45 protein-coding genes (1 of these 45 only partly in view) are annotated in these 57,671 nt (G+C 29.7%); 29 read left to right on the plus strand and 16 right to left on the minus strand.

Features of this window, described 5'->3' with window-relative positions; genetic code table 11:
• Positions 1 to 434: 434 nt before the first annotated feature.
• From FP421_RS12170 to FP421_RS12230, 13 genes are all read left to right on the plus strand, one after another.
• On the plus strand, positions 435 to 3,602 hold the full coding sequence (locus FP421_RS12170) for a glycoside hydrolase 5 family protein (protein ID WP_159950983.1): 3,168 nt from the start codon (positions 435 to 437) through the stop codon (positions 3,600 to 3,602).
• 11 nt (positions 3,603 to 3,613) lie between these two features.
• Entirely contained in the window at positions 3,614 to 5,500 is a 1,887-nt protein-coding gene (locus FP421_RS12175; protein WP_201288842.1) for an Ig-like domain-containing protein, read from the plus strand.
• A gap of 31 nt (positions 5,501 to 5,531) precedes the next feature.
• Positions 5,532 to 6,377, plus strand: coding sequence for a glycoside hydrolase family 16 protein (locus FP421_RS12180; protein WP_159950985.1), 846 nt, complete (start codon positions 5,532 to 5,534; stop codon positions 6,375 to 6,377).
• An 80-nt stretch (positions 6,378 to 6,457) separates the two neighbouring features.
• On the plus strand, positions 6,458 to 9,916 hold the full coding sequence (locus FP421_RS12185; RefSeq protein WP_159950987.1) for a hypothetical protein: 3,459 nt from the start codon (positions 6,458 to 6,460) through the stop codon (positions 9,914 to 9,916).
• A gap of 9 nt (positions 9,917 to 9,925) precedes the next feature.
• Complete coding sequence (locus FP421_RS12190; RefSeq protein WP_159950989.1) at positions 9,926 to 11,743, plus strand: glycoside hydrolase family 3 protein; 1,818 nt, start codon at positions 9,926 to 9,928, stop codon at positions 11,741 to 11,743.
• A 33-nt stretch (positions 11,744 to 11,776) separates the two neighbouring features.
• Entirely contained in the window at positions 11,777 to 13,051 is a 1,275-nt protein-coding gene (locus tag FP421_RS12195; protein WP_159950991.1) for a glycosyl hydrolase family 17 protein, read from the plus strand.
• A 10-nt stretch (positions 13,052 to 13,061) separates the two neighbouring features.
• Positions 13,062 to 14,552: a glycoside hydrolase family 30 protein gene (locus FP421_RS12200; protein WP_159950993.1), complete on the plus strand. Its 1,491-nt coding sequence runs from the start codon at positions 13,062 to 13,064 to the stop codon at positions 14,550 to 14,552.
• Positions 14,553 to 14,573: 21 nt separating this feature from the next.
• Positions 14,574 to 16,133: an MFS transporter gene (locus tag FP421_RS12205; protein WP_159950995.1), complete on the plus strand. Its 1,560-nt coding sequence runs from the start codon at positions 14,574 to 14,576 to the stop codon at positions 16,131 to 16,133.
• Between the two features lie 18 nt (positions 16,134 to 16,151).
• The gene (locus FP421_RS12210; protein WP_159950997.1) at positions 16,152 to 17,060 is read left to right on the plus strand and encodes a glycoside hydrolase family 17 protein; all 909 of its coding nucleotides are present in this window, start codon (positions 16,152 to 16,154) and stop codon (positions 17,058 to 17,060) included.
• 343 nt (positions 17,061 to 17,403) lie between these two features.
• Positions 17,404 to 18,702 (plus strand): T9SS type A sorting domain-containing protein, encoded by a 1,299-nt coding sequence (locus FP421_RS12215; RefSeq protein ID WP_159950999.1) that lies wholly within the window; start codon positions 17,404 to 17,406, stop codon positions 18,700 to 18,702.
• A gap of 727 nt (positions 18,703 to 19,429) precedes the next feature.
• Complete coding sequence (locus FP421_RS12220; protein ID WP_159951001.1) at positions 19,430 to 20,821, plus strand: RtcB family protein; 1,392 nt, start codon at positions 19,430 to 19,432, stop codon at positions 20,819 to 20,821.
• A gap of 2 nt (positions 20,822 to 20,823) precedes the next feature.
• The gene (prfH, locus tag FP421_RS12225; RefSeq protein WP_159951003.1) at positions 20,824 to 21,516 is read left to right on the plus strand and encodes a peptide chain release factor H; all 693 of its coding nucleotides are present in this window, start codon (positions 20,824 to 20,826) and stop codon (positions 21,514 to 21,516) included.
• A gap of 88 nt (positions 21,517 to 21,604) precedes the next feature.
• A complete protein-coding gene (locus tag FP421_RS12230; protein ID WP_159951005.1) occupies positions 21,605 to 22,162 on the plus strand; it encodes a tetratricopeptide repeat protein in 558 nt (185 codons plus the stop codon).
• Positions 22,163 to 22,195: 33 nt separating this feature from the next.
• Here FP421_RS12230 and FP421_RS12235 read toward each other — a convergent pair whose 3' ends face one another.
• Both FP421_RS12235 and FP421_RS12240 read right to left on the minus strand, forming a co-directional pair.
• Positions 22,196 to 22,846 carry a peptidoglycan-binding domain-containing protein gene (locus FP421_RS12235; RefSeq protein WP_159951007.1) on the minus strand — a complete coding sequence of 217 codons (651 nt, stop codon included), beginning with the start codon at positions 22,844 to 22,846 and terminating at the stop codon, positions 22,196 to 22,198.
• A gap of 64 nt (positions 22,847 to 22,910) precedes the next feature.
• Positions 22,911 to 23,933 (minus strand): LacI family DNA-binding transcriptional regulator, encoded by a 1,023-nt coding sequence (locus tag FP421_RS12240; RefSeq protein ID WP_159951117.1) that lies wholly within the window; start codon positions 23,931 to 23,933, stop codon positions 22,911 to 22,913.
• A gap of 152 nt (positions 23,934 to 24,085) precedes the next feature.
• Here FP421_RS12240 and FP421_RS12245 point away from each other — a divergent pair, with 152 nt between their 5' ends.
• The 10 genes from FP421_RS12245 (at position 24,086) to FP421_RS12290 (ending at position 34,777) form a co-directional block, all read left to right on the plus strand.
• Positions 24,086 to 25,132: a sugar kinase gene (locus tag FP421_RS12245; RefSeq protein ID WP_159951009.1), complete on the plus strand. Its 1,047-nt coding sequence runs from the start codon at positions 24,086 to 24,088 to the stop codon at positions 25,130 to 25,132.
• An 89-nt stretch (positions 25,133 to 25,221) separates the two neighbouring features.
• Positions 25,222 to 25,890, plus strand: a complete 669-nt coding sequence (locus FP421_RS12250; RefSeq protein ID WP_159951011.1) for a bifunctional 4-hydroxy-2-oxoglutarate aldolase/2-dehydro-3-deoxy-phosphogluconate aldolase — start codon at positions 25,222 to 25,224, stop codon at positions 25,888 to 25,890.
• A 169-nt stretch (positions 25,891 to 26,059) separates the two neighbouring features.
• Positions 26,060 to 26,473, plus strand: a complete 414-nt coding sequence (locus FP421_RS12255) for a response regulator (protein ID WP_159951013.1) — start codon at positions 26,060 to 26,062, stop codon at positions 26,471 to 26,473.
• The gene (locus tag FP421_RS12260; RefSeq protein ID WP_159951015.1) at positions 26,474 to 27,013 is read left to right on the plus strand and encodes a heme NO-binding domain-containing protein; all 540 of its coding nucleotides are present in this window, start codon (positions 26,474 to 26,476) and stop codon (positions 27,011 to 27,013) included.
• The gene (locus tag FP421_RS12265) at positions 27,013 to 29,016 is read left to right on the plus strand and encodes a PAS domain-containing sensor histidine kinase (protein WP_159951017.1); all 2,004 of its coding nucleotides are present in this window, start codon (positions 27,013 to 27,015) and stop codon (positions 29,014 to 29,016) included. The genes FP421_RS12260 and FP421_RS12265 overlap by 1 nt, the downstream gene beginning before the upstream one ends.
• Positions 28,997 to 30,139 (plus strand): FIST signal transduction protein, encoded by a 1,143-nt coding sequence (locus FP421_RS12270; RefSeq protein ID WP_159951019.1) that lies wholly within the window; start codon positions 28,997 to 28,999, stop codon positions 30,137 to 30,139. Before FP421_RS12265 ends, FP421_RS12270 begins: the two co-directional genes overlap by 20 nt.
• Complete coding sequence (locus FP421_RS12275) at positions 30,139 to 31,182, plus strand: sensor histidine kinase (RefSeq protein WP_159951020.1); 1,044 nt, start codon at positions 30,139 to 30,141, stop codon at positions 31,180 to 31,182. The genes FP421_RS12270 and FP421_RS12275 overlap by 1 nt, the downstream gene beginning before the upstream one ends.
• 1 nt (position 31,183) lies before the next feature.
• The gene (locus FP421_RS12280; RefSeq protein ID WP_159951022.1) at positions 31,184 to 31,501 is read left to right on the plus strand and encodes an Hpt domain-containing protein; all 318 of its coding nucleotides are present in this window, start codon (positions 31,184 to 31,186) and stop codon (positions 31,499 to 31,501) included.
• A 5-nt stretch (positions 31,502 to 31,506) separates the two neighbouring features.
• Positions 31,507 to 32,220 (plus strand): LytR/AlgR family response regulator transcription factor, encoded by a 714-nt coding sequence (locus FP421_RS12285; protein WP_159951024.1) that lies wholly within the window; start codon positions 31,507 to 31,509, stop codon positions 32,218 to 32,220.
• Positions 32,221 to 32,332: 112 nt separating this feature from the next.
• Entirely contained in the window at positions 32,333 to 34,777 is a 2,445-nt protein-coding gene (locus FP421_RS12290; protein ID WP_159951026.1) for a DUF4114 domain-containing protein, read from the plus strand.
• A gap of 52 nt (positions 34,778 to 34,829) precedes the next feature.
• Here the strand turns inward: FP421_RS12290 and FP421_RS12295 are convergent, their stop codons facing one another.
• Complete coding sequence (locus FP421_RS12295; RefSeq protein ID WP_159951028.1) at positions 34,830 to 36,905, minus strand: tetratricopeptide repeat protein; 2,076 nt, start codon at positions 36,903 to 36,905, stop codon at positions 34,830 to 34,832.
• A 187-nt stretch (positions 36,906 to 37,092) separates the two neighbouring features.
• Here FP421_RS12295 and FP421_RS12300 point away from each other — a divergent pair, with 187 nt between their 5' ends.
• The 3 genes from FP421_RS12300 (at position 37,093) to FP421_RS12310 (ending at position 39,944) form a co-directional block, all read left to right on the plus strand.
• Positions 37,093 to 37,365: an STAS domain-containing protein gene (locus tag FP421_RS12300; protein ID WP_159951030.1), complete on the plus strand. Its 273-nt coding sequence runs from the start codon at positions 37,093 to 37,095 to the stop codon at positions 37,363 to 37,365.
• Between the two features lie 17 nt (positions 37,366 to 37,382).
• Positions 37,383 to 38,651: an oligosaccharide flippase family protein gene (locus FP421_RS12305; protein WP_159951032.1), complete on the plus strand. Its 1,269-nt coding sequence runs from the start codon at positions 37,383 to 37,385 to the stop codon at positions 38,649 to 38,651.
• A 111-nt stretch (positions 38,652 to 38,762) separates the two neighbouring features.
• A complete protein-coding gene (locus tag FP421_RS12310) occupies positions 38,763 to 39,944 on the plus strand; it encodes a glycosyltransferase (RefSeq protein ID WP_159951034.1) in 1,182 nt (393 codons plus the stop codon).
• A 3-nt stretch (positions 39,945 to 39,947) separates the two neighbouring features.
• On the opposite strand, the gene FP421_RS12315 is transcribed toward FP421_RS12310, so the two are convergent.
• The 3 genes from FP421_RS12315 to FP421_RS12325 are packed head-to-tail and all read right to left on the minus strand — an operon-like array spanning position 39,948 to position 45,762.
• Positions 39,948 to 41,462 carry a glycoside hydrolase family 2 TIM barrel-domain containing protein gene (locus FP421_RS12315; protein ID WP_159951036.1) on the minus strand — a complete coding sequence of 505 codons (1,515 nt, stop codon included), beginning with the start codon at positions 41,460 to 41,462 and terminating at the stop codon, positions 39,948 to 39,950.
• The gene (locus FP421_RS12320) at positions 41,456 to 42,673 is read right to left on the minus strand and encodes a hypothetical protein (RefSeq protein ID WP_159951038.1); all 1,218 of its coding nucleotides are present in this window, start codon (positions 42,671 to 42,673) and stop codon (positions 41,456 to 41,458) included. The genes FP421_RS12315 and FP421_RS12320 overlap by 7 nt, the downstream gene beginning before the upstream one ends.
• Positions 42,673 to 45,762, minus strand: a complete 3,090-nt coding sequence (locus FP421_RS12325; protein WP_159951040.1) for a hypothetical protein — start codon at positions 45,760 to 45,762, stop codon at positions 42,673 to 42,675. The genes FP421_RS12320 and FP421_RS12325 overlap by 1 nt, the downstream gene beginning before the upstream one ends.
• 182 nt (positions 45,763 to 45,944) lie before the next feature.
• On the opposite strand from FP421_RS12325, the gene FP421_RS12330 reads away from it, so the two are divergent.
• Positions 45,945 to 47,084, plus strand: coding sequence for a response regulator (locus FP421_RS12330; protein WP_159951042.1), 1,140 nt, complete (start codon positions 45,945 to 45,947; stop codon positions 47,082 to 47,084).
• 66 nt (positions 47,085 to 47,150) lie between these two features.
• Positions 47,151 to 47,555 carry a hypothetical protein gene (locus tag FP421_RS12335; protein ID WP_159951044.1) on the plus strand — a complete coding sequence of 135 codons (405 nt, stop codon included), beginning with the start codon at positions 47,151 to 47,153 and terminating at the stop codon, positions 47,553 to 47,555.
• Positions 47,556 to 47,568: 13 nt separating this feature from the next.
• On the opposite strand, the gene FP421_RS12340 is transcribed toward FP421_RS12335, so the two are convergent.
• The 6 genes from FP421_RS12340 to FP421_RS12365 form a co-directional block, all read right to left on the minus strand.
• Positions 47,569 to 47,922 carry a hypothetical protein gene (locus tag FP421_RS12340; RefSeq protein ID WP_159951046.1) on the minus strand — a complete coding sequence of 118 codons (354 nt, stop codon included), beginning with the start codon at positions 47,920 to 47,922 and terminating at the stop codon, positions 47,569 to 47,571.
• Positions 47,923 to 49,989, minus strand: coding sequence for a fibronectin type III domain-containing protein (locus FP421_RS12345; protein WP_159951048.1), 2,067 nt, complete (start codon positions 49,987 to 49,989; stop codon positions 47,923 to 47,925).
• A gap of 10 nt (positions 49,990 to 49,999) precedes the next feature.
• On the minus strand, positions 50,000 to 51,394 hold the full coding sequence (gene mnmE / locus FP421_RS12350) for a tRNA uridine-5-carboxymethylaminomethyl(34) synthesis GTPase MnmE (RefSeq protein WP_159951050.1): 1,395 nt from the start codon (positions 51,392 to 51,394) through the stop codon (positions 50,000 to 50,002).
• A gap of 85 nt (positions 51,395 to 51,479) precedes the next feature.
• The gene (locus FP421_RS12355) at positions 51,480 to 51,785 is read right to left on the minus strand and encodes a hypothetical protein (protein WP_159951052.1); all 306 of its coding nucleotides are present in this window, start codon (positions 51,783 to 51,785) and stop codon (positions 51,480 to 51,482) included.
• Positions 51,786 to 52,071: 286 nt separating this feature from the next.
• Positions 52,072 to 52,947 carry a mechanosensitive ion channel family protein gene (locus FP421_RS12360; RefSeq protein WP_159951054.1) on the minus strand — a complete coding sequence of 292 codons (876 nt, stop codon included), beginning with the start codon at positions 52,945 to 52,947 and terminating at the stop codon, positions 52,072 to 52,074.
• Between the two features lie 36 nt (positions 52,948 to 52,983).
• The gene (locus FP421_RS12365; protein ID WP_159951056.1) at positions 52,984 to 53,484 is read right to left on the minus strand and encodes a Dps family protein; all 501 of its coding nucleotides are present in this window, start codon (positions 53,482 to 53,484) and stop codon (positions 52,984 to 52,986) included.
• Positions 53,485 to 53,749: 265 nt separating this feature from the next.
• On the opposite strand from FP421_RS12365, the gene FP421_RS12370 reads away from it, so the two are divergent.
• The gene (locus tag FP421_RS12370) at positions 53,750 to 54,088 is read left to right on the plus strand and encodes a DUF4870 domain-containing protein (protein WP_159951058.1); all 339 of its coding nucleotides are present in this window, start codon (positions 53,750 to 53,752) and stop codon (positions 54,086 to 54,088) included.
• 173 nt (positions 54,089 to 54,261) lie between these two features.
• Here FP421_RS12370 and FP421_RS12375 read toward each other — a convergent pair whose 3' ends face one another.
• The 4 genes in view from FP421_RS12375 to FP421_RS12390 are tightly spaced (each overlapping or abutting the next) and all read right to left on the minus strand, a layout consistent with a single transcriptional unit that may run on beyond the window.
• Complete coding sequence (locus tag FP421_RS12375) at positions 54,262 to 54,693, minus strand: DUF4268 domain-containing protein (protein ID WP_159951060.1); 432 nt, start codon at positions 54,691 to 54,693, stop codon at positions 54,262 to 54,264.
• Positions 54,693 to 55,274 carry a tRNA-(ms[2]io[6]A)-hydroxylase gene (gene miaE / locus FP421_RS12380; protein WP_159951062.1) on the minus strand — a complete coding sequence of 194 codons (582 nt, stop codon included), beginning with the start codon at positions 55,272 to 55,274 and terminating at the stop codon, positions 54,693 to 54,695. Before miaE ends, FP421_RS12375 begins: the two co-directional genes overlap by 1 nt.
• Positions 55,268 to 57,469 (minus strand): SulP family inorganic anion transporter, encoded by a 2,202-nt coding sequence (locus FP421_RS12385; RefSeq protein WP_159951064.1) that lies wholly within the window; start codon positions 57,467 to 57,469, stop codon positions 55,268 to 55,270. The genes miaE and FP421_RS12385 overlap by 7 nt, the downstream gene beginning before the upstream one ends.
• On the minus strand, positions 57,470 to 57,671 hold the 3' portion of the coding sequence (locus FP421_RS12390; protein ID WP_236548107.1) for a universal stress protein. The gene runs 632 nt beyond the window's last position; 202 of the gene's 834 nt are visible here — the last part of the coding sequence; its start codon lies off the right edge, out of view — the gene reads right to left on this strand; it ends in the stop codon at positions 57,470 to 57,472.

Here is a 57,671-nt window from a genome sequence, read left to right on the forward strand (position 1 = left end):
TTAATTTTGTACGCAGAAGGTAATTATGTTTAGTTAAATGTAATCCATAAAATCAATATAAGTAGATACTTATAAACTATTTAATTAAATATGATAAGGTTATTTTTAAGGTTTTTTCCGCACATACAATTTTTAAATGTTATAAAATTTACTATTCATAAAGGTTTTTTAACTATACATTTCCTATACAGCAATAAAATTTGATGATTTAATATGTTAAAATTTAAAACAAAAATCCCTGTAATTGTTAAGAAAATGATTGTTTTTTATGATGTATGATTTTTGTAGAGGTGTTTTTTGTTTTATTAATAAAAAATAACCTGTAATTTTATATAATTCAAATAATCACTATAGTTTGATTTTGATTTTCTTAAAACTCAAAGACGTGAAAAGTTTTAAAATCAGCTACATTAAAAATTTAACATAATATAATTATGAGAAACAATTTACTAAGATTAATACTTGTCTTGTTTACCTTAAGTTTCTATGCTCAGAATGCTAAAGTTTCTGTTGTAAAAGATAATAAAGGGGCTAGATTAGAAGTGAATGGAAAACCATTTATGGTTAATGGTATAAATTGGGATTACGTTCCAATAGGTTATAATGTTTTAGATGCTAAGTTTTGGGAAAAACCAGATGATATTATCAAAGCAGGTCTTGATGGAGAAATGCCACTATGGCAAAATATGGGGGTAAATGCCATTAGAACATATATAGGTGTGCCACCCAAGTGGATTAAATATATGTATGAGAATTTTGGTATCTATACAATGATTAACCATCAGTTTGGTGCTTACGGACTTACATTAGATGGTGTTTGGTATCCGAAAACAAAATATGGTGATCCTAAGGTTCGTAAACATCTTATAGAAGAATCTGTTAAGATGGCAAATATGTATAAGGATACACCAGGTCTTTTACTGTTTATGTTGGGTAATGAAAACAATTATCACCTTACATGGGAAGGAGCTGAAACAGATGAAGGTATTGTGATAAACGATCAAGATGTGGCCAAAAGAGCAGAAGCTAGAGCCATGTATAAATTGTTCAATGATGCTGCAAAAGCGATGAAGGCGGTTGATAAAAATCATCCAATAGGAATATGTAATGGTGATTTATTGTATTTAGATATAGTTGCATCTGAATGTAAAGACTTAGATATCTATGGAACTAATATGTATCGTGGAGAATCTTTCTATGATGCCTTTGATAGGGTAGCAAAAGAGTTTGGTAAGCCAATTCTATTTACAGAATTTGGTTCTGATGCTTATAATGCTAGAGATAATAAAGAGGATCAGTTAATGCAAGCGCATTATATGGTTAGTAATTGGAAAGAAATATATGCAAATGCTTATGGTCTTGGTAAAGCTCAAAATTCTTTAGGTGGATTTACCTTTCAATCTAGTGATGGATGGTTTAAAGCAGGGTTTGATGAGAGAAAGAATGCAACAATTCATGACACAGAAGCTTCTTGGCCAAGTAATGGTTATAGTAGAGACCAAGCCAAAGAAGGAGATAAAAACATGAATGAGGAGTGGTTTGGTATCGCGGCTAAAGGTCCTACAGACATAAGAGGTTTGTATACGTTATATCCAAGAGCATCTTATTACGCACTTAAAGAAGCGCATCAGTTTAATCCTTTTACAAGTAATGTTACTGAATTTGAAAATCATTTCAAAAAAATCAACTTAATGGCTGCTGTTTTAAAGGCTAGAGGAGATAAGGCTGCAGTAGGAGGAACAGAAAAATTGTCTTTATCAAATTTAAGAGCAGAGTTTACTACATTCAATACAGGAGGTTCTTTACTAACAACCCCTGAAGTTTCAGATGGTACAGGTCAAACAATTCCAGATAGACAAGGTTTTGATCACATGCAATCTTATTTTATAGGAGTTCAAGGAAGACCTTCAAATAATATGAAGGCAGAAGTGAATTTTAACATCCTAGGAAATGTAGCTAGTAATCCAATTGACGATATTTTCTATGAAAATGTTGGTCGCCCAATTCAAGTAGATTCTCCAAACGGAATTGTAACACTTACAGATAATAATCGATTAAGAGTGTATAATGCTTCTTTTGAATGGAATGCAAAAGACTTTGATATGAGAGGTTTTTATAGAACTGGACATTATCACTGGGGATATGAAGGTGATTTCTTTGGATTGTACCCAGAAGCAAATTACGGACCTAACTTAGATATTTATAATGGTGAAATCTTAGGAATGGAAGTTGATGGTAAAGGAGCTTTAGCTGGTTTAAAAGCGGCATTCGGACCACAACTTTGGTGGGGAGCAAATCCAGCAGTATTATTAAAATATAATAGAAAAGTAGCAGGATTAGATTTTTCAGCAATTTATCATAAAGATATTGTAAATGGTAATGGTATTGATGAAAATGGGAACCGTATTTTAGATCCAGCTCAAGCTAGATCGGGTGTAATTCCTGCATTACCAACAGAAAGAGCAACAATTGCTTTTGAAAAAAAAGGAACGCATTTTGGATGGACATTAGGAGCAATATGGGCAGGTAGACCTTTAAATGGTAGAGTGTATCAAGATATTAATGCTAATGGTCAAGTTGTTAATGATAGAGTTCAAGCTAAAGATAATTGGGGAGGAAAAGCTAAAATTACTTACTCTAATGGTGGTTTTAACTGGTATGCTCAAGGTTCTGTAAAAGGTTTAGTAGCAAATGGTGGTGTAGATCCAACATTAACTTTCACGGGTTGGAGATTAAAAGATTCTGGTAGCGGAAATATGAGTAATTTCTTAACAGGTATAGCTTATAATTTTGGAGGTAAATTTCAAATAGCCCCTAACTTTTTATATCAACAGCCGCTAGTAGATCCTATGCCAAATGGTGTAGGGGCTCCAGGGCGTCTAAGAAACTGGGTAGATGACCCATTTTCTGTAAGAGGAGGTAATAGAGAAACTACGGCAGGTGAAATCTTATTTACTTTCGATCCAACACCTGCAACTTATATGTATCAGTGGGATAATGATAAAGCTGAAGACGCAAAATTTGCCTTCAATTTAGGTTTTGTATTTCGTCATTTACCAACTACACAAGATGCTGCAATTGGTTTCTTAGCAGATCGTTCGTTTTTTGCATTTTCTAAATCAGCACCAGCACAAGATTTGTGGGAAGTCCATTCAAGAATGGTATCTAAAGTACATACAGATTTAGGTTTGGTAGCAAATCTTTACTATGGTACTGCTCAAGCTAATGGTGATAGTGAAAGAACTATCTACAGAGGAGGAGCAGATTTAAGAATGATATTTAATAAAATGAAAGTAACTGCAATGGCTAAGTTTAACGATTGGGGGCCTTTCGATTATCATAGAGATTTTAACCTAACATTTCCAACACAATTAATGTTAGATATTTCAACATCTTTAGGTAAACCAGATTGGTTTATTTTACCAGACACAAAAGTAGGATTAAGAGGTACTTGGCGTTCTTTAAATGAGTTTTCACCAAGATATTCGCCAAATGCAACTTCGAGTGCTTTTGCAACGCAACCAACACTAAGTCCTGTAGGTTTTCCTAACGGATCAGAATGGGAGATTAGAACATATATTCATATCAATATTGGAAAATAAATAGAAAGAAGATGAAAACAAAAAAATATATATATACAAAAATCACATTCTTTTTAGGATTGATTTTACTCACAGCTTCAAGTTGTGATAGAGAAATTTCTGATGAAGCAGTCTTAGCAACTTTTTCTTCAACAGCAGATGTATTTATAGATTCACCTGTAGGTTTAGGTAGCAACTTTTACTTTCCTTATGGTGGTTCAAAACCAACTGCTTGGTCTGTAGATGAAAAGGAAGCTTATGAAGGTACAGCATCAATGCGTTTTGATGTACCAAATGGAGATGATCCAAATGGTAATTTTGCAGGGGCAATCTTTAGAATTGATGGTGCAGGAAGAGATTTAAGTAACTATGATGCACTAACATTTTGGGTCAAAGCATCTCAAGGAGTAACTATTGGTGAATTTGGTTTTGGAGAAGATTTTTTAGAAAACAAATATGTAGCTACAATTCAAAATACCTCTGTAGGTACCTCATGGCAAAAAGTTATCATTCCTATTCCTGATGCTTCTAGACTAACTCAAGAAAGAGGATTGTTTAGGTATTCAGCTGGGACACAGGGAACAAATGGTTCTGGTTATACTTTTTGGGTAGATGAATTAAAATTCGAAAAATTAGGAACAATAGCGCAACCAAGACCACAAATAATAGATGGTACTGAAAAATCAGAACAAACTTTTATTGGAGGGGTAATAACTCTTGATGGATTAAATCAAATATTTAACTTAGGTGATGGTACTGAACAAAAAGTTACTGTAGCTCCAAATTATTTTAATTTCACTTCTTCAAGTCCTTCTGTTGCAACAGTTGATGAGAAAGGTAAGATAACAGTTACAGGAGCAGGAACTACAGACATTACTGCACAATTAAATGGATTAGATGCTCAAGGTAAATATACTTTAGAATCTTTAGGAGACTTTACACCAGCACCAACTCCAACTCAAAATGCTGCCAATGTGATATCTGTATTTAGTGATGCTTACACAAATATAGCAGTAGATCATTATAACGGTTATTGGGGAGGATCAACCACACAAGGTCAAAATGATATTAACATCAATGGAAATGAAATTATCAACTATAAAGCTTTAAATTATGTAGGGGTAGAATTTCATATAAATGTACCAACAGTAAATGCATCTTCTATGACCAATTTTCATATAGATATTCAGGTTCAAGAAGATATAGGTCCAGGAGATTTTATTAGAATAGGATTACAAGATATTGGTGCAGATGATACTTTTGGTGGAGGAGATGATTCTAATGGAAGTATTAGTATTGGTGGATCAAATTTAACAAAGGGCAGTTGGGTAAGTTTCGATTTTAAATTATCAGACTTTAATGGATTGGCTAACAAAGCTAACCTAGGTCAAATTGTTTTAGTTACAGATGCTACAATACAAGATGTATTAGTAGATAACATGTATTTCTATGAAATTCCAACAGCACCATCTGTGGCAGCACCAACACCAACACTCCCTGCTTCAGATGTGATTTCTATTTTTAGTGATGCTTATACAAATGTTGCTGGTACAAATCTAAATCCAGGTTGGGGACAAGCAACAGTAGTAACTCAAGAAACGATTGCTGGAAATAACACACTTAAATATACAGGTTTAAATTATCAAGGTATAGAAATTGGTTCAGCTCAAGATGTTACTGGGATGACACACCTTCACATAGACTATTTTACCACAAATTCTACATCGTTAAATGCTTTTTTAATAAGTACAGGTCCTGTAGAAAAAGCAAAAGCTTTAGCAGTACCAACAAATTCAGGTTGGGTAAGCTTAGAAATTCCATTAGCAGATTTCTCTCCAGTAAATCTAGCAGATATAATTCAAATGAAATTTGATGGAAATGGAACTATATTTTTAGATAATATATATTTCCATAAATAGAAGATAGATCTTAAAACTTAAAACAAAAAAAATGAATTTTATTAATAAAAATAAATCAAAACTTCGTTTGTCAATATTCGCATTTGCAATAATACTTTTTTCAAACTGCGAAAACGGCGAAACTCAAACTGTTACCACAAAATCTGAATTAGTTTGGGCAGACGAATTTGAAACTGATGGAGCACCAGATAGCAATAAATGGACTTTTGATATTGGAGATGGTACTGCTCAAGGCATCCCTGGATGGGGTAATAATGAATTACAATATTATTCAGATCGTCCAGAAAACATAGTTGTTAAAAACGGTATGTTGCATATTACTGCTAACAGAGAAACTTTTATGGGATCTAATTATACTTCAGCTAAAATTTTAACCAAAGGTTTGTATGGAACTAAATATGGAAGATTTGAAGCTCGTATTAAATTGCCTTGGGGTAAAGGTTTATGGCCAGCATTTTGGATGTTAGGAGATGACTCTAATGGTACAGTTACTTGGCCAAATATTGGTGAAATAGACATTATGGAATACAGAGGTCAACAACCAACAATTACGCATGGTAGTGTTCACGGTCCTGGATATTCAGGAGCAACACCAATAACAAAAAGTTACGAATTAACAAATGATAGATTTGATACTGATTTCCATATTTTCGGAATAGAATGGGGAGAAAACTACATTAATTATTATGTAGATGATGTACTTTATAATCAAATTACACCAGCAGATTTGCCAGAAGGTGCAAATTGGGTATTTAACAGCAACCAATTTTATATAATCTTAAATATGGCTGTTGGTGGTAACTTCTTAGAAAACCCAGGTTCAAATACTGTTTTTCCACAAACAATGATTGTAGATTACGTAAGAGTATACAAATAGAACAAAAATTAAATATTACAAATTAAAAATAAAAACATTGTTTTTCATGTCTTTTGATGTGTTTTAAGTATGATTTTATAATGACCAAGAATACTATTTATTTAGGTAAAAATATAGCAGAAAACGCTGCTTTAAAGGTAAAAGGAGAATTAGTAAACTTTGATAACGAAGTTTATTACAAAATCTCGAATAGTAATAAAATGAGACCCTTTTTTATGAGTCTTGTTAGTAACGCCAATCACTGGATGTTTATTTCTAGTAATGGAGGTTTAACTGCAGGTAGAAAAGATGCAGAAAATTCATTATTTCCTTATTATACAGATGATAAAATAACAGAATCTGCAGATGTAACAGGTAGTAAAACAATACTACAAGTTCATAAGGATGATAAAACTTTTCTTTGGGAACCTTTTTCTGACAAATACGAAGGCGTTTATCAAATAAAAAGAAACCTTTACAAAAACAGTTATGGTAACAAAGTTGTTTTCGAAGAAGTTAATGAAGATTTAGGATTAACTTATAGATATCATTGGAATACTTCAAATGAATATGGTTTTATTAGAAAATCAAACTTAATTAACAATACAAATGATAAGGTTGATGTAACTATTTTAGATGGGGTCCAAAATATTTTGCCTTATGGAGTTACTTCAGCAATTCAGGGTATACGTAGTAATTTAGTTGATGCTTATAAAAAATGTGAGTTAGAAACAGATTCAGGAATTGGTATTTATGCCTTAAGTGCAATTATTGTAGATAAAGCAGAACCAAGCGAAGCTCTAAAATCAAATTTAGTTTGGTCTTTAGGTGTTAAAAACCCAAAATACTTAATTTCTTCAAGACAATTAGACGCTTTTAGACATGGTGAAGAAATTCATCAAGAAGTAGATGTAAAAGCAGAAAAAGGAGCTTATTTTACCATTCAAGATTTGTCTTTACAAGCAAATTCAGAAGAATCTTGGAGTTTAATTGCCAACGTTAATCAAGATTTAGGTGATTATCATCGTTTGGCAAAACTAATTAAAAATGAATCTAATTTATCAACCTTACTTCAAAAAAGTATAGACGAAGGTACAGAGCATTTAGTAGAATTAGTAGCTGCTTCTGATGGTTTAGAATTAGGTGAAGTTCAATTAAGAAATACACGTCATTTTGCAAATACACTTTTTAACATTATGAGAGGTGGTATTTTTGATGATGGATATAAAATTGAAAAACAAGATTTTAAAAAATACTTAAAAAGTGCAAATCAGCAAGTATTTAAAAATCAACAAGAAATTATCCATAAATTTCCAGAAGAATTTACGGTAGATTATTTAAAAAACACAGCAAAGACTAATGAAGATAAAGATTTTAAAAGACTGTGTTTTGAGTATTTGCCTTTAAAATTTAGTCGTAGACATGGAGATCCAAGTAGACCATGGAACCGTTTTTCAATAAACACACAAAGTGAGATTGATGGTTCTAAAATATTAGATTACGAAGGAAACTGGAGAGATATTTTTCAGAATTGGGAAGCATTAGCACATTCATATCCAGAGTTTATAGAAGGTATGATTCATAAGTTTTTAAACGCTTCTACTTTTGATGGTTACAATCCTTACAGAGTTACCAAAGGTGGTTTTGATTGGGAAACCATAGAACCAGATGACCCTTGGTCTTACATTGGTTATTGGGGAGATCATCAAACAATTTACTTATTAAAATTCTTAGAGTTTATAGAAAATTATTATCCAGGTAGACTATCAGAAAACTTTACAGAACCTGTTTTTGTGTATGCAAATGTGCCTTATAAAATTAAAAGTTATCAAGAAACATTACAAAACCCAAAAGATACAATAGATTTTGACCAAAAAGCGCATCATAAAATAGATAAATTAAGAGCACAGATTGGTGCAGATGGTGCTTTGTTAAGAGATGCAAATGATTCCATTTATAGAGTAAACATGATGGAGAAATTATTAGCAACACTATTAGCAAAAGTTTCTAACTTTATTCCAGAAGGTGGTATTTGGATGAATACACAAAGACCAGAATGGAATGATGCCAACAACGCTTTGGTTGGTAATGGAGTTTCTATGGTCACGCTTTATTATTTACATCGTTTTATTACATTTTTTGAAAAAGTGGTATCAAATTCTGATAGTAAAGAATACACTATTTCTAATGAATTGGTAACTTTTTTCAACAAAGTTGTGACATCATTAAAAGATAATGAAAGCATTTTATCTAAAAACATTTCTAATGCAGATCGTAAAAAAGTTTTAGATGGTGTTGGTGAAGCAGGAAGTGAATACAGATTAAAAATTTACGCAGAAGGCTTTCAAAATAAAAAATCGCCTATTTCTAAAAAAGAATTGGTAGACTTTTTTAACATCACCAAAAAATATACATCACAAACCATTGATGCCAATAAGCGCAAAGACAATTTATATCATTCTTATAATTTAATGACAGTAGAAAATGATAAAGAAGTATCAATTTCTTACTTATCTGAAATGTTAGAAGGGCAAGTTGCAGTCTTAAGTTCTGTTAGCTTATCTCCAAGAGAAGCTTTAGCTGTTTTAGATGGATTAAAAGCAAGTGCCTTGTTTAGATCAGACCAATACAGCTATATTTTATATCCTAATAAAGATTTAGGAAGATTTATTGATAAAAACAATATACCAGAAACAGCTGTAAAAAAATCGAAATTATTGCAACAATTACTAGTAGAAGGCAACAATCAAATTGTAGAAAAAGATGTTGCTGGAAACTATCATTTTAATGGAAACTTTAACAATGCTAATGCTTTAAAAATAGGATTGGAAAGTTTACCAGAAAAATACCATTCTTTAGCAAATAAAGAAGAGCAGTTGTTGTTGGCAGTTTATGAAGAAATGTTCGATCATAAATCGTTTACAGGAAGATCAGGAACATTCTTTGGTTACGAAGGTTTAGGTTCTATTTATTGGCACATGGTTTCTAAACTGTTATTGGCAGTTCAAGAAAACTGCTGGTTGGCAGTAAATAGTAACGAAAGTGAAGAAGTTATTGGTAGATTATTAGAACACTATTACGAAATTTTCGAAGGAATTGGCGTGCATAAATCGCCAGAATTATATGGTGCTTTTCCAACAGATCCATATTCTCACACACCAGCAACAAAAGGAGCTCAACAACCAGGCATGACAGGTCAAGTAAAAGAAGATGTACTTTCTAGAATGGGCGAATTAGGTGTTTTTGTAAAAAATGGAGAGGTAACTTTTAATCCAAGATTATTAAGGGAAGAAGAGTTTTTAAAAGCGACTAAAAACTTTGAATATGTAAATATAGAACATAATAAAAAAACGATAGTTCTCGAATCTGATACTTTGGCATTCACATATTGTCAGGTACCTATAATTTATAAATTATCAGATGAAAACAAGTTAAAAGTATTTTATGTAGGAGGAAAAAGTTTTGAAGTAAATAGTTTAAAGTTAGATAAAAATAACAGTGATAAATTATTTAAAAGAACAGGAGAAATAAAGAAAATTATAGTTTTTGTTAAAAAATAAAAAGTAATAATGTCTAGTAGTTTTCATAAATGTCAAATTTTTATTCCTTTAATTTTTACAGTAATAGGCTGTAAAAACACCTCAAATTCAAAGGTCGATAAAGGTATTGTTATTGAGAAAAAAGTCGATTCTCTCCTAAAGCTAATGACTTTAGAAGAGAAAATCGGTCAAATGACTCAGGTAAGACATTTTTGGGATATTTCTAAGGATGATGTAGCTACAAAGTTTATTGGTTCTGTAATTCATACGCAAGGTATAAATCCAGGAGAAACAGCAAAAGAGTGGCAACAAAAATTCATTAAATTACAAAAGCAGGCATTATCTACTAGATTAGGAATTCCATTGTTATTTGGTGTAGACGCAGTTCATGGTCAGAACACTTATAATGGAGCAACAATTTTCCCTCATAATATTGGTTTAGGAGCAGCAGCTAATGAAGAATTGGTTGAAAAGGCAGCTAGAATTACGGCTATAGAAGCACAAGCAACAGGATTTAACTGGGTTTTTTCACCTTGTATAGCTATTCCTTTTAATGAGAAATGGGGTAGAGTATATGAAGCTTTTTCAGAAAGTACTGAGCTAACAGAAAGGTTAACAAAAGCTTCTGTTAGAGGTCACCAAGGTAATCTATCTGCTGCAAATACTGTAATAGCAACTGCTAAACATTTTATAGGTGATGGTGCTACAGATTACGGAATAGAGGGAGGAGAAACTTCTTTAAATGCGCAACAAATAGAAGAAAAGCTTTTGGCACCTTATAAAGCAGCTGTCAAAGAAGATATTGGTGCAGTTATGGCATCATTCAATACAGTTACAGGTACTTCAATGCATGCTCATAAAGAGTTAATTACAGATGCTTTAAAAATTGGAATGAATTTTAAAGGAATTGTGGTTTCTGATTGGAAAGGCTATTCCAGGTTTGGAGGTAATAACATCATTAACGCAGGTGTAGATATGGTCATGGCTGTTGATGGTGATCTAGATGATTTTCAATCTGAAGTTTTAAAAGGTGTTGAAGATGGTTCTGTTCAGTTATCAAGAATTGATGATGCTGTTAGAAGAATTTTAAGGCAGAAATTTAAATTAGGATTGTTTGAAAATCCTTTTCCGGATGCAACTTTAATCACAAAAATTGGTAGTCCTGATCATAGAAAAGTAGCAAAACAAGCTGTAAGAGAATCTTTAGTTTTATTGAAAAATGAGAACAAAATTTTACCAATAAATAAAGCAACTCAAAAAATTGTTGTGGTAGGTGAACACGCAGATAACTCTGGATTACAATCTGGAGGTTGGACTGTAAATTGGCAGGGAACAAAAGAAAATTATAAAGGTGCTACAACAATTCTAAAGGGTATTAAAAAGCAATCAAAAGGAAAAGTTATTTATGACAAAAATGCTACTGGAAATCATTTTGATGCTGATTTAGCAATTATTGTAGTTGGTGAAAATCCTTATGCAGAATTCTTTGGGGATATTGGTCATGAGTCTAATCAATTAGAATTAACACTTACAAAAGAACATCAAGATTATATTAAAAATTATCAAGAAAAAGGAGTTAAAACGGTTGTGGTTTTAATATCAGGAAGACCTTTAGTCGTTGCAGATCAGATTAATAAATCAGATGCATTTATAGCAGCATGGTTGCCAGGTTCTGAAGGTGATGGAGTTGCAGAAGTTTTATTTGGAGACCATAATTTCTCCGGAAAATTACCTCATTCATGGCCAAAATCAGTAGAAGATTTTAACAATAAATATGGTCCTAATTTTTGGGATAATAGTATAGAGCCATTATATCCATTAGGTTTTGGCTTAACATATGAAAAATAAAACAGGTTAGAATTAATAATAAATTAGAAGCGTATGAAATCAATCTTAAAAATCACAACAACAATTTTAATTTTTGCTATTGGTTTCTCATGTAACTCTAAAAAAGAAGAGATTAAAGTAAAAAAAACAAAAATGACGGCTAAACAAATTTTAGGAAACCCAGACTATTTGGCAATTTCCTATGGAGGTTACAGAGAAAAATCAAGAGAGATGCAACCCACAATTCCTCAGCTCAAAGAAGATATGAAACTTCTTTCAGCAATGGGAATTAAAATATTAAGAACATATAATGTTCAACCAAAGTTACCTCATGCTGCAAACATTTTAAAAGCAATTAGAGAGTTAAAAGATGAAAATCCAGACTTTGAAATGTATGTAATGTTAGGGGCTTGGATAGATTGTTTAAATGCTTGGACAGATAAAGAACCAGATCATAATGTTGAAAGTCCACAAAATGCTGGGGAAATTGCAAGAGCAGTTGCTTTAGCTAATAAATATCCAGATATCGTAAAAGTAATTGCGGTTGGTAATGAAGCTATGGTAAAATGGGCAACTAGCTATTATGTTCAGCCTTCTGTAATTTTAAAATGGGTAAATCATCTACAAGATTTAAAACAAAAAGGAAAACTATCTAAAGATTTATGGATTACAAGTTCAGACGATTTTTCTTCTTGGGGTGGAGGTGATGAAAGCTATAGAGTTAAAGATTTAGAAGATCTAATTAAGGCAGTAGATTATGTCTCTATGCATACTTATCCATATCATTATTCGCATTATGCTAATGAGTTTTGGAAAGTACCAGACAGTGAACAGCATTTATCTGACAAAGAAAAAATAGACAATGCAATGTTACGTGCTTTAAAAAAATCACAACAGCTTTATAAAGATGTTTCTGATTATGTAAAGAGTATAGATTCAACCAAAACAATTCATATAGGAGAAACTGGTTGGGCATCAAAATCTAGTGGTCATTATGGAGTAAATGGCTCTAGAGCAACAGACGAATATAAACAAGGTTTGTATTATAAACATTTACGAGAATGGACAAATACATCAGGAATTTCTTGTTTCTATTTTGAAGCTTTTGATGAACAATGGAAAGATGCTCAAAATCCTTTAGGCTCAGAAAATCACTTTGGACTGATAAACTTAAAAGGAGAAGCTAAATATCCTATTTGGGATTTGGTAGATGAGGGCATTTTTAATGGATTAACTAGAAATGGAAAATCAATAACTAAAACATTTAATGGTGATAAAATTGAATTGATGAAAACGGTTTTGGTACCAAATACAGAGTATCCAAGATAAAATATATCAAATGAAAACAAATTATTTTACATATCTATTTCTTTTATTGATGATACTAAGTTGTGACCAAAAAGTAGAAACATTAGTTGTTGATGTATATGAAACTTCAGCAGCTGGTAATAAATTAACTAAGATTTCAAATTTTGTTGATGCTAAAAATGCTTCAATAATTACAATAAATCCAGATTCAACTTTTCAAACCATTACTGGTTTTGGAGGAGCTTTTACAGAATCATCAGCTTATTTGTTAAATAAATTAAGTAAAAAAAATCGTGACTCGATAATTCATGCTTATTTTTCAAAAGATGGAGCAAATTATTCTTTGACAAGATCTCATATGAACTCTTGCGATTTTTCCTTATCTCAATATTCTTATGCTCCTGTAGCAGATGACATGGAGCTAAAACACTTTACAATAGAAGAAGATAAAGACGATTTAATTCCGTTTATAAAAGACGCAATGAATGCATCAGAAGATGGGTTCAAAATCTTTGGTTCTCCTTGGACAGCAGCTCCTTGGATGAAAGACAATAATGAATGGGTTGGAGGAAAATTATTGCCAAAGTATTATGATACATGGGCACTTTTCTTTTCTAAATATGTAGAAGCTTACAAAAAAGAAGGCATAGATATTTGGGGTTTCACAGTAGAAAATGAACCTCTTGGAAATGGTAACAATTGGGAAAGTATGCATTATACTCCTGATGAAATGACCAACTTCGTTCAAAATCATTTAGGTCCAAAATTAAGAAATGATTATCCAGATATTAAAATCTTAGGATACGATCAGAATAGAGAACACTTAAAAGAATGGGTAAATTCTCAATTTAAAAATGAAGAAACTTCAAAATATTTTGATGGAACAGCAATTCACTGGTATGCAAGTACATTCGAAATATTCCCAGAAGAACTGCAATATGCGCATCATAAAGCACCCAACAAATACTTAATTCAATCAGAAGCCTGTATCGATGCCCAAGTTCCTGTTTGGAAAGACGATGCTTGGTATTGGAAAAAAGAAGCTACAGACTGGGGATTTACTTGGGCACCAGAAAAAGACAAACACTTACATCCCAAATACTCACCAGTAAATAGGTATGCTAGAGACATTATTGGTTGCTTAAACAATTATGTAGATGGTTGGGTAGACTGGAATATGATTTTAGATAAACAAGGAGGTCCAAATTGGTTTAAGAATTGGTGTATTGCTCCAGTTATTGTAGACCCAGACAATGATGAAATCTACTTTACACCATTGTTTTATACTATGACACATTTTAGTAAATATATTAGACCAGAAGCAAAAGTAATTGCTGTAGATAAATCTGATAAAGATTTACAAGTTACAGCTGCACAAAACCCAGATGGTTCAATAGCAGTTGTAGTTTTTAACCAAGGAAAAACAAAAAAGAGTTTCAAATTACAAATAGATAAAAAACAAAAAATAATAAATATAGATGCTCAAGCTTTACAGACCATAGTGCTTGAAGTTACTAAATAATAACTACTAATTAACTAAATTATGTCAAATACAACATCAAGAGGAAAAGTTCCAATGGGGCAAAAGGCAGCTTTCGGAGCAGGTCATTTTATATTGAATATTTTACCAGGAACATTAGGTGTATTTATTCAATTCTTTTTATTAACAGCTTGGGGAGTTGATCCATTATGGGCAGGTCTTTTAGGAGGTTTGCCAAGAATCTTTGATTCTATTACAGATCCTATTATGGGATTTATTTCAGACAATACAAAATCTAGATGGGGTAGAAGAAGACCCTATATTTTTATAGGAGCAATTATAAGTGGAATTCTCTTCTTTTTAATGTGGCAGATAGATGATAATGCATCACAGACGTATATTATATGGCATGTGATGATTCTTCAACTACTATTTTTAATAGGTAATACAATGTTTGCTACACCTTTAGTTGGTTTGGGGTACGAGATGACTTCTGATTATAATGAACGTACACGATTAATGGCTTTTTCAAATACTATGGGGCAAATTGCGTGGATGATTGTACCATGGTTGTACGTAATTATTCCAGATACAGAAACATTTAACACGCAAACAGAAGGTGTAAGAACTATGGCTCTTATTGTTGGAGCAATGTGTATCATTTTTGGAATATTACCTGCGATATTCAATAAAGGGATTGATTCGGCTAATATGGAGAATCGTAAAGAAATATCTTTTAAATCTTTAGCGAGTAATATGATAGATTTATGGGCAGGAATCAAACAAGTTTCTAAAAACAAGCCTTTTATGAAATTATGTGGAGCAACATTTTTGGTTTTCAACGGGTTTCAATTAGTTGCCGCTTTTGGGGTGTTTATTATTGTGTTTTACATGTACAATGGTAGCTATGAATTGGCAGGTACTTGGCCAGCGTGGTTTAATACCATTAATGCAATTATTACTGCATTTATTGTAATACCTATTATATCTAAAATGGCTAGTAAATGGGGTAAAAGAAAAGCATTTATTATTTCTACAGCTTTATCAATTTTAGGTTACATCTTAAAATGGTGGGGATTTGATAAAGAGTTAAATAGTCAATTTGGTCAAACAGAATTAGGAAAGAGTTTAAACTCAGGCGTTAGTTCTATTTTCGAATTTTTAAATCCTGCTCTTGATTCTGTAGGAATGTCATGGTTTAGTATAGACCCAGGAAGTGAAGTTCCTTGGTTAGTATTCTTGCCAATTCCATTTTTTGCTTTTGGTATGGGAGGACTTTTTACATTGATGATGTCAATGACTGCGGATGTATGTGATTTAGATGAATTAGAAAACGGAATGCCAAGAAAAGAAGGAACTTTTGGAGCTATCTATTGGTTAATGGTTAAAATTGGTCAATCTATTGCATTGGTTTTAGGTGGTGTAATTTTAAGTATTGTTGGTTTTGATCCTAACGTAACTGAGCAATCTGCTCAAACAATGACTAACCTTAGAATTGCAGATATTATTGTACCATCATTAACTGCAGCTTTAGCAATTTGGGTAATGTGGAAATACAGCTTAAATGAAAAAAGAGCAAAAGAAATTAAAGAACAGTTAGTAAAGCGAAGAGGAGAATTATAAATTTAATACAGATATAAAATGTCATATAGAGAAGGTCATCATTATTCTTTAAATTTTAAAGAAGGACAAGAAGATTCAGGAGTAGATTTTAGTGATTATACACTAGAAGAACTAAAAAAACTTTGGCGAACAACGTTAGATCAAGGTATGCATGGAATCTGTTTTAGCATGTATGAAGATGGTCAAGAACCTGGAGATACAATTACAGAAGAACAAGTAGAAAGAAGAATAAAAATATTAAAGCCATATACAAAATGGATTCGTTCGTTTTCTTGTATAGAAGGTAATGAACACATACCAAGAATCGCAAAAAAGCACGGTTTAAAAACAATGGTTGGTGCTTGGTTGGGTGACGATCCAGAAAAAAATGAACAAGAAATAGAAGCTCTAATAAAATTAGCTAAAGAGGGTTGTGTAGATATTGCAGCAGTTGGTAATGAAGTTCTGTATAGAAATGATTTAACATTAGATGAGTTGTTGGTTTTTATAAAAAGAGTTAAAGCAGCAATACCAAATGTAACTGTTGGTTATGTTGATGCTTATTATGAATTTTCATCACATCCAGAATTGGTAGAAGTTAGTGATGTAATCTTATCAAATTGTTATCCGTTTTGGGAAGGTTGCCCAATTGAACACTCTTTAGCTCATATGCAAAGAATGTATGGACAAGCAACAGATGCTGCTCAAGGTAAAAAAGTAATCATTACAGAAACAGGATGGCCAAGTCAAGGAGGTTCTGAAGGATCTGCTGATTCAACAGATGAAAATACCATGAAGTATTTTATAAACACTCAAGTATGGTCTACAAAAGATAATGTTGAGGTGTTTTATTTTTCTTCTTTTGATGAATCATGGAAAGTTGGAGCTGAAGGAGATGTTGGAGCATATTGGGGTTTATGGGACAAAAAAGAAAAACTAAAATTTTAAAATATCTTATTATAAATATATTTTATCAATCCTTTAAATATTAGTTATTTAAAGGATTTTTTTGGTTTGTAACTATACATCGAATTTTAAGAACTTAACAACACTTTAATTACCTATACATTACCTATACAAAGTTATTTTTATTAATATATTTTATTTTATTTTATTTTATTTTATTTTACTTTTTTTCAATGTAAAGTATTACTCTCACTACAATGGTCTAATATGTTAAATGTTAAATTAATCATTTTTAGGTTTTTGTATGTTTTTTGTTGAGGTAGTAAATGGTAAAATTAAACATATAAAAGTTAATATTGTATATAACAATTTAAATATATACATTATGAAAAAAATTACATTATTATTTGCCCTTTTGATAACATCAATTGGGTTTTCACAAACTTACGATTTACTAGAATCATTTAATGGTACTGGATTAGAAGGTACTTTTGGTGGTACAACTGCAGTTTATGATGCTGATCCAACAGATGCCAATACTCAAGCAATCAAAATAACAAGTGATGGTTCAGGTACGGTTTGGCAAGGTGTAAATGTTGTTTTAACAAGCAATTATACTTTAACAACTGCAACTCAGTTAACAATGCAATTAGATGTTTACTCAACTACAGCAATTACAATTGCACCTAAAGCACAAGGAGGTGTTGCTGGGGCTCCAGATTCAGTTACTTCTGTAAACCATACTGGATCAGGTTGGGAAACTTTAACATTCACATTTGACCAAAGCTTGGATGGTAAAGGACCAGCCAATGGTGATTATGGTGATTTTGCACTGCATATCAATTGGGATACTGGTGCTAACGCTTATGGTACTCCAGATGGTAGAGTTTTTTATATAAAAAACCTTAAAGGTTTAAGTACTACTCCTGCAGCAAACCCAGAGCCAACAGATGCTCCAACTACACCACCAACATTTGCAGCAAATGATGTTATTTCTATATATAGTGAAGCATATACAGCAGCAGCTACTATAACTAATGTTTCTTGGGACGATTCACTTTTTGAAGAAGTTACCATAGCTGGTAATAAAGTTTTAAAAGTTACTGGTTCTAATTTTTTAGGAATGAATCTTGATACTTATTTAGATGCAACTGATATGACACATTTACACATGGATTATTGGATTGCTATTGATTATCAACCTGGTCAAGTTTTAAATCCTAAATTATCTAACCATGCAGCTCAAAGTGGAGAAACTAGTGCTATAGATATTAGTAACCCTATCAATAGTCAAGACGAAATTAAAAATTGGCAATCAAAAGATTTTGCTTTAAATGGAGATAGAGGTTCAATTAAAGAATTTTTAATTACCCAAGCTGGTTTTGCAGGCGTTTATTATGTTGATAACATTTATTTCTATAAAGAAGGTACTGCTAGTACAGAAAATAATAAAGCTCTTGGTTTTGCAATGTATCCAAACCCAGCTAGTAATCAATTAACCATTTCTGCAAGAGAAAACATTTCTAATGCTGATGTTTTTAATGTATTGGGTAGAAAGGTAAAATCATTTGCAATTAATAGTGCAAAGAAAACATTAGATATTTCTGATTTAAGTGCTGGTATTTACTTAGTTAAATATGAATCTGCAGGTAAAACAGGAACCGCTAAATTTATAAAACAATAAAGTTATTGGGGATGACTTACATTGTAAAACGCTCAAATTTATTTGAGCGTTTTTTTATATCCAAAGAAATTTTGCATATTTGTAACTTAATAACAAAAGAAATAATTAAATTTTAATTGATGAATATATATAAACTACATAAAAATGGGCGCAATTTGCAACTTTTAAAGTCTATGTTCTAGATTAAAAATTATATATAAAACTGTAAAAACGTCCAAAAAATTATTTTTGGACGTTTTTTTTTAAACTTTTTTCAAATTTTAATTAATGATTACAAATCGTGTAAACCTTAAACACATATCACAAAATCAAAGGGTTAACTAAAAGCTCTTAATCTGCTAAATAGCGGACAGGAATCCTATTACTACAGATAAGTGTAAAAACATGATAATCAGTAAATTAAACTATTTTTTATTTGTGTATTTCAAAAATCTGTTTTAGGTTTGCATCGCAATAAAGCATTAAAATAATATTAAAAACGAAGTAAAATGTTCAATTATCAATTCAACAAAAACACGCAAAGAGAACTAGGTTCTTTTTATTGTTTACTTCGAGACTTTCATAAATAGCAGTTTAAAACTACATAAATGAAAAGTCCGAAGTTGTAAAATTTCGGACTTTTTTGTGTGGTTTATATTTCCTATAAAATTTTCCGAGAAAAAATTTAAGAAAAGGAATCAACCTAAAAGTTGAGTTCCATAGAAAAATACATCTCAAAATTAAAATCATGGGAAATAAATTAAAAGGTAAAGACCTAATAAAATTAGGTTTTCCAAAGAACAATAGTATCAACATTGCTTTAGGGCAAATTAGCAGATACAGAAAAAAAGAAAAGAAAGAGCGCATTTTAGAGGAAGCTAAAGAAGTGCTTTTATCACCAGAAAAATTTCAAGGAAATGCCATTTGGGGTAAAGTTGCAGAAGGTTTAGTAAAACCAGTGGAAGTAAAACTACATCAGTTAAGAAACACAAGAGCTCCTTTTTCTATTTATGGAGAAAACGAAATTGATGAACAAGCAAAGTTTCAATTGTATGATGCTTTAAAATTACCAATTGCTGTACAAGGCGCTTTAATGCCTGATGCACATTATGGTTATGGTTTGCCAATAGGTGGGGTTTTAGCCACAGATAATGCAGTAATTCCTTATGGAGTAGGTGTTGATATAGGTTGTAGAATGTGTTTAACAATTTATGAAATTCCAGTTTCTTTTTTAAAAGGAAAACAACATCAATATGAAAATATTTTGAAAAATCATACAAAGTTTGGAATGCGAGAAACGCATGATAAAAAACAAGATCACGAAATATTTTATAGAGATGAGTTTACAGAAATTCCGTTGATAAAACGCTTAAAAGATAAAGCGTACAAACAATTAGGGACTTCTGGAGGAGGAAATCATTTTGTAGAATTTGGTAGTGTTTCTATCTCTGATAGTAATAATGAATTCGGATTAAAAATGGACGAGTATATAGGTGTTTTATCACATAGTGGTTCACGTGGTTTAGGTGCAAATATTGCAAAAACTTACACCTATTTGGCCACAAAACAATGCCATTTACCTAAAAATGTTCAGCATTTAGCTTGGTTAGATATGAACACACATGATGGACAAGAATATTGGAAAGCGATGAATTTAGCAGGAGATTATGCAAAAGCATGTCATGACAATATTCACGATAGAATTGCCAAAGAATTAGGTGTTAAACCAATTGTAAAAATTGAGAACCATCACAATTTTGCATGGAAAGAAACCGTAAATGGAAAGGAGTGTATTGTACACAGAAAAGGTGCAACTCCAGCTCAAAAAAATACGTTAGGAATCATTCCAGGGTCTATGACAGCTCCAGGTTATATTGTTCGTGGTTTAGGAACTCTAGAGAGTTTACAATCTGCTTCACATGGAGCAGGTAGAAAACATTCTCGTAAAAAGTGCAAAGAAAAGTTCACAAAAAGTGATGTAAAACATCAGCTAAAAATGAATGATGTAACACTAATTGGAGGTGGAATTGATGAAGCACCTATGGCGTATAAAAACATCAAAAAAGTCATGGCTAATCAACAAGAATTGGTGGAGGTTTTAGGAACTTTTATGCCAAAAATTGTAAAAATGGACAAATAAAAATGGAAACAAAAACAATACAAATATCGGCAGGAAAAGGACCTATAGAATGTGAATATGTGGTCGCAAAAGTGCTAAGGATATTCCTCAAAGAATTTTGTTACAATAAGATTGAATATACAATTCTCAATAGAGAAAAAGGGTTAGAAAATGGCACTATACAATCTGTTCGCGTTCAAATCAAAGGTAATTATCTTGCTGATATTTTAAAACCGTGGTTGGGTACTATTCAGTGGATAGGAACATCAACCTTTAGAAAGTATCACAAACGTAAAAACTGGTTTATTGGTTGTTTTGAAATCGAGAATTCATCAGCTATATCTATAAATGAAAATGAAATTCACTTTCAAGCGATAAGAAGTTCTGGTGCAGGAGGACAACATGTTAATAAAGTAAGTTCAGCTATTAGGGCAAAACACACCAAAACAGGATTACAAGTGCTAGTGATGGATAGCAGGTCTCAACATCAGAATAAAAAAATAGCCATAAAACGTTTGCAAGAAAAAGTTGCTGAATTTAATGTTCATCAACTCAAAGAGCAAATAAAAAATGAATGGGAAAATCATCAACAATTAGAAAGAGGAAACCCTGTACGAGTTTTTAAAGGGAGCGATTTTAAATCAGTTAAAAATAACAAATCATTTAAAGCGAAGAGAAATCAATTAAAGAATGATTTAAGAACGCAATTAGAATAGAAGAGTCATATCAAACAAAAGTGATGTAATCTGTAACTCAAAAATGAGATTGCTTCATTCTATTTGCAATGACAAAAAAATAAACAAAATGGTAACAAAAAATAATAATTATGTATTCAAAGCATTAGATGCTTACCCATACGAATTAGAGAATTGTGTAGAAGCATTAAATTATGCTTTGTCTTATAATGAAAATGATGAAATGGCATTGAGTTTAATGGGGAGAGTTTATGCTGAAATTTTAACAAATTATGAAGAAGGAATCATTTGTTATAAATTAGTTTTAGCAGAAAATATAAATAATTTAGAAGTTCAACCTCATTATATAAATGCATTATTATGGAATGAAAATTATAAGGAAGCAGAAGAGTTTATCAAGTATGCTTTAACTGTAAAAGGTTCTGATAAAGCAATGTTGTATCTAAAAAAAGCCAATTTATATGAACACAAAAAAGAGTATTCTAAAGCAATTGATGTTTTAAAATTAGCACATATAAATGCTTTTAATAATGAATTTATTGAATATCTTAAAAGTGAAAAAGAAAGAATAAAAACTAAAAGTTTTATAAAAGATGATTCAGTAAAAGAGAAAGAAACTGAAGTTACAAACAAAAAAATAAAAAGAAAATTTGGTTTCTTGTTTTAAAAAGAGATGTTGATTTTTTATCAACATCTTTTTTTATTTAAACAAAGCATCTAATGTTAACACATCTAAAAAGCCATCTGCAAAAAGGTTGTTCTTTTCTTCAAATATTTTAATAGCATTAAGAGTTTCAATTTTATAAAGACCATCAACTTTAATATCCAGACCATTAGCAACTAATCTTTTCTGAACTTCATAAATTAAAGCGCTTTTTTGTCCGTATATCATTTTTTCATTAGCATTAAACATACTCTTAATTTTATCGACTTCTTGTCTATGTTGGTACGCTTTTAAATCAGTCCCTGTTTCTTCTAAAAATTGAATTTCTTTATTTGATAATCCACTTTGTTTTAGAGAAGCAGATTTCTCTAATTTAACCTCATAATATTTAATTATAGCTAATTTATCAACATATTTAGCAACAGCAATTTTAGTCTCTTCATCATCATATTCAGGAGTTCTAACATCAATATCATGTACAGTCCATTGCATCATTACAAAACTGTTTAAATCTTCAATAGCTTTATGGTAATTGAGTACCAATTCTTGATTGTAATATTCTAAATCTAATTTTTTCTCAGTTTTGTAATCTACTTTAGGAGAATTATATCTTTTGTATTGTTGATACTTCCCAAAACCAATTATGAATGCAATAATTAGTAATAAGAGAATAATTAACTGTTTCATAAGTAGAAATTTGATTGAGTCTTAAACAAAAATAGGTAAATCTTTCTAAAAAAGAAATGAATGCTTAATTCTTATTAGATGAATCTCTAATCTTCAACTCAACATCTAAAATATTCTTAGTCAAGGTTTGTTTTACAATATCCTTTTTTGCATGTTTTAAAAAGGTATAAGCTGCTTGTTTACCAATTTCTTCACTGTGTTGTTCTATACTAGAAATAGTAGGGGTAACCATAGCAGTAAAAGGCTCATTGCCAAAACCAACCAAAGCAATATCTTCAGGGATTCTAACTTTTTGCTCTTTTAATATCCTTTGAGCTCCAAGAACAGCGTAATCTCCAGCTACATACACTGCGTCAGGTCTATTTTTTAAAGAAAGCAATTGCAACATTTTAGCTTTACCATCTTTAATGGTTAAATTACCTTCTAAAAGTAATTCTTCATCTAAAGGTAGATTGTACTTTTTTAGAGCATCTAGATAACCACGAATTCTATTATTGTAGATACGAGTGTGTTTATAACCTCCAATATGTGCAATTCGTTTACACCCTTGTTGTACCAAATGCTTAACTATTAAATGACTACTATTATAGTCATCAATACCAATATAATCTACATTTAAGTCATTTTCACCTCTGTCAAACAATATTAAAGGAATTCCTTTAGCTTTTACTTTTTCATAATGACTCAAATCTACGGTTTCATTTGCCATAGAAGCAATTATTCCGTCTACTTGTGTGTATAATAAAGCATCAATATTATTACATTCCTTTTGATAAGACTCATTAGATTGAGTAATGATAATATTATAGCCCTCTTTGTTGAGAACCTCTTCTATATTTTGAATTATTGATGAGAAGAAATTACTATTTGTTCTGGGTACAATAACACCAACCAATTTACTTTTCCCACTTCTTAGAGCACTAGCCAAATGATTTGGCTGATAATTTAAGTTTTTTGCAACCTGTCTTACTGCTTTTTTTGTCTTTTCACTTATGCGAGAATCATCATGTAAAGCTTTAGAAACAGCAGCAGGAGAAATGTTTAGAACATTAGCTATATCTTTTATAGTAGTTTTCTTTTTGATAATAATTATTTTTTTATACCTTTGCTTAATCGTTAAAGCAAATATATAGCGATATTTTTAGATAATCAAAACAATAGTTATAATATCTGAGGTTTTGATTTTATTTTAAAAGGTTGCTTAAACGTTTAACCAATTAACTATAATTTAAATTTAAAATGGCAAAAGTAGTAACATTTGGAGAGATCATGTTAAGATTAGCTCCTCAAGGATTTTTAAGATTTTCTCAAGCAAATAGTTTTGATGCTATTTACGGTGGAGGAGAATCTAACGTAGCAGTATCATTAGCAAATTACGGAGTAGATGTAGATTTTGTAACTCGTTTACCTAAAAATGATATTGGTGAGTGTGCAATGATGGAAATGCGTAAAAGAGGTGTTGGAGTTGATAAAATTGTTTGGGGTGGTGATCGTTTAGGAATCTACTTTTTAGAAACAGGTGCAGTATCTAGAGGTTCTAAAGTTGTGTATGACAGAGCACATTCTGCTATTGCAGAAATTGAATCTGGAATGATAGATTGGGATGCTGTTTTTGATGGATGTGAATGGTTTCACTGGACAGGTATTACACCAGCAATTTCTCAAGGTTCTGCAGATGTATGTTTAGAAGCTGTTAAAGCTGCTAGTGAAAGAGGAATTACGATTTCAACAGATTTAAATTATAGAGCAAAATTATGGAAATACTGTGATGCAGCTCATAGAGAAGCTGTAATGACAGAATTGACATCTTATTGTGATATTGTTTTAGGTAACGAAGAAGATGCAGAAATGCATTTCGGAATCAAACCAGAAGGAATTACAGTACAAACTCAAGGGCATGATGTTAAAGCAGAAGCTTTCTTATCTGTTTGTGAGCAAATGATGGACAAATTCCCAAGAGCTAAAAAAGTAATTACAACATTAAGAGGTTCTATCTCTGCATCTCATAATACTTGGGCTGGAGTTTTATTTGATGGAAAAACATTATTTCAAACGCGTCAATACCAAATTACAGATATCGTAGATAGAGTAGGTGGTGGAGATTCATTTATGGGAGGTTTAATTTACGGATTATTAAAATATCCAGAAGATGATCAAAATGCATTAGATTTTGCAGTAGCAGCTTCTTGTTTAAAACACACCATTAAAGGTGATGCAAACTTGGTAACAGTTAGCGAAGTAGAAAAATTAATGGGTGGTGACGCATCTGGGCGTGTAGCGCGTTAAGAAGTTTTAATTGTTGAACTTTGTAATTGTGTAAACATTACGTAGCGAAACAATTACACGATTAAACAAATAAACAATTACACAATATTATGGCACAATTTACAAGATTAGAAGTTGCAGCAGCAATGAAAGAAACAGGGATGATTCCTTTGTTTTTTAACCAAGATATAGAATTAAGTAAAAAAGTTTTAAAAGCTTGTTACGATGGTGGGGCTCGTTTAATGGAGTTTACAGCACGTGGAGATTTTGCTCACGAAGTTTTTGGTGAATTAACCAAATATGCAATTGCAGAATTACCAGGAATGATTATGGGTGTAGGTTCTGTTACAGACGCAGGTCAAGCTTCATTGTACATGTCTTTAGGAGCAAACTTTGTGGTAACTCCCGTATTAAGAGAAGATATTGCAATTGCATGTAACCGTAAAAAAGTATTATGGTCTCCAGGATGTGGTACATTAACTGAGATTACAAGAGCAGAAGAACTAGGTTGTGAAGTTGTTAAATTATTCCCTGGTGATATTTATGGACCACAATTTGTAAAAGGAATTAAAGGTCCACAACCTTGGACAAGTATTATGCCAACAGGGGGAGTTTCTCCAACTGAAGAAAACCTTAGAGGATGGTTTGATGCTGGTGTTACTTGTGTAGGTATGGGATCTAAATTGATATCAAAAGATATCATAGCCAATAAAGATTATAATAAACTAGAGCAAGATGTAAAAGCTGCTTTAGCCATAGTAAAATCTGTTAGAAAATAGATTTGATTTGATTTTTTTGAGACTAAAACTCCAGCTTTACAGCTGGAGTTTTTGTTTTTACATTTTATCTATACTTTTTTGTATTTCGTCTACACCTTTTCTTTTTTTAGCTTTGTTGAATTTAATTTATATTTTATTAAAGTATTATTGCTTTATAAATCTCATCTAAATGGACAAAAATTTAAATATTTTATTAATTGAAGACAATTTAATTGAAATTATGAAAATGAAAAGAACAATTTCATTTCTTAAATTAAACCACAAACTTCAAGAAGCAAAAAACGGAGAAGAAGCTCTAGAAATTTTAAAGGATAAAAATAGGTTTCCTGATATAATTTTATTAGATTTAAACATGCCAAAAATAAGTGGTATAGAGTTTTTATCAATCATCAAAGAAAATGAAGAATTAAGTCATATTCCTGTGATCATTTTAACAACATCAGATAATCAAAAAGATTTGATAGAATGTTTTAAAATAGGAGTTTCTGGCTATATTTTAAAACCATTAAAATACGATGACTACGTATCAAAAATTGAAAAAGTACTAAGTTACTGGAGTGTAAATGAATTAAAAAAGTATTAAATGAAAGGAATTGTTTTTACAGAGTTTTTAGATTTAGTTGAAGATAAATTTGGTTTAGAAATGGTAGATAAAATCATTTCCGAATCTAAACTAGAGTCAGAAGGAGCATACACAGCAATAGGTACATACAGTTTTTCTGAAATGTTACAATTACTAACTCATTTAAGTAAATACACAGAAATACCTATTGATAACTTATTGTTAGTTTATGGAGAACATTTTTTTTCTGTGATAGAAAATAGTTATCCAGGTCTTTTAGCCACTTATAAAGATCCAATAGATATGTTATCATCTATAGAAAATCATATTCATGTTGAGGTTCAAAAAATTTATCCAGATGCAGAATTACCTACTTTTGTTGTTGAAGAAAAATCTGAAAATTCTTTAATTATGGTCTATAAATCTAGTAGAGCTATGCATCATTTTGGTCTTGGTTTAATGAATAAAACTTTTGAACATTTTAATAGTACTGCTACCATTCAATTAGAAAAAATTAAAGAAGATGGTACACAAGTAAGATTTATTGTTGCTAAAAATTAATGAGTAAAGAAAAAATAGAAATATTAGCACGTGCCTTAAAAAGAGAAAAAGCCGCTAGAAAAGCAGCTGAACAGATATTAGAAAAAAAATCTAAAGAATTATACCTTACATCAAAAAAATTAAAAGATACTAACAGTCAGTTAAGCAGTCTTTTAGAAGAAAAATCATCTACTTTAGAAGGTGTTTTTAAAAACATTAACGATGCATATTTAGTTATGGATTTGTATGGTAATGTTTTAAAAATGAATGAAATTGCAGTAAATCTTTTTGAATACGATATTAATAATGAAGCTTTTAATGTCAGTAAAATAATTCATGAAGATGATATCGATTATACTTATAAGTCCTTTTCAGAACTCTACAATAAAGGTCATTTTAATGGCTACACTGCAAGAATCTATACAAAAACTAAAAAAATAAAATGGATTCAAGTAAACGCTACAGTTATTTATGATAGAGATAATAAAGCCATTGCTGCTCAGGGTATCATTAGAGATATAACTAAAGATAAAGAAGCGGGTGATTTATTAATGGAGTCTAAAAATAGATTGTCTGCACTTGTCTTAAACTTAAATAGTGGAATTGTTTTAGAAGATGAAAATAGAAAAATTGTATTATCCAATACAAAATTTTGTGAATTATTAAATGTAAATGCACATCCTAATGATTTAGTTGGGATGGATTGTAAATTGGCTGCACAGAAAAATAAAAAACAGTTTAAAGATCCTTTTTCTTTCATTAAAAGAATGGATGAAATCGTAAAAAGTAAAGTAGCTGTATTTGGTGACCAGCTAGAAATGTTAGATGGTAAAATTTTAGAAAGAAACTATACGCCAATAATTGTTGGAGGAAAAATGAAAGGCTATTTATGGACTTTTAGAGATATTACACTAGAAAAAAGATATAATCTAAGTTTAGAAGCTCAAAAAGAAAAGTATAGTAATATTATTGCCAATATGAATCTAGGTTTAGTAGAGGTGAATAATAACGATGAAATTTTGTTAGTAAACAAAAGTTTTGTTGAAATGTCTGGTTATAATAAAGAAGAATTAATAGGCAAAAACGTTGGAGAATTTTTTCAGATAGAAGGTGGTTCAGAATTTATTAAAATTGAAAACCAAAAACGTTTAAGAGGAGAGTCTAATTCTTATCAATTAAAAATCAAAAATAAAAAAGGTGAAATTAAGCATTGGTTGGTTAGTGGGGCTCCCAACTATAATCTAAATGGAGAGATCATTGGTTCTATAGGAATTCATTTAGATATTACAGAGTTTAAAAAATTACAATTTCAGAAAGAGCTTATTTTAAAAGAATTAGAGAAAAAAAATAGAGACTTGCATGAATACGCCCATATTGTCTCTCATGATTTAAAATCACCTTTAAGAAGTATAGATGCTTTAATATCTTGGATCAAAGCAGATAACGAAGGTAAGTTAGATGAAATAACCATGCAAAATTTTGATTTAGTTGAATCTACTTTAGAAACTATGGAGAGACTTATTTCTGATGTTTTAGAGTACTCTAGTGCAGGTGCTAATACTCATGAACAAGAAGAGATTGATTTAAACGAAACACTAGATAACTTAAAAAAGGTCCTGTACATACCAGATAATATTTCAGTAAATGTTTTATCTAAACTACCAATAATAGTAGGAGATAAAACAAAATTCCAACAATTATTTCAAAACTTTATAAGCAATGCCATAAAATTTTCTGATAAAGAAGTTGGTATTATAGAAATTGATTGTGTAGAAGATCCAGTGTATTATCAATTTTCAATAAAAGATAACGGTATAGGTATCGAAAAGAAATACCATGACAAAATTTTTGAAGCCTTTCATTCATTAAATAAACGAGAAGATTCCTCAGGAATTGGATTATCAATCGTTAGAAAAATAATAGATTTATATCAAGGGGACATCTGGTTAGAAAGTGAACCAAATGTTGGAACAACTTTTTACTTCACCTTAAAAAAAGAACTCAATGAAAACAGTACAACTTAGAAAGAGTAGTAATTCAGATTGGCAATACCTAACTGAAAATTTAACTCTAGTAGAACCACTAGTTCTTGTTTTTGGGAATAGATTTATGCTAGAAGATGATGGTATTTTAGATGAAATAAGATCTATTTTTAAAGACGGTCACATTGTTTTTGGTTCTGCATCTGGAGATATTTCTACTCAATCTGTTAATGATGATAGTTTAACGATAACCGCTATAGAATTTGAAAAAAGCTCTTTTATCATTAAAACTACTAATGTTTTAGACTCAAATTCTAATTCACCAATAGATAGTTTTAATGCAGGAAAAAACTTAATAAATCAACTACCACAAGAAGGTCTAAAATATGTTTTGGTTATTTCTGAAGGTAGTTTTATAAACGGTAGTCAATTAACCAAAGGGATGAATGCTCTTGTAGATGGTAATTTATTGATTACAGGAGCTTTATGTGGTGATGGTGCAAGATTTGAGAAAACATTAGCTTCTTATAATGAAAAACCAAAACAAGGAGAAATTATAGCTATTGGTATGTATGGAGAATCTTTAGAGGTAAGCTTTTCTATTAATGGAGGTTGGACACCTTTTGGACCACAGAGAACTGTAACAAGGTCTAAAGGAAATGTATTGTATGAATTAGATAATTTACCAGCATTAGATTTGTATAAAAAATATTTAGGAGAAAAAGCAAAAGAATTACCGGGAGCAGCGTTATTATATCCTTTAAATGTAAAAACAGAGAATGAAAAACAAACAATTGTAAGGTCTATTTTAAACATTGACGAAGAAGAAAACTCAATGATTTTGGCTGGTGATATTTTTGAAGATTCTAAAGTGCAATTAATGATGACGAATGTAGATCATATCGTTAATGCAGCAGAAAAAGCCGCCTTAAGTGCATCAGAATTAAGAAAGAAAAAACCAGAACTAGCTATTTTAGTAAGTTGTATTGGTAGAAAATTAGTATTAGATCAAAGAGTAGAAGAAGAAGTAGAAGAAGTGATAGAGGTTGTTGGTACAACAACAATTACAGGTTTATATTCTTACGGAGAAATAGCTCCTTTTATAGGAGAAAGTAACTGTCAATTACATAACCAAACAATGACAGTAACACTAATAAGCGAATAATGAATCCTTTATTAAAAAGACAAATAAGAAAATTTTTACCAGAAGAATTCCATTCTGATATAAGGTTTGAAAAGTTTTTAGATGCTATAGATAGATCTTATTCTACATCAGAAGAGCAATTTGGTATGCTTCAAAGGGCTACAACTATAAGTTCGCAAGAGTTATTTAATGCAAATCAACAGTTACTAGAAGAAACAGAAGCTCAGAAAAATATTATCGCTAAACTACGCAGTGTAATAGATAAATTAAAGTTTTATGATTTAGACACTGATTTACCAATAGAAAGTAACGATTCTTTAAAATTGGTCGATTTTATCGATAATCAAACCAAAGAAATTATAAAAATAAATCAACAAAAAGATTTATTAGTAAAAAATTTAGAGCGTCAAAATCAAGAACTAAATGATTATGCGCACATGGTTTCTCATGATATAAAAACACCACTACAAAGTGTAGACGCTTTAACTACTTGGATTTTAGAAGATTATTCTAGGGTTTTAGATCATCAAGGTAAAGAAACGCTAAAACTTATTAAAGAAAATGTAGAAAAAATGGATACTCTCTTAAAAGGTATTTTACAATATTCTACTATAGGTAAAATTGAAAAAGATTTATATGATGTTAACTTAAATTCTTTAGTAAATGATATTATCAGAGACTTAAATCTCAAAGAAAACATCAGCTTTATAATTCCAAATAAATTACCTATCATAAAAGCAGATAGGTACAGACTAGATAAATTGTTTTTGCATTTAATAAACAATGCTATTACATACAATGATAAAGAAAAAATTACCATAGAAATTGGTTTCAAAGAAGGTAAAGATTTCTGGAATTTTTATGTGAAAGATAATGGTAATGGTATAGAAAAAAGATTTTTTAATAAAATATTTATTGCTTTTCAAAAATTAGAAGATGATTATAAATCTGCTGGTATTGGATTATCAATTGTTAAAAAAATTATCGAAGTTTACAATGGTGAAATTTATGTAGAATCAGAACCAAATGTTGGTTCAACTTTTTATTTTAGCATAAAAAAATAATATGGAGCAACCTAATCTAGACTACGTAGAGCAATTGGCAAATGGAGAAGAATCAATAAGAGCAACACTAATCGAAGTTATAAAAACAGAGTTTCCTGAAGAAAGAAAGGATTACGATGAAAGTGTAAAAAATAAAGAATTCAAAAAAATAGAAGAAAACGTTCATAGACTTAAACATAAAATTAGTATTTTAGGACTTGAAAAGAGTTATAAAATGGCTAATGATTTTGAACACAATCTTCGAGAACATAGTACAGAAGGAATAGAAGATTTTGAGAAAATTTTATTAGTTATTTCAGCGTTTCTGAAAACTATATAAATTTTATGAATTGTATTATTATTGATGATGAAAAAATGGCAAGGGTTATTCTAAAAACCTTGTGCAATCAAGTTAAATCACTAAATATAATAGAAGAGTTTTCTAGTGCAATACAAGCCATAAAATTTTTAAATGAAACTACTGTCGATTTAATTTTTTTAGACATTCACATGCCAGATTTTAATGGTTTAGATTTTATTAGAAGTTTAAAATCACCACCAAAAATCATTTTAACAACATCAGACCCTAAGTTTGCTATAGAGGCTTTTGAATATGATTTTATAGTAGATTATCTTCTTAAACCAATAGAATTTAGTCGTTTTGAAAAAGGAGTTCAAAAAGCAGAAAAATTTATTATCACTCCAGAACAAGCAAAACCAATAGAAAAACCTATTGAAAAAGATATTGATAATGATTTTTATGTCAATATAGACAGAAGGCTTATTAAAATAGACTTACCCAGTATTTATTTGGTAGAAGCAAAAGGAGATTACATAAAAATTAAAACAGAAGACAAAGACTACACAGTCCATTCAACCTTAAAAAAAATTGAAGAGAAACTCCCTGATTCACTATTCTTAAAAATTCATCGTTCTTATATCATTAATATTAAGAAAATTATTGATATTGAGGATAATAGCGTGCTAATTAAAAGAGATGTTATTCCTGTAAGTAGGTCTAAAAGACCAGAGCTTATGAAAAGATTAGATTTGCTTTAAATTTTTCATCTAAACATTTTATACACTTCGTCTATAGTTAAAATGTAAAGACCGAATATCTGATTTTACAAATATACTAAGCAATTACTTTTGTGGTATTAAAAATAATATCATGAAAAAAATACTACTAATTTTAATAAGTACTGTTGTAACTTCTTTAAACGCACAAACTTATAATTACCTTGGCGAGTTCACGTCAGATGGTACACCCATGTACTTAGAAAGTCCTGGAGATATTGTTTCTACGGAAACGTTACAAATGATTGATAATTCACTTCCAGAAAACTATCCAGTTCCAACGTATAATCCACAATATATTACTTCTGGTTATGAAACAGATATAAAAGTAGAATCTAAAGCAGACATTTGGGTAACCTTTGTAAGTGAAGGTGCAGGTTATCGAAATGTTTTAGGTTTTTATACGTACCCTTTAGACAATCCACCAACTACAAAACCATCTAAAGAAGATATTACTATTATTTTTCCTAATGTTTCAGCATTAGGCAGTGGAGGAGGATTAAAAGTAGGAGATAAGGTAAAAATTGGAACTTTTGAAGCAGGTACAGGAATTGGTTGGGTATTATTAGCAAACGCATGGAATTCTAGAAATGCAGAAGTAGGTGATGGACATTGGCAATTGTTTTCTAATACAAATTTTAATCCTGAAGCAAAAGAAGAATTAAGACATCATAATGTATTGTTAGCAGATCCAGATAATGAAAGAGTTATACTAGGTTTCGAAGACATTAGAAGAGATTATAGTTCTTGTGATAATGATTTTAATGATGCTATTTTTTATGTTACAGCAAATCCTTATACAGCAATTAAAATTAATAATTTTGCAGATATTTCTGAAGCTAATGATGTAACCTCTGGAAATGACGGAGGTTTAGAAAGTAATGGTTCTTTAGCAAACTTAATAGCTAAGAGAAACTTTAAAAGAAAGAAAGATGGTAATGCTTTAAACCTAAGTGCAAAACAACAGGCTTTTAAGAAAAGTGTTTTAAGAAACAAGGGTAATTCTAGTTCTTTAATAGAATATGTGCCAGAAACAGGAATGTACAGCACAGAAATTGCAAAAGTTTCTAGTCCAAAAGATTTAATTGCTGTAACCAATGCTAAAGAAATTTTTTCTGTAGATTATTACTCAGGAGACAAAAGAGTTTCTGCAGTATTGGCAACACAAACAGAAGGATCAATTTACGATCATTCTAAAATGATTTGCGATAGATTAAATAGCTCTAGCTTAGAAGATGTTAGAACTGTTACTACTAGAGGACATCAAATTATCAGTTCAAAAATTTTAAGAGCAACAGGTGAGAAAGAATATACATTAAGTTTTTCTATTAAGTTAAATGATGGTGAAAATGAATTGTTTAGTTTTTGGAATATTGATCAATATCCTGCTGGAAATTATCAAAACTTTCAAATTTGGGGGAGCTCTTTTTCACAAGTTTTTGCCATCGCCAACTTCATTATCGATAAACATACTTCAGAAAATGGCTTAAAAAGTACAGTAAAAGCCAATGTTGTGCCAAATGTTTTTGTAAAATCTGGAACTTACGCTAATGGTTTTTTAACATTAAACATTATCAACAAAACAAAAGAAAAAGAAGTTCTTTTTGAAGGTAATATTTCTAGAACAGAAGTTTCTAAATATAGCAACGAGATTACAACTTTATCATTATCTGGAGACTATGAAGAAGAAATAACCATAGATACAGGTGTATTATTTGATATTGGTTTTTCTATACAAGCATCAGAAAATGCTCAAAAAGACGCTTTGTATTTAGCAGATGGACCATGGGGATTAGATTACCTAAATGAATATGCTACTGTAAACGATTTCTATATTGATGCTTCTGATGATCTTATTTTAGATGATGAAATGCATCATGTAGACAGAAATGTAAGTGTTTCTGGAAGTGTAAAAGGAAATATTAACTTGTTTAGACATATTTTACCAGGAGATCAAACATTGGATGTAACAAATTATGATGCATTACAATTTAAAATGATGAATACGCAATCTGTTGAAATTGTAATTATGCAAGAAGAAGACAGAGATTGGAATGATAGAATTAGATATACAATACCTGCAAATACATCAGAAAAAGAACATAATATTTCTTTTACAAACTTTAAAGATGCATCTGGTAATACTGTAGAAATTTCAAACATTAAAACAGTCGTTTTTTCTATAATTAGTAACTATGAAGATACGATTCCTTTTAATTTAGACATTAAAGAAGTTGCTTTTGGAGTAAATGAAGTATTATCTGTTAATGGTTTTTCATCAGATTCAACTCAAAAAGTGATGAATTATCCAAATCCGTTTACAAATAGAACAACCATTAAGTTGTTTGAAAGTTCTAAGTCAGTAAAAATACAAGTATTTGATTTAATGGGAAGATCTGTTGATGTGCAGTATATTGATACAGATAGTTCAACAAAAAAAGTGCAATACAATGCACCAAATTTAAAAGCAGGGATGTATAAATATCTTTTAAAAGATGATGAGAATAGGATACATTCTGGAACTTTTATAGTTCGTTAATTCCCCCATTTATAATCAGAATGTAGAATAGGCAAAAGAGTAATCTTTTGCCTTATTTTTTAAAAAAAGGTTTCTTTAAAAATAACCATTTAAAACGCAAACCAAATTCTGTATAAGTAAAACCAGCAGAACCTGCAGTGGCTACTGCAGAAGCAATATTACTTTGTAAACCATAGATGTTTATTAGAGCTCTGTCAGAAAATTTATAACCTAAATTTCCTTGAACTCTATAGGTACTTTGACCAGAATCATCTTCTATATATTGTAATCCAGTAGCAGCAGTTAAGCCATAAAACCATTCTTTCTTTTTAGCAGCAGCTTCATCTTTAATAAGGTTAACAAAAATTTCTACGGCGTTAAATTTGCTAGGACTAAAATATACAGTTGGTAACTGTAGCTTAAACGAAAGGTTTTGATAATTAATACCAGCTTTTATAGAGGGTTTTGGTAAGATGTTGTAATATAGAGAGGTAAAAAGTAAATTTCTAGCATTTTCATCACTTTGCCAAGTGTAATAATATTGTGTAAACCAACCTAGATTAAAATTAGTATTTAAACTATAATTTAAAATAAGATTATTTTGAACAATTTGTTCGTTTAATAAAGCAGCATTAAAATTCTGAATATCTCTTTTGTAACCAAGTTCTAAATTTTGAAGTTTAAAAGGCTTAATATTAACAGAAATATCAGTTAAGAATTGATTGTAACTATTTGTTTCAGATTCTGATTTAGTAACACCAAAACTTCCTTTTAATGTTAAATTATTTAAAAGTTGATAAGAAGCTCCTAACAATAAATTATTGGTAGTTGCCTCTAGGTTTGTAATAGGATTAGAGGTTGTTCTATAATTGTAATTGGCTAAGATTTTAAATTTTGTAGAAAAAGGAATTTCTGTTTTAAAATCAAAAGCATTTGCTTTGTTATCTCCATTATCAAAAGAATAAGAATATTTTGTTTCAATAAATGGTGTAAAGCTTAAATCTAATTGTTTTATAAAATTCTTAGCATCTTTTTGATTTTCATAAAATTTTAATGTGTTTTCTGCACTTTGGTAAGCTTGGTTAATATATCCAGAAGCTTTTAAAGCATTTGCTTTACCAAGATTACCATCAAAAGAAGCACTATCTTTTTTTAAAATTAAATTGTAGTCTCTTAAACTCTTTTTAAAATCACTTTTGTAAATATTAAGAGTTGCTCTTAAAGACAATATCCAATTTTCGGGATTACTGTTGTCTTTTAGCAGTGCATCAATTGCCACTTTAGCTTCAGTAAATTTTTTATTCCAAATTAAGGCCTGAATATTTCTTTCTATAGTTTGGTTTTTTAGAGTAGTTGCAGTATTTGAATCTATACTTTTTAAAGCTTTATTGCTTATTTGAAGAGCAGTTTTGTCATCACTTCCCAAATGATATGATAGAGAAATTCCGTTTAAAGAGATTAATTTATTACCTGGGATTTCTCCTATAATTTTATAAGTATTTTTTGCTTTTTCTACTTGATTAGAAATTAAATACAAGTTGGCAAGATTTAATAAAGTTTCTTTATCGTTTTTAAAATCTTTAAAATTTTCTTTTAGGATGGTTTCTGCTTCATCATATTTTTGATTTGATACATTTTTATTGGCCAAACCTAACCTCATATACTTTTTAGAAACTAATGCATTAGGGTTACCAGGTGAAACAGCCAAAGCTTTATCTACAGTAATTAAAGCATTTTCATATTCTTTTAAATTAGATAATGTATTGGCATATCCTAACAATGCAGCAAAACTTTTATTATTTTCTTTTAAAAGTGTTTGGTAGTAAACTTTTGCGTCTTTATAATTTTTATCCCAAAGCATGGATTCTGCATAGTTTAATTTTACTTCAAAATCTGATGGATAATCATTTAAAAGTTTGGTGAAAAGTGTAAAGGCTTTTTTAGAATCTCCATTTAAACCAACAGCTCTTCCATAGCAAAGTCTAGCTGTTTTATTAGTTGGGTACGTTTTTAAAATCTTTTTAAAGAAAACTTCAGCCTTTTTGTATTTACCAGTTTCTAAATAGGTAAAGCCTTCTTGCATGTCTTGAGAAAACGCAAAGAAGCTACCGAAAAATAACAATAAGAATAATATGGATTTTAATTTCATAATAACACTTAAATACATGCAAGTTAAGGAATAGCTTTGAATTTATAAACTAAAGTTTATTGTTTTTATCTTAAACAAAAGAGAGTAAACTTTGGTCTAAAGTTAATTGCGCTTCACCGATAGTTGTTCTCTTTTTTATAGTTATGATTGGATATTTGTCGTGTTAATCATCAAAAAACTTAATAGTATGTCATTACAAATCTTAGAAAAAAACGAAATATTTTATCTTAATGGAGAAATTAATATTAATACGGTTAATTTTTTTGATTCTTTTTTTGAAACTGTAAATCATAAAAAAATTACATTAAATATTGATAAAGTTATCCATATAGATAAAAAGGGTTTAGAAGTACTATTTAAATTTATGCAAAATATAAATAAAAATAACAAAATATTTGTTATTTTAGGATACGGTTGTAAAGAAATTTATGATCATTTTAGACAAACAAATGTAGCTTAAAAAAGAAAAAATACGTTATGCAATCATTACTAAGATTTGTAAAAAAAGGAATAAAGCCTGAGCAGTTATTTATGCTAAGTGTGCTTTTAGTAAATGGAGGGAATTATCTGTATAATTTAGTTTTAGGTAGAGTTTTAGGACCAGAAAAATTTGCTGATGCAGCAATTTTAATTACTTTTTTATTGGTTTTATCTTTTGTAGCGATGACTTTTCAATTAGTAACGGCAAAATTTTCAGTGTTATTTGAAGATTCTATATTTAGTGGTTTTATTTCTAAAATTTATAAAAATGCTTTGTTTACCGGTGTTTTTTTAGGAGTATTAATTGTTATTTTTTCATCTCAACTACAACAATTTTTTAAAACAACTTCTTCCTTGATGTTTGTTATTTTTGGTATTGGTGTTCCTTTTTATTTTTTAATGAGTGTTAATAGAGGTGTTTTTCAAGGCAAGCAAGAATTGAAATCATTGTCTGTTACTTACCAGTCAGAGATGATTAGTCGTCTTTTATTAACTTTTGCTTTACTGTATTTTTTAAATATAGACTCTTCTTTAATAATAGCAATAGGTATTTTTTTCTCTTTCGTATTTGGGTTGATTCCTTTTAGAAGTAGTAATTTTTCTCTATTTAAACCTTTTCAATTAGACGACTCTAGTAAGAAATTGGTCAAGAATTTTTTTATTATCACGGCTTTTTATGAATTAACACAAATTATTATTAATAACAGTGATATTTTACTGGTAAAGCATTATTTTGAATCTTATGAAGCTGGTTTGTATGCATCTTTAGCTTTAATTGGTAGAGTAGTCTATTTTATTGCTTGGATGTTTGTAATGTTGTTATTGCCAACTGTTGTTCAGCTTAAAAAAGACGGTAAAGATACATTGCCAATTTTGTTAAAATATGTTGCATATATTGGTTTTATTGCAGGTGCAATTGTTGTAAGTTGTTTCTTCTTTCCTAATGAAATTATTAAAATTTTGTTTGGTAGTAAATACTTACCTATTTCATCATTATTATGGAAATATGCTTCTGCTACTGGTATTTTTGCAATCTCTAATATTTTTGCTTACTATTATTTATCTTTAGACAAATACATTCCTGTAGTACTTTCGGGTATTTTTGGGATGTTACAAATCGTTTTGGTTGTATTGTTTCATGAGTCATTAGAACAGGTAGTTCATGTTCAAATTATAGCTATGGTTTTGTTGTTAATTGTACAATTGAGTTTTTTCTTTTTTAAAGATTCTAAAACAACAAGTGTCACAAAAGAAACTAATAACTAGTTGTATCTAAGCGTAATTTCCAATCGTCTATATAAAATTGCATTTGAACAAACTACTTACAATTATCATAGCTTAAAAACCGAAATTTGTATCATATAAAAAAAATATAAAATGAAACTAGCCATTGTAACTGCATATCCACCAAGTAAAGTAACACTAAATGAGTATGCTTACCATTTAGTAAAAAGCTTTAGACAAAGTGAAAAAGTAACAGAATTAATTTTGTTAACAGATAAAACCTCTGAAGAAAAAGATATTAATTTTACAGAAAATGGATGTAAAATCACTGTAAAAGAATGTTGGAAATTTAACAGTTATTCAAATACAAGAGGCGTTGTAAAAGCGATCAATCAAACTAAACCAGATGCTATTCTTTTTAATTTACAGTTTATGAAATTTGGAGATAAAAAGGTTGTTGCTGCATTAGGGTTAACATTGCCTTTAATCTGTAAAATGAAAGGGATACCAACAATTGTTTTATTACATAATATTTTAGAACAAGTAGATTTAGATAGTGCAGGTTTTACATCAAATAAATTGGCTCAAAAGATTTATAATTTTATAGGAACAACATTAACAAAACTAATTTTAAAAGCAGATTTAGTTGCTGTTACTATGGATAAATATGTAACTACTTTAGTTGATAAATATAAAGTAGATAATGTTAAAATGATACCTCATGGAACTTTTGAAATTCCAGACAATCCATCTCAAAAATTACCAGATGGTCCTTTGAAAATTATGACTTTTGGAAAATTTGGAACTTACAAGAAAGTTGAATCTATGATTGAAGCTGTAGAACTTGTAAGAAAAGATACAGGATTAGATTTAGAAATTGTTATTGCAGGGACAGACAACCCAAACGTACCAGGTTATTTAGCAAATGCAAAAGAAACCTATAAACATGTACCACAATTAACATTTACAGGTTATGTAGAAGAAAATGAGGTAGAACCATTGTTTACAGAAAGTGCTGTTGTAGTTTTTCCTTATACTTCTACAACAGGAAGTTCAGGGGTTTTACATCAGGCAGGGAGTTATGGTAAGGCAGTAGTAATGCCAAATTTAGGTGATTTAACAACGTTAATTGAAGATGAAGGGTATAGAGGTGAGTTTTTTGAGCCAGAAAGTGTACCTAGTTTAGCAAAAGCAATTAAAGCAATTGTTACTAATGAAGCGTATAGAATTGAATTAGGAGAAACAAATTATAAGGCTGCAACTGCTTACCCTATGGAAAGAATTACAGATATTTACTTAGAAGAATTCAATAAAATTATAAACCAAAAGAAATAATATTTAATTAGAGATGTATTTATAGGATAATTTTTTCTCACCTGTGTTAGAAATGAATCCAAATTTTTTCTGCGGATTCGTTCGCCAAGGTAGCCTCCCTAAAACTTCTTTAGGTACAAAATCAAAATCATACAAAGTCCATGACATAAAAGGAATATTATTTCTTGTCAGGACTTTTTGTATTTCTTTATAGTAGGCTGCTTGTTTTTCTTCAGAACCCGCAAAAGGCCTCCACAAACCACTGTAAGAAGAAACTCCGAATTCTTGTAAAATTATAGGTTTGTCTTTTATGTTTTCTTTTAGAGATAAATATTTACTTTCAAACTTACTTAAATCTTCATAGTAATGAAAAGAAACTACATCTACTTTATCTTTTAAAATACTTGCACTTTCTACATTAGACCAGCCAATGGTAACAGGATGTTTTTTATCAATAGATTTAATTAAATCAATCATAAAACTTAACCAAGCTGTTACATTTTCTTTACCTCTGGCATCAAAATCTAAATTGGGTTCATTTTTAACATCCCAGGCTAAAATTGCTTTATGATCTTTAAATTTTTCAATAATTTTTTCTGCATGTCTATGGTTTAATGTCCAGTCTAGTACATCGTAATTTCCATAAAAATCAAACAAAGTAACAACGGCTTTTAAATTTGCCTTTTTGGCAGCATCTAAAACTTTCTGTAACTTCTCTAGTTTTTCATATTTTATATTCGCTTTTCCGAAATCTTCGTAGGGTACAAATATCCTTACAGAATTTAAATTGGCTTCCTTAATGATTTTAAAATCCTTTTCAATAATACTAATATCAAATGCATCACCATACATATTCCAAGGAGTTGCTTGTGGATAATAATTTATACCTTTAATGTTGGTGTCTGTAATTGTTCTTTTTTGATGGGGATCTTGATATTTTTCTGAAGATTCTTTTACCATATGTCTAATCCTCCAGAAACCATCTTCTAATAATAGAACATATTTATATGTTGATATTTCTGTAGTTTCTAAAATCAATTTATTGTCTTTAAAAACTTTTTTATATTCTAAGGCGTCTGTATCTTTTAAAACAATTAATTGTCCATCCTCACTAAAAAACTCAAGATTTAAGTGATGTTGTAGGGTAGTAGATTCTACAGATATTTTATTTGATTTATTAAAATTGAGTATGTTGTAAATATTTTCTCTAGCACTTTCTGTAAAATAGTCTTCTATACCAACTTTTGTATTGGTTTTGTAGGCTATATGTTTCACATACCAAGCATCTAAATAATCGTTTTCAACTTCTGCAATTTTTTGCTTACTTATTTTTCTTCCTTCATTGCCATCTAAAATCCAAGTTACTTTGGGTAAATATTGGTCTGCTTTTTTAACTTCTGTATGTAGCATTTTACTTCTGTCTGCACCTGTATTTAAAAAGCTAAAAATAGAACTCACTAAAAACAAAAGAATTCCTATTATAATTACATAAGTTAGCATTAAAACACCTCTAAGAATTCGTTTATTAGTTTTTACCATAGTTTAAAACTTTTAAATTCTTTTTTAATCCCTGCAGTTTCAATAATTACTTGGTATTCATTGTTCTCATAAATATTAGGATCTAAATAAAAGCTAGCAAAACCGTTATTAGATTCTTTAAAAAGTTCTTTAATTAGAGTTTTGTTTTTATAAATAGATAGTTTTATGGATAATCCATCAGGAATCAATTGCCCCATAAAACTTTCTAAAGGCCCTACAGTTATAATTCTATTATGCTGTTTAAAAGCAACATTATAATCTTCAATTACTTTTTTATATTTAATTGTTATGGTGTTACTTTCTGCAATACCAATAAAATAAGCTTTTATTTTCCAAGTATCTTCAAAATCGGGATGAACAATTTTTGCATGAGCCACTCCATTAATAGTAGTTGCAGCCGTCTTTAAAATGCCTCCTTTTTGATCGGTGATGTAAAACTCTATATAACTTCCATCACTAATAATATTATTGTTTTTATCTTTTATAATGGATGTGTACAGTGTTGTAATTTGATTTCCGTCTGCATATTCATGATTTCTATGTGTAAAAATTTTAAAATCTGTTGCTATGGCAGGCATAATGTTTACATCAAACTCTTTAGAGTTTAAACCATGACATTCTGATGATATAATCATTCGCCCACTTTTTTTAGGAGCATAAAAATTTTTATAGCCAATTAATTTATCTGTATATATTGGTGTTATATTTTCAGATTTTAAAAATTGATATTTTACATCAACTTTACTATTGTCTAAGATAGGGTTGTCTAAACTATCTGTAGGTATTACAACCAGCATTGTATAGTCTAAACCTCCAGCATCAATACTAGGTGGACCCAAATAGGTTTCAATACTTGTGGGGTGTTGTTGAGATGAAATAGAAATATTTCCAGAAATAGTTTCATCAGTATTTATGATTTTCCAAGACAATATTCCTCTTTTTTTTGATAAAAACCTTGGAACTGTAAAAGATGCTTTTTGGCTTAAAACTTTAGATTGTAATACAATAGAACCATAACTATTAGAACAATATAACTGAAAAACAGTGTCTTTTTTAACTTTAAAATTAAGTATAATGTCTTCACCAACAATATAATTTGTTTTTGTTGATAATAGAGTAATAGAAGTTTGCTTGGTATTTGTTTCTTGTGCTAGAAAAGATACAATTACCAACTGGAAAAGTAGTAGCGCAAAACTTTTTTTTAACTTCATTATTTAGGATTACCAATATAAATATTTAATTCAATTTTAATATAACTAAAAAGAGAATGATCTACTTTTTGTAATTTACTTATGGTATGATTATGTATTCTGTTGGGTATTATTTTAGAGGCAATGTCTTTATTTGGTAAGCCATTTACAAAACAATAACTCATATCATTGCTAATACTTTTTATTTTAGGGTCTTTAGGAATAGAGTAGTTAAAACGTAATTTTCTTTCTTGTCTAATACCTTCTTTTAAAAATAAATTATCAACCCATATCATTTCTTTGTCTTTATTGTAGAAAGTAATAATTAATTGGGGAACCGTTATCTCTTGAATTCCGCTATTAAATAAAGTACCACTAATTGTGTTTGAAGAAATATTTACTTCACTTAAAACTACGTCTTTAAATAAATCTGAATTAGAAGTATTTCCTGCAGCTTGTAAATTAAACTTTGTAGGTTGTTCACTTAGTTCTATTGGAGTAAATTCATCTGGGTTAAATGTTTTAGGAATGGAGTCTTTTGTTTTAGACCAAGCAATACCTTCAAAATTAATTCTAAATGCACTTATTTCTTTGGGCATTAATTTATGCTTTATAATATGCTTAGCATTGTAGGTTGCTAATTCTTTGTTGTCATCGTTATAAAGTGTCCCTTTTAATACTACATCAGATGGAACATTGTCTATATTTTGAACTTCACCAATAATAGAGTAACGTTTATTAAACTTTATCAATTTTGCAGAAACAATCTCTAAAACAGGTTGTTTTAAAACATCCTCGTGATGGGTTTGCTCTGTGGTAATTCTTCTTCTTCCTTGATTAAAATAACCAGTAGTATTTTTAGAATATAGTTGGTCTGGAGGTAAGTCTATAGATTTTCTAGTAGGTTTTAAATACCATTTTCTGCCTCTTTTAACAGTTGTTCTAAATTCTACTTTAGATAGTTTTTCTAAAGGAGTAATCCATTTTGTTTCTACTTTTAAAGTTGTTAAACTATCTGTTTTTTTTAAAACTTCTGTAGTAATTGCATCTAACTTCGCATATGAACTTAACAGACCATCAGTAACCGAAATTTCTAGTAAATATTGAGCTCTAGTTAAATTGTCTTTAGGATCTATATAACTAAAACTTTTATTTAATTCTTTAAAATCGATGGCATCATAATAGGCTTTTACTACATTTTCTGGAGACCTTTGTGTGTCGTTTTTTATGTAAAACATATAACAAGCATAACTTATAGTAATAATTAGAAGAACTGCCCAAATATGAAAAGCTTTTAAAACATTTTTAGAAAATTTAGAATAATCATTTTTATATTTAAAATATATAGGGTTTGGTTTTGTTTTTGTTTTTAAAGCGTTAATAATCAACGATTGAACATTAAATATAAAAGCAAAAAGTACCGTTAAAAAAGGAATTACGCCCCACATAATTTTTACCCAAGCAGGCACATCTTCTTTAGGTAAAATAGAAGAAACCGGAGGTACATTCAGTTTTTCCCAAACCATAATACCATTTTCTAATTGAGACAAACGTTGCCAACCACAGAAAAATAAAACTGGATCATAAAATTTGTCATTAGAAAATATATATTTTAAATTGTATTTCTCAGGTGTTGTTAAAAATTGCTGTAAAGAACCTATACCAGCTACTCCCTTAAATTTAGAGTTTTCTAAACGCTCAATGGGTCTTGTGGTTAATTCTGGCAAACGTCTTGCAGAATGATAATTACCATCAACACTCATTGCATTAGATTGTGCACCTAACCATGCCATTTGATCTCCAAAGCCCAAAGTTAAATACCTCCAATGGTCATGAGAATCTTGACTTAAAAAATTAACAATAGGTAACATTTTAATTTTCTGAGGTTGCGAAGGTCTAAAATATCCCAAACTCATGGTAAAAACTACCATTGCAACATAAAAAAAGGCTAAAAGACCACCCAATAATCGATGATAAACTGCACCAAATTTTTCTTGTATTAACTCTTTTAAGTCTCCTTCTACAAATCGATAAACAAATTCCCCAAATATAGGAATAGACATAATAGAACCCCAAAGCGTAAACCTATCTAATGTTAAAATATTAAAAGCAGTCTCGCCTAAAATCATTTTTGGTATAGGGGTTGTCCCACCAGTTCCTAAAATTACTAGCATTGTAAATGATAAACCAAAAAATAAATACCTTTTGCTGTAATATCTATAAAAAATATAAGGAAGTATAAATAACAGTAATCCCCAAGGAATTGTAAAAAACACTAACCCAGAAGAAGTAACATCTATAAAACTGTCTCTAGAGCCATGAGGTATTGGAACTTGAGTTATTGGATTTTTCTTAGAGTTTAACCAATAAGGAAAAATACAAAAAACAATTAAAAAAAGTGCAGATAAACCAAATGCTAAATTCTTTTTTAATTGCTTAAAAAATGTTTTTAAAAATAAAGAAAAAGTAACCTCTTTATAGCTATTAACCTCTTCTCTAGCTACATCCATAATTACAGTTCCAATCAATGGAAAAATAAAGAATAACATTCCAAAAATAGGAGTTACATGATGTGATGTAACTGTTACAGAAATTAATGAAAGTGATGTAAAAAAGAATTTATATTTACCAGTTTTAAGCCATAAATATATTTCTGGTAAAGCATGCATTAAAATTGATACACCAACAATGCTAGGTAATTGACCAAAAATATGCAACGTTTCTACAAAAGATGAAGAAAAAACAGCTAAAATAGCTGCATAGCCAGCTACAGTTCTATTAGAGGTTATCAATAAAGAATACCTGTATGCGCCAGTTACAAATAATATAATAGCCACAAATGCAACAGTAAAAAGGCCAAATTTTAAACCTCCAACTAAAGATAATGCCCCCATAGTTTGATGCACCAAAGGCGGATAACTTTGTACAGTGAAACCTGTATACCATCTGTAATTCCAAGGTTCAAACCAACTATTAGCATAATGATCAGCAAAAAACAAGTGTATTAAAGCATCATAAGTGGTTTCTAGAGTAAAGAAAATGGTAGAACCATGAAATAATAATGCTAGTAATATTGCAGTTATTAAATATTTATTAGACTTTTCTTTCATTTACAAAATCTCACTTAAGATATCGTAAATATAAAATAATTTTATCCTATATTTTTTTTTATTTAACTAAAGTAAACAACCTTTCACCTATAGATAATCTTACTTTAACTCTAAAAAGTAAAAAAGAAAGGTTAACTAAATTACTTTTGTATTAAAGTTTTAACCAAACAAATTATATGATTATGAAAATATTAGCAATTGATGACCAGAAATTAGTGTTAATTCCATTAGAGTTAAAATTAAAAGAATTAGGTTACGAAGTATTCACAGAAACAGATGCAATAAAAGGTATTGAATTATTTGATTCTTTACAACCAGATTTGGTAATTGTAGATATAAACATGCCTACTATTTCTGGGTTAGATGTGGTTAAACATATAAAAAAATCTGAAAAACCAGACACACCTATTATGATTTTGTCTGGTAATACAGAAGATGATATGATTACTCAAGGTTTTGAGTTGGGTGTAAATGATTATATGAAGAAACCGTTAAGCTTAACAGAGGTTTGTTTAAGAACAAAAAAATTAATTGGTGTTCCAGAAATTGAAGCTACCCAAACAAAATACAATGATACTATTATTCAAGAAAGATGTGTTGGTGTTGTGATACCTTGTTATAACGAAGAAAAAAGATTATTTAGTAAAGAGTTTACAGATTATATAGGTAAATATTCTGGATATCATCTTTGCTTTGTAAATGATGGAAGCACAGACAATACTTTAGAAGTTTTGAATAACTTAAGAAAAGGACGCGAAGACTTTATTACAGTGTATGACTGTGAAAAAAATGGAGGTAAAGCAGAAGCGGTTAGACAAGGAATGTTATATATGTCTAAACAAGAAGATCTTGATTTTATTGGCTTTTTAGATGCAGATTTATCTACAGATTTGGCAGATTTTGATGACTTAGTTAAAACTATTGAAAATTCAAATTACAAAATTGTAAGCGGATCAAGAATTAGTAGAATGGGGGCTAATATTACAAAGGAGTCTGCTAGGAAAATAATTAGCATGACTATTAATTATATTATTAGAAAAATATTAAAAATGGATTTCAAAGACACACAATGTGGTGCTAAGATATTTCATAAAGATGTAATTGATATTTCTTTTGGAGAAAAGTTTGTAACACAATGGATTTTTGATGTTGAAATATTTAGAAGAATAACCCTTCATTTCGGATTAGAAAAAGCAAAACAAATATTATGCGAACAGCCTCTTAAAAGGTGGATTCATGCAGATGGTTCTAAGTTGTCAATGAAAGATTCTGTAAAAATAGTTGGGCAGCTAGCTCAAATTGCATGGCATTACAGATCATAAAATTTTCAAATAATATTAATTTTGATTGTAAACAGAAATAAATTAGATGTTTTTAAGTAAATAAGTATGAAAAAGGGATTAATTATAGTGTTTGGTAAAGATGATGTAGAGTTTGAAAATACAATAATATTCAATTTACTATACAATCAAAAAGTAACTATATGTTTGGTAAATAATGGAAACTGTGGTAAAGTATATGATTTGTTATATCGTCTAAAAGAAAACTCGAAATCTGAAATTTTAATACTAAGCTTAAAAAAGGAAAAACCTTTGTCTTTAGCAGCTAAAGCAGGCGTGAGGAGCTTAGTAAATAAAGAGAATTATGAGGCTATTATTTACACAGAACCTAAAAATATTAGTCATGAAAATTATAATAATAATTTTATAGAAGTTTTTAACAAGCATTTAAAAAAACGAAAAGACAAAAGAGTTTTACTTAGAACTTTGTATGCTATAGATGAGTTAAAATAACTTGTTAAAATCTTTAATTTAAAATCTCATTTTTAATCCGAAAGCAATTTTCTGTACCTAAGAATGCTGGATTTCCAAATTCTTCTGTCCAAGTACCTTCTAGAATATCTTTTGTAAGACACTTGTAAATCACTTTTCCTTTAAAAAATTCTCCTTCAATACTTTTGTAATAAAAGTTGATTACTAAAATATTATTCTTAAAAAAGCCAGTTCCAAATTGTTCTTGAGTATTGTTGATGAGCCATTTAGCATTGATGGTATTATCATCAATTAAGCTTAGAAAAAGCTCACCTTTGTAGGTGTTCTCAGAATCATCTTGGTTGGTGCCTAGAATAGCGTAATGGCCTACAAAATCAATTATTTTCACTTACTTAATGATCTCTATAAATAAGTCAGACTTATTATTAATATTTCTCATAAAACTTTCTCTTTTCATACCGCTAGAGATTGAAATTATTTCTTTTTCATGATTTTCAAAAATTATTAAAGGGTAGCCTTTAGTTTCAAATGTATTAACTAGGTTACTTGTTACATTAAAAAATACAGCCTCTTTTTTATGTTTGCTTTCATCATCAATTGACCAATTTGGGTTGTTATTTGTGCCAAAAATAGTTGATCCATCAGAACTCATTCTAAACGAAGTTACTGGGTTTTGATAGTTTTGAATAGAAGAAAAATTATTGGAGGAGTAAATTTTGTTATTGTTATGATTTACAATAATATTTTTAGTTGAATTGAATTCCATTTCTTTTTGAGATGTGTATGATAGCGGAATATTAACTGAAGAATTTAAAATTGTTAAAAAACCATCATTATTAATCTCATAAAGAATGCTGCTAGATTCTTTTGGATGCCCAAGCAAAAACTGATTATTTTGAATTTCAATAATATTATAATTATAGGACGATTGATGTTCTGAAAAATGAGACTTCTTATCAATTAAATTCAATTTACTTCCATTTCTTGAGAACGTATAGATATCATCCCCATCAATTAAAATCCAAAATCCAGATTTGGTATAGAGAAAGTCATTAATACTAAAATAATGTACAGATTTTAGGTTGTATTTAAATTCTAATGAGTTTGCATCATAAACATAAAGTTCACCTCCTTGATCTAAAAATATTTCTTCACCATAATTTGAATTATAAAATTGAATAGCTAGGTTTGTATATGTGTTAGATGGTTCTGATGAAATAGTTTCTAATGAATTTGTTTTGTAATTAAATTTTCTGATTTTAAAAGTATTGTCAGCATCAGTATCTCCATAAAAATAAACAAAAGGTTTGCTTGGATGAATAGTAAATGATTGTACTTTATTGATGTTGATTATTTCATTTCTTGTAAAATTAACTTCACGAGAAACAGTTAAATCATCATGGTAATCATATGTTTTATTTCCAAAAATATCATAAACATTAATTTTATAAAATGGTTTTTCTAAATAAGGAGGATTTGTATCAATAAAACTCGTAGTGTTAATATCTGTAATCTTTGCAACAACAACATTTTGCTTCCCATAACCTGAAATATTTGGAGCAAAATTTGAATAAGAAATTTCGTAATGAGAAAAGTAAGGCATTGAGCTTTTACCCCAACTAAAATGAATAGAATTATTTGTAATCTGTGGTTGATTTAAATGTACAGGATCAGCTTCTAAACTATGCGTTTGTAAACTTAAAATACTACTTTCTCCTAAAATACCAGTTGTAATATTTATTCTTAAAAAATAGCATAAATTTTCTTCAGCAGGAGGTGTTAAATCTGTAAAGTTAGTCTCATTTATATTTGTAATAGTTTTGATGAGGGTAGCGTTGCTTTTATCACAATTATTACCAAAAGTTCGATAAATCTCGTAAGAAGTAAAGGTGTTTTTATCTTTATAGGGATCCCAAGTGTAGCTTATTAAATTTCTGTATTCTTCTGATGTATTTCGAATAAATGATTCTGATACCCTGTCTATTATCTTAGGTGTGTAGGGTTTTAGGTAGGCAGTAACAACATCTATTGTGCCATCTGAGTCAGCGTCTAGCTTTAATTTAAAGACTAAATTACTTTTGTCTAATTGAGTTACAACGAGTTCTTCAGTTTGATTTGTTTGGTCTCTAATAGTAATGATACCATTGTTTAGATTCCATTCTAAATTATTATCAATAGTATTACAATCATTATCAATATAAACTGTTTCAGTATATATTCCATTTTTATTAAAAGTAAAGTGTTCTCTACCACATTCTATATAATTAATGGGGTAGTCTATTCGATTATTTTCAAACTTTAAACTAAATATAGCCCAAGTTCCAATTAAATCATCAGACGATAAATTTTGAAGAGCATTTGAATAAAATAATGAGTCGATGTCAAAATCGTCATCATTACTACACGCAGTAAAAAGTATAAATAAAGAAAGAATAGTTAAGAGTTTTATCTTCATAATTTGATAATTACTTTCCGATACAAAAATTAGAAAAAATGTGCCCTAAGATGTCTTTATCCACATCATAATCTCCAGTAATTGCACCTAAATGTCGCAAACATTCACGAATATCAATGGAAAATAAATCCGTAGATATCTCTAAATCAATTCCTTGTTGTACAGAATTGATAGCAGTTAAGGCATTATTTAGAGCTTCAAAATGACGAGAATTGGTAACAATCGTTTCGTTATTGCTTAACGCACCAATGTTTACCAAAGAAGTCAATTCGTTTTTTAATTCTTCGATACCAGATTTTTCTTTTGCTGATAGTAAAATTAAATCTTCAATTTCTGATTGTAAAATAGATGAATCATGGCAAGATAAAGTATCCACCTTATTGGCTATTACCAACAGCCTTTTATTAGGAAAACGCTTTTTGATGATTTTAATTTCCTCTAAAAAGTCTTCACTAGAATGTATGTATTTATTGGCATCAATTAAGAAAATAATTAACTGTGCATTTTCTGCTTTTTCATATGCTTTTTGGATTCCAATACTTTCTACAATATCTACAGTTTCTCTAATTCCTGCTGTATCAATAAATCGAAATGCAACACCATCAATGATTAATTCATCTTCGATAGCATCTCTAGTGGTACCAGCAATATCAGAAACAATGGCTTTTTCTTCATTTAGCAAAGCATTTAACAAAGTAGATTTTCCAACATTAGGTTCTCCAATAATGGCAACCGGAATTCCGTTTTTCATGGCATTTCCAAAAGAGAAAGAGTCAATCAATCGTTTTAAAACAAATGTGATTTTTGCTACCAACTCTTTAAATTGTGTTCTATCTGCAAACTCAACATCTTCTCCAGAAAAATCGAGTTCTAACTCAATTAAAGCTGCAAAATCTAACAATTTTGCACGAAGTTCTTTGAGTTCATTTGTAATTCCACCTCGCATTTGCTGAATTGCCATTTGATGACTTGCTGCAGAGTTAGAAGCAATAACATCTGCTACAGCTTCTGCTTGAGATAAATCCATTTTACCATTTAAAAAAGCACGCATGGTAAATTCACCATTATCAGCCATTCTACAACCGTTTTGTAAAAACAATTGAATAATTTCTTGCTGTATAAAACTACTACCATGACAAGAAATTTCTATTACATTTTCACCAGTATACGAATTAGGATTTTTAAAAACGGATACTAAAACTTCATCTAAAATGATACCTTTATCTATAATATGACCTAAATGTATAGTGTGGGTTTTCTGATTTTTTAGTGATTTCTCTTTTTTAACGGATTTAAAAAAAGCATCAACAATAGTAATTGCTTTTTCACCAGAAAGTCTAATTACAGAAATTGCACCAACTCCAGCAGGAGTAGCCAAGGCAATAATAGTATCGTTTTGAATCATTTTGCAAAAATACACAAAGATTTTATGAGAAAAGAAAAAGCCCAACACATTGTGTTGAGCTATAGAATTTAATTGCAATTAACTATTAAAAAATATCGTAATTTGTGATGGTAATATCTATTTTTTCTCCATTAGATAATGCTACAACATAAGTACCTTCATTTTTAATTCTTTCATTTAAATCGTTAGAATACATTGTTTTATCAAGTTTGTTCCAAACTTTTTCTACACTTAAATTTTTATTTTTTGAAATAATTACAATACCACTTTTACTTAATGTAAAATTTAAATCTGTTTCATCAGGTTTTTTGTAATTAAAGGTTACTTTTTTATCATACATTACATCATGATCATAATCTAATTCAATAGTTTTACTTACGTGAGTGGGCATGTAAATAATATCTTGATTTATTTTGTATTTATCCTTAGGGTCTAATATTACGGGTGTATATTCTTCTGTAATTTCGTGATGTTTTACAGTGTATTTTTCATCTCCTTCTGTTTTTACTTCATACTTGTCATATTCGCTGATAGTTCATTTATCTGATATATCTGGATTTCCTATTTGTGCAAATGCGGTTGTTGCAGTTATTAATAATGAGAATATTGTTAGTTTAAAATTTTTCATAATCTATGTTTTAAAGGTTAATATTATTTTTCTAAATTATATTAGTATCCTAATTCTGGGATATTTTTTCTTTTGCAAGACTTTTTACGTTTAATTTATTATTGAACTCTAGAGTTCTTATTGGGAATGGAATACTAATTCCTTCCTTATCAAATGCTTTTTTAATTTCTATAATAGCGTTACTTTTTGCTTTTAATTTCTGAAGAGCATTTTTAGAATCTACCCAAAATCTGCACAAAAAGTTAATGGAACTGTCACCAAATTCTGTGTAATAGAACTCAACATTTTTACCAATTTCTCTTTGGTTAAAATTTTCTTGAATCACATTTTTTGTCAATTCTTCTACTTTCTCTAAATCGGCACTATATTCAATTCCACATTCTATAGCAATCCTCATTTTAGTGGTTAGAGAGTAGTTTTTAAAAGGGTTTTCAATAATAGTTTTATTAGGTATTACTACTGTATTGTTGTCTGCTTCACGAATAACAAAATAATTTAAATTAATGTCTATAACTTCTCCTGCATAACCATTAGTCTCTACCCAATTTCCTATATTTAAGTTTTTTCTAAAAGAAAGTACTACTCCAGAAATTGTATTAGAAAGGGTTCCTTGTAAAGCCAAACCAATAACAATACCTGATACACCAGCAGCAGAAATAATTGTTTTCAACGTATCGTCAAACTTTAAGATGGTCATAGCAAAATACAATCCAACTAAGAAGATTATGGCAGAAGATAGTCTAGAAACCAAATTCTTCACAGATTCTTGCTGTATTCTTTTTCCAATGATTTTATTTACAAAAGAATTGATGGCTCCTGAAGCAAAATAAGCTACAATCATTACCACTGTTGCAATTGCAATGTTGGGTAAGTTGGTTATAAATATCTCTTTCCAGGCTTCTAATTTATTTATTATTTTATTCATTTTAATGGATATGGTTGGTGATTCTTATTTTGATTTCTATTTAATAAAACTACTGTCTAACTGATCTTTGGTGTCTTTAGACCAAGCATTCAACATCCAAGTTGTTTTTTCAAGTTCTCTTATGTAGGCTCCCATTAAATCAATAGTACCCTCATCTTTAGCATTGTCAGCTCTATCAACAACTTTACCTAACTGTTCTAAAATAATTCTATGATCTTCTACTATTTCACTTACCATTTCTTTATCTGTTAATAATGGTGAAGATTCTTTAATTTTAGAGACTTCTATATAATCAGATAATTTACTGATAGGGTGATACTTTAAAGTGATAATTCGTTCTGCAACTTCATCAATTTTTGTTTTGGTATCATTGTACATTTCTTCGAACTTATTGTGTAAGTCAAAGAAATTTTTACCTAAAATGTTCCAATGAAAATTTCTTAATTTTTGATAATACACATGATAATCTGCGAGTAACACGTTTAATTCTGATACAATTGGTAATACTTTTTTGTCGTCTATGTTTAAATAATCCATAATTTTATATATTGTTTTTTTGTTCAATACAAATGTATTATCAAAGTAAAGCTTGTTTTAACTCATATAATTTTGATGTTTGCTCATTTACATAATTCTGTGTTTTTTTACTACTTTTGATGAAAAATTTGTCAAAAAGAGCATTTTTTTGTGCTTTTTAGTCGATTTAGTTGTTTTTTCACTTAAAATTTATTTTTAATAGGTTAAAGATGTAACAAACAAGAATTTTGAGCGTCAAATAATTACACAACCAAACCAAAAAAAAATGAAAGAAGACAAACAACTATTAGTAATTACACATTTAACGCAGTTATTAGATTTTGTAACTGGTATTGGAGGCTTTATTGTACCTCTGGTTTTATGGCTTACCAAAAAGGATGAAATTGTTGATATGGATGCCCATGGAAAAGCAATCATTAACTTTAGAATTTCAATGTTTATATACATATTAATCTGTATTCCGTTAATCTTATTATTAGGATTAGGAATTATAGGATTAATTGCAATCGGTATTTTTTACCTTATATTTCCAATCATAAATGCTATTAAGGCAAGTAATAACGAAGCGCCAAATTATCCGTTTTCAATTCAGTTTATCAAATAGAAAAAGAAAATAACAAATTTAAAATCGCTCTTTAGGGCGATTTTTTTATGGGCGTTTCCTTTCAGGTCAGGCTTTACGCACTCGCTTTTTTTTCATTCTTCAAAAAAGAGCTCAAACAAACGCTACAATCCTTAACGCAGGCGTATTTACTAATTTTTAGATTTAAAGAAGAGTTATATATTTTTAATAATGTCTTCGTATTCGAAGTAGAAGAGTTCAAACTTAGACATTGTTTCAACAAAAAACTCATAACAATCTCTCCATGTATTCTTATTATGAATGCTAAATTTTCCTTCAAAAGGAACATAAACTCTATGGATTATTTTGCCATTGTTCAGTAGATAAGCATAATCAAAAATAACCTCAGGAATTTCTGTTTCAAGTAATGCCTTTAAAGAAAGTATTTGATCGTAATAGAGTAGGTTTGCTACCTCATCAGGATTTTCAATATCTAAACATACAGCTGCTTTTTTTCTATCAGCCACAAACTTAAATGATAGTCCTTTTACTTTTGTATTGTATAACAACCATTTTCTTGGAAATGATTTACCAAAACTTGTCCAGAATTCTTTTCTAAGTTTAGCAGCTTCTTCCTTAGAGAACATTATCCGTGAATTTTAGCCAACTTTCCACGTTCACGCATCATTTCAGCTTCAAAAGCCAATAGGTCATTCAATTTTTTATCTACAATTTCTCTATCTTGATATTCGCGAGCAAATTGTAAAAAAGTGGTGTAGTGGTTTGCCTCAGAAATCATTAAGTTTTTATAAAAGGTAGACAGCTCTTTGTCTTCCATGTTTTCAGAAAAAACTTTAAAACGCTCACAACTTCTGGCTTCTATTAAAGCAGCAACTAATAAACGCTGAATTAAAGCATTAGTTCTATCTTTTGTTTTTGGAAAAAACTTTTGCAATCTTACTGCATAATCGTTCTTTTGTTCACGTCCCAAAACCATTCCACGTTTTACCATTAATAAATGTACCATTTTAAAATGTTGCATTTCTTCTATGGCAATGTTGCTCATCTCTTTGACTAACTCAGTCTCTTCTGAATAATTTATGATAATTGAAACTGCATTAGAAGCAGCTTTTTGTTCTAAAAAAGCATGATCTGTTAAAATCTGCTGTAAATTGTCTTTTGCAATTTCTGCCCAAGAAGTTGTTGTTTCAAATTGTAAACCTAACATATGCGTTGTATTGTTTTTTGAAGTCCTATACCAAAATAGGCTAAAGCTTTAATCTCTTTAATACCTTTTAAGCGTCCTTTACCAATAACTAAAAGCCCATTTTCATTTGCCTCTATATGATATTGTTTGTTGCTTTCTAAGAACAAAATTAATTCATCTTTAAAAAAATCTCTAATTTTTTCTTCATTTTTTCCAGCCAAATAAAAACGTTTGCTAAAATCTGGATGTTCATCAAAATCAATATCTGTATAACCAGCAAAATCCAAAATATATTCAAAAATACCCTCTTTATCTAAAGTAAAATTTGGAATTGGTTTTAGTATATGAATATGCAACATGGTAGCCTTAATAACTTGTTTTGCAATTAATTCACCTTCAGAAAACTGAACATCAAAAATAGTACAATCTTCATTAGACAAAACGTTAGAAACTTTTTCAATATTACGTGTTTTAAAATAGCCAAAAGAAGGGAGTTCTTCCATTTCTTGAGTTGAAAATGCATTATATTTCCAGTGCATTTCTTCGCTAATTTGTTGAATCGATTTTTGACGTTTGGTTAAAACACCTTCTGTAGATAGATTCTCTTCTGTTAGTGTTTTCCGAAGTGCAAACGGATGTTCACTACCAGATTTAGAATCGTCTAAGCCAATTACTTCAAAATGGCCGCCTTTACGTAAAAATGATGCTGAGTAGTTACTCATATTTTCCATGACAGAATGATCTACAAAATCACACAAAGAAAAATCTATGATTGCATCTTCATTTTCTGGAATTTGGTCTAGTTTAGACTTTAGTTTGGTATAGTTTAAAAAACTTGAAAAATTCTTAACGCTTACATAGTATTTGTTATCTTCTTTAAACATCAAAACATTAGGTTTTAAGGTGTTTTTTACAAATAACATAATGTCTTTGTTGATAATAATATGAATGATAAAAGTGACTAAAATTCCAACAATAATTCCTGTTATTAAACTGGTAAGAATAGTTGTTGCTAATGTGATTAAAAAGATAATCAATTGCTCTGAACCAATACGAAATACCTTTCTAATATTTTCTGGTGAGGCTAGTTTATAGCCTGTGTAGACTAAAATTGCAGCCAATGCAGACAACGGAATTTTACGTAATTCGCTTGCAAATAACAAAATGAAAAGTACTAAAAAAGTTGCATGAAAGAAGTTGGCAGACCTATTTGTACCTTTATTGTTTACATTTACAGAACTACGTGCAATAACGGTTACTACGTTTAATCCGCCTAAAAAACCACTAATTACTGTAGCTAAACCTAAAGCTCTAATATCTTTATTTACGTTAGAACGTCTTTTTAAAGGGTCTAGTTTATCAACTGCCTTAATGCTTAACAAACTTTCTATACTTGCTATTAAAGTAATGGATATAACAGCATTAATAAAATCTGATTGAAATGCTTTAGAAAAATCTGGAAATGCAAAGTTTGATAAAATATCATCAGGTAAATTAATTAGTAATTTTTTATGAATTGGATAATCAGTTACAGAAATTATATCAAAATAATAATACATACCAACACTTAAAACAACAATCCACATGGGTGCAGGAATCAATTTAAAATATCGATTTCTAATTTTGTTGTAAAAAATCATTAAAAGTAAACTTACAATACCAACAAAACCAGCATAAAACATACTTTTATTGTCTGTTTTAATTAGGTTTATGATTCCTTCTGGAATCTGAATAAGTAATTGAATAATACTGCCTTTTGCTTCTAGGTTTCCAAGCATAACATGAATTTGTTTTGCAAAAATACCTATACCAATAGCAGCTAACATTCCTTGTATTGCTGAGGCAGGAAAAAAATCTCCAAGAGATCCCATTCTTAGAAAACCAAGAATTATCATTATTATTCCAGAAATAACAATGGCTGCTAAAGTGTACAAAAAGCCTTGTTGCATATCTCCATTACCAAGTGTTGTAATAGCTGCAAGAATTACAACTACCAAACCATTTCCAGGTCCAGTAATGGTAACATTAGAACCTCCAATTAAAGAAACCACAATACCACCAACAATGGCAGCAATAATTCCCGAAATTGGTGGAGCACCAGAGGCTAATGCTAATCCCAATCCTAGAGGAAGTGCAATTAAAGAAACCACAAAACCAGAAAATAGATTTTTTGGAATATCACTTAAAAAGTGTTGAAACGTATTTTTCTTTCCCATCTATTTTACAATTAAAACATCTGTTGGTAATTCTGATAAAATATATTCAATATCATGTGGGAAAATTCTATCAAAAAAACCAAGTTTGTTAGGTGCATTCATTATTAATAAATCAGCTCTTTTTACTCTAGCATAATGGCCAATAGAGTAACCTCTAGTTCCAAAAATACTTTGTGTCTTTACGGTAATATTTTGAGAATCT

Origin of the sequence: Polaribacter septentrionalilitoris (assembly GCF_009832745.1) — a bacterium.
Lineage (GTDB): Bacteria > Bacteroidota > Bacteroidia > Flavobacteriales > Flavobacteriaceae > Polaribacter > Polaribacter septentrionalilitoris.

Excerpts from the sequence above, each read along its gene's own strand:
- FP421_RS12255 (WP_159951013.1), top strand. The coding sequence starts at position 26,060 with ATGGACAAAAATTTAAATATTTTATTAATTGAAGACAATTTAATTGAA.
- FP421_RS12170 (WP_159950983.1), top strand. The coding sequence starts at position 435 with ATGAGAAACAATTTACTAAGATTAATACTTGTCTTGTTTACCTTAAGT.
- FP421_RS12180 (WP_159950985.1), top strand. The coding sequence starts at position 5,532 with ATGAATTTTATTAATAAAAATAAATCAAAACTTCGTTTGTCAATATTC.
- FP421_RS12280 (WP_159951022.1), top strand. The coding sequence starts at position 31,184 with ATGGAGCAACCTAATCTAGACTACGTAGAGCAATTGGCAAATGGAGAA.
- FP421_RS12305 (WP_159951032.1), top strand. The coding sequence starts at position 37,383 with ATGCAATCATTACTAAGATTTGTAAAAAAAGGAATAAAGCCTGAGCAG.
- FP421_RS12310 (WP_159951034.1), top strand. The coding sequence starts at position 38,763 with ATGAAACTAGCCATTGTAACTGCATATCCACCAAGTAAAGTAACACTA.
- FP421_RS12230 (WP_159951005.1), top strand. The coding sequence starts at position 21,605 with ATGGTAACAAAAAATAATAATTATGTATTCAAAGCATTAGATGCTTAC.
- FP421_RS12290 (WP_159951026.1), top strand. The coding sequence starts at position 32,333 with ATGAAAAAAATACTACTAATTTTAATAAGTACTGTTGTAACTTCTTTA.
- FP421_RS12355 (WP_159951052.1), bottom strand. The coding sequence starts at position 51,785 with ATGCCCACTCACGTAAGTAAAACTATTGAATTAGATTATGATCATGAT.
- FP421_RS12285 (WP_159951024.1), top strand. The coding sequence starts at position 31,507 with ATGAATTGTATTATTATTGATGATGAAAAAATGGCAAGGGTTATTCTA.
- FP421_RS12260 (WP_159951015.1), top strand. The coding sequence starts at position 26,474 with ATGAAAGGAATTGTTTTTACAGAGTTTTTAGATTTAGTTGAAGATAAA.
- FP421_RS12220 (WP_159951001.1), top strand. The coding sequence starts at position 19,430 with ATGGGAAATAAATTAAAAGGTAAAGACCTAATAAAATTAGGTTTTCCA.
- FP421_RS12235 (WP_159951007.1), bottom strand. The coding sequence starts at position 22,846 with ATGAAACAGTTAATTATTCTCTTATTACTAATTATTGCATTCATAATT.
- FP421_RS12185 (WP_159950987.1), top strand. The coding sequence starts at position 6,458 with ATGACCAAGAATACTATTTATTTAGGTAAAAATATAGCAGAAAACGCT.
- FP421_RS12375 (WP_159951060.1), bottom strand. The coding sequence starts at position 54,693 with ATGTTCTCTAAGGAAGAAGCTGCTAAACTTAGAAAAGAATTCTGGACA.
- FP421_RS12270 (WP_159951019.1), top strand. The coding sequence starts at position 28,997 with ATGAAAACAGTACAACTTAGAAAGAGTAGTAATTCAGATTGGCAATAC.
- FP421_RS12320 (WP_159951038.1), bottom strand. The coding sequence starts at position 42,673 with ATGAAGTTAAAAAAAAGTTTTGCGCTACTACTTTTCCAGTTGGTAATT.
- FP421_RS12200 (WP_159950993.1), top strand. The coding sequence starts at position 13,062 with ATGAAAACAAATTATTTTACATATCTATTTCTTTTATTGATGATACTA.
- FP421_RS12195 (WP_159950991.1), top strand. The coding sequence starts at position 11,777 with ATGAAATCAATCTTAAAAATCACAACAACAATTTTAATTTTTGCTATT.
- FP421_RS12385 (WP_159951064.1), bottom strand. The coding sequence starts at position 57,469 with ATGGGAAAGAAAAATACGTTTCAACACTTTTTAAGTGATATTCCAAAA.
- FP421_RS12360 (WP_159951054.1), bottom strand. The coding sequence starts at position 52,947 with ATGAATAAAATAATAAATAAATTAGAAGCCTGGAAAGAGATATTTATA.
- FP421_RS12205 (WP_159950995.1), top strand. The coding sequence starts at position 14,574 with ATGTCAAATACAACATCAAGAGGAAAAGTTCCAATGGGGCAAAAGGCA.
- FP421_RS12315 (WP_159951036.1), bottom strand. The coding sequence starts at position 41,462 with ATGGTAAAAACTAATAAACGAATTCTTAGAGGTGTTTTAATGCTAACT.
- FP421_RS12300 (WP_159951030.1), top strand. The coding sequence starts at position 37,093 with ATGTCATTACAAATCTTAGAAAAAAACGAAATATTTTATCTTAATGGA.
- FP421_RS12330 (WP_159951042.1), top strand. The coding sequence starts at position 45,945 with ATGAAAATATTAGCAATTGATGACCAGAAATTAGTGTTAATTCCATTA.
- FP421_RS12370 (WP_159951058.1), top strand. The coding sequence starts at position 53,750 with ATGAAAGAAGACAAACAACTATTAGTAATTACACATTTAACGCAGTTA.
- FP421_RS12265 (WP_159951017.1), top strand. The coding sequence starts at position 27,013 with ATGAGTAAAGAAAAAATAGAAATATTAGCACGTGCCTTAAAAAGAGAA.
- FP421_RS12245 (WP_159951009.1), top strand. The coding sequence starts at position 24,086 with ATGGCAAAAGTAGTAACATTTGGAGAGATCATGTTAAGATTAGCTCCT.
- FP421_RS12335 (WP_159951044.1), top strand. The coding sequence starts at position 47,151 with ATGAAAAAGGGATTAATTATAGTGTTTGGTAAAGATGATGTAGAGTTT.
- FP421_RS12365 (WP_159951056.1), bottom strand. The coding sequence starts at position 53,484 with ATGGATTATTTAAACATAGACGACAAAAAAGTATTACCAATTGTATCA.
- FP421_RS12190 (WP_159950989.1), top strand. The coding sequence starts at position 9,926 with ATGTCTAGTAGTTTTCATAAATGTCAAATTTTTATTCCTTTAATTTTT.
- miaE (WP_159951062.1), bottom strand. The coding sequence starts at position 55,274 with ATGTTAGGTTTACAATTTGAAACAACAACTTCTTGGGCAGAAATTGCA.
- FP421_RS12210 (WP_159950997.1), top strand. The coding sequence starts at position 16,152 with ATGTCATATAGAGAAGGTCATCATTATTCTTTAAATTTTAAAGAAGGA.
- prfH (WP_159951003.1), top strand. The coding sequence starts at position 20,824 with ATGGAAACAAAAACAATACAAATATCGGCAGGAAAAGGACCTATAGAA.
- FP421_RS12250 (WP_159951011.1), top strand. The coding sequence starts at position 25,222 with ATGGCACAATTTACAAGATTAGAAGTTGCAGCAGCAATGAAAGAAACA.
- mnmE (WP_159951050.1), bottom strand. The coding sequence starts at position 51,394 with ATGATTCAAAACGATACTATTATTGCCTTGGCTACTCCTGCTGGAGTT.
- FP421_RS12325 (WP_159951040.1), bottom strand. The coding sequence starts at position 45,762 with ATGAAAGAAAAGTCTAATAAATATTTAATAACTGCAATATTACTAGCA.
- FP421_RS12175 (WP_201288842.1), top strand. The coding sequence starts at position 3,614 with ATGAAAACAAAAAAATATATATATACAAAAATCACATTCTTTTTAGGA.
- FP421_RS12275 (WP_159951020.1), top strand. The coding sequence starts at position 30,139 with ATGAATCCTTTATTAAAAAGACAAATAAGAAAATTTTTACCAGAAGAA.
- FP421_RS12215 (WP_159950999.1), top strand. The coding sequence starts at position 17,404 with ATGAAAAAAATTACATTATTATTTGCCCTTTTGATAACATCAATTGGG.
- FP421_RS12345 (WP_159951048.1), bottom strand. The coding sequence starts at position 49,989 with ATGAAGATAAAACTCTTAACTATTCTTTCTTTATTTATACTTTTTACT.
- FP421_RS12295 (WP_159951028.1), bottom strand. The coding sequence starts at position 36,905 with ATGAAATTAAAATCCATATTATTCTTATTGTTATTTTTCGGTAGCTTC.